Genomic DNA, 57671 nt, shown 5'->3' on the forward strand with positions numbered 1-57671 from the left:
CGACAACTTGATATAAGGAATACGACCACCTTCCCAACGTAATGTATATGGGAATTCGGCTGAATGACTCAGCGGGTTTGTATAGAAGAAATTATTTCCATCGAGGCTGATACCCGATAAGATGGCATTGTATAATTCCAGCTCAACCAGGTCGGCATATTTGGCATCGCCCGAAAGCAACAGCATACGCCAGTTCCACAACATGTTACCAATGTTGGCGCAGGTTTCATTATGCGCTGTCATGTTGGGCAACTGGTAAGCGCGGCCATATGCCTGATGCGTTTTTTGAACAAACGGTGGGTTATAAGAAGTACCATAGGGAGAAACGCCATCGTACAACGCGCCGCAACCACCGGTCACATACATTTTACGATGCGCCACATCATCCCAAATGCTTTTCAAACAATCCATCAAAGAATCCTCACCGGTTTCAGCATATACATCTGCAACACCAGCATACAAATAGTTAGCCCGCACCGCATGGCCCATAGCTACTTTTTGCTGACGGAATGGAATACGGTCCTGGTTATCATCGGTACCGCTTTCAACCAGGCCGCGAATATTAATGAGGTTGTTCGCCAGTTGTAAATACTTAGCATCTTTTGTAGTGCGATATAATTCTATTACACCCATGTAATGCGAAGGGCAAATGGCATTACGAGCCAGTTCGGGCGAAGAACGTTTGTAGAAATTATCGAGGTAATCGGCTGCTTTTATTGCTAAGTCGAGCAATGTTCTTTTTCCTGTAGCACGGTAATGCACACAACCAGCCGTCATGAGGTGACCTAAGTTGTAGGTCTCAAAGTTCAGGCGATCTTCAAACGCTTTTGTTTTACCTGAGTTTTTCTCAGCAATGATCACGGGCGTATGAATATAACCGTCGGCCCGTTGACATGCTGCAATTGTAGCAATGGCGGTATCCATCATTACTTCAAGACGTGGATCTTTTGTATCGGCATATAAACCGGCTACGGCTTCCAGTAATTTATAAAAGTCGCCATCATGAAAGGGCGGGCCTTTATGCGTACCGGTATCTTTACCCGCAGCTATCTCAAAGTTCTTATAGGCATGGGCCACGTTGGCATCGGTATAGGTGCGCCACAGGTGAGGCACCATAGAATCTTTACACACCTGCATGCGCTCGCCCCAAAAACCGCTTGTCCAAACAACGGCATCCAAATTAACGGGTTGTAATTTGGCGTGCTTGCTGTTGCTGGTATTCACCAGGCTGTTGCTCTGGCTATACACACAACCACCCGCTACCAACAGGGCAAAGAAAAGATGAATACGTTTATACATAACTTTTACAAAATTTTTCAGGTTTAATATTGATATATCAAGGTTACCGGCCCCAATAAACCTGCCGGCAACAGCGGTTTATCTTTTGCCCAGAAAGGTGCATTGGTTTGCGTGATGCGTTCTTTCTCGGGCAATAACAGATCGCCTTTCATGCGATTGAACCATGTATTGGTAACCTCAATCTTCAATTCATTTTTACCGGGGCGTAATGCTTTTGTAATATCAACGCGGTAAGGCGCCGTCCATATTACACCACATGGCTTACCATTCACATATACTTCTGCAATATTGGCCACTCTGCCGGCATCCAGGTAAACACTTTTGTCTCCAGCATTGGGCGCATCAAAAGTTGTTGTATATACAGCAGTACCGGAATAGTATTTTATTGCCGGATCATTTTCTTTTGACCAGTCTTTCAATTGATCAAATACTACCGGTTCAGCAGGGCCGCCTTTTTTACTGTCGAATGTTACGGTCCACGCTTTATGAATCGTGTCTACTGTCGTTGACTTTTCTAACCTGCTAGTCTTTAAACTTGTGGCCGTGCCGGACTTTCTCAACACAACAAAAACAGACCCATTGGCAGGCAACCTCAGTGGAAACTTTGTATACCCATCTTCATCGGTATAAAATTCAGGTTGCATTTGCTCACCGGTAACCGGGTCCCACAGCTCAGGCACCCTGCCAGTTTCGCGTATAAAGGCGAGACCACTGCGTTCCTCATTTTGCTGGTTACTGATAAAATAAATATCAAAATCATTTCCTTTTCGATGTGTCCAGGCCAGATAGTTCTTTTCGGGATTTATAGTAACCTCAATAAAGGTAAAGTCCCTGTTTATTCCCAAAGGTGTAAAAGAACTTTCTGTATAGGGTCCCTGTATCACCGTTCCCTTACCTACTTTCCATTTAGTACCCGCGGGTACTTTTTTCCAAATGGAAGCTGCCACAGCTTTTACCTGTTTATCAGCAGCAACACTTTGTTCCAAACTGTACGACTTCTCAGGCGCATCATTTACAATAATGGTTGCACCGGCCTTTACTAATTCCTCAATTTTTTTGGCAACAGCCGGCGTCATATATTTTGTAACGGGCGACATAGGATGCGCCTGTGGCAACACCAGCACCTTATAACTGGCACCACCGGGAAACTCTACTCGTCCATCACGCACTGTTGCTTTCAGCAATACATCGGGGTTAAAGCAGTCATAAGCATATCCACGCAACGGATCGATCCATTTTTCAGGATCGGCCATATTGGCCGTATGTGTTACACCTTCGGGTTTTGTTCTTAACGGGTTACCGGCATTGGTCAATCGCTTTTTCTCGGCCTGCACCACGGAGTCGCCAAAGATACCGGGTAGTGTACTTACCAGTCGATCGGGCAACACAGAGCGGCGGGGCGCATCTTCTCCTATGAATACGGCAACATCCACCACCGGTTTTCCCTGTTGCAACAATGCCTGGCAGCGGTGTGCATATTCAACCCAGGCCTTGCCCGGCTTCCACCAGGTTTGGTTCCGTTGAAAATACAAACCAATTCCATTCAGCGTCATACCCGGCGCACGCTCAACCCAGGGATTATGCATGAACACATGGTAGGCAACACGATTGATGCCCAATGCATAATTGCGGTCCTGCAATGCTTTCAAATTACCCGGGTATTCATCCCACGACATACGCAACTCGGTAAACGCTTCTGCACCAATGATTTGTTTTCCATAGATATGTCCGCCGGAAATAGCATCGAACATATCATTGGGTTTATCATGTGTAGGGCTGTTCACCCAATACTCGCCCATTGGAATATCAACCACCTGGTAATGCAGTAATCCATCGCTTACCATGGTAGGCGCAACAGTTTCCCCACTTACCACACACCCTTTTTCCTGCGCCAGCTTTTTAAGTGTGATATAGAAATTATCCTTTACCAGCTCTATAATTGTCTGGCGTACATCATATAAAAAACGTTCAGATACGTCGGCGCTTTGCACCGGCACACCGGTCATGGCAATCAGGTAAGGTAAACAATCGTAGCCGCGACGTTTCTTAAATTCTTCTCTAAATACGGGCGACCAGTTCTGGCTGCCGCACTCCCAGCTATCGAGGTGAAGTAGTTTTAACACTTCTTTTGTTACATTGGGGCCTGCGCGGCGAACCGCTTCGCCAAACCAGCTATTGAACTGCAGGGTTACTGCTTCGGGATTGAACTTATCGCACTCCAGTCCTTTACCACCGCCACCAGTTGCATTTCTTTGCCCGGTAGAAGTATGCCCAACCCGGATGATGGTCCAGTTGCCCTGGGGCACATCCCAGGTAATACGGCCATCGGGTGTCATTTTATCAGTGATATTAATGATCTTGTTCAATGGAACACACAACGAATCGGGCGCTTCAGCAGCTGTAGTGCGTTTGCTTACACGCCAAACAGCACCACTCTTTCCTTCGAATTGATGTATCACCGGTTCATTCGACAAAATGATGCCATTGATCTTCAACACCGGTTTCCACTTGGCAAAATCGAGGTCTTCTGAACCAGGCTCCAACCCTTCTTTATCATATACAAACCTGAAATAACGGGCTGTAGTGGGTTTGATAGAATAGGTAAGATCAAAATCAAAATCCTGCCAGCCGGTACGGGGCGATTGCATCCGTTCAACCCGTTTGAATTGTTTACCATCATTGCTTACTTCGATGCGTAATTGACGGCAGGGATAGTTTGTACCACTGGGGTGAATAACAATGGAGCGAACCGTAAATGGTTTGTCATAAGCATATTGTATCCAACATGCGCTGTCGCTTCTAAAGCTTTGGCGGTTATGAATATCTGTGAGGTATTGCGGCGATACACCGGTTACACTGCTGGTTACCACGGGCTTCAGCGCAGTATCGGCAATACGGGCTTTAACGGGTGTTGGAAAAGCATATACGACTATATCCTTATAATAATTTTCCTTTGTTTCGGGTTGCGGCAAAACACCATTGAATTGTTTTTTACCAGCCACGTAGATCTTTGAGCTCACTACGCGCTGCATCGACATTTCGGGTTTTATCCATGGGCCGCCGGCCAGGGCAAAACCATCGCTGACGTGCATACCCAGTTGTAAATTCAGGCGTTTGGCTTCATTGATGGCAAACATTACCAGCTCCCACCAATGAGGCGATAATTGTTGCGCAGGCGGGTTCACCAATGGCACACTGTCGGCCCCTTTGATGAACATCATATAGGCGCCGCCTATTCCGTTTTGTTTCATAGCTTCCAGGTCGGCAGTAATGCCTTCTTTGGTTGCAGCCGCCTGGTTCCAGTACCAAATGACCCAGGGTTTCGCCGCTTCGGGCGGATGACGGAACAATTCATCCAATGAAGTATCTGTAAATGGGGCATTTTTCGTGAACGCATTCGTTCCCGGAAATTGTTTTGCCTGCGGAAACAGGAATAATACCGCCAGGCAACTAACTAATATGATTGTGTGTCTCTTCATTTTTATATTGTGAATCGGCAAACGTTTGAATCGGCAATCGGCAATCGTGAATCGGCAATAGTTTCCGAATTTCATAGCCTCGCTAGCTCATCAAGCCGCTAACTATTCTTCTGCTGCACAAAAGGCCTCTATCAACTTTATCACCTCTATCAACTTTTTAACTCCTGGTCAACTCGTCAACCTGTTAACTTGTCAACTTGCCTTTATCACCTCTATTAACTCTAATTCTTCATTTTTCATTTCTAATTTATCTTCAACCGGGTGCTTACGCCAGTAATTGGCAAGAATGGAGCCGGCGATATTCATCCAGGGGCTGAAAACTGCTGCGGGTAAACCCAGTGTTCCAAGTTTGCCCAAAGCGGCGGCAATACCGGAAGCCATACCGGCATTTTGCAAACCCACTTCAAAGGCAACGGTGCGGGCCGAATTTTTATCGAGCTTAAATAAACGACCCAGCCAATAACCAAAGAAAAATCCAGCAGCATTGTGAATAACAGAACAAAGGAAAAGCAGCAAACCGGTTGTCAACAGGTTATCGCGACCAGCGGCTGTAGTAACTGTGGTAAAATAAATAATGCCGAACATGGATAATAATGGCATATACTCATCGAGCTTCTTAAAACTTTTGGCCAACAGATGATATATAACACCTGCAATGATGGCGCCTAACAGGAATCCGAATATTTCGAGGGCTTGTAATGCCTGCTCTGAAGTAATATTCGTAGAAAAATAATTCCACAAGCCCAGGGGCAATGCAGCTAAATAAAAGGCAGCTATAATAAATAGCAAAGTAACAATACGCACACCTTTGGGTGTTGCGGTTTTTAAATAGTCGTGCAGTAATGCGGCGCCGATAGGCACAATAACTATTTTTATTATCTCCATCATCATATGCACCACTTTAACCTCTACCAGCGTACCTGCCAGTAATTTCATCAACAGGGGTGTAAAGAAAGGAGCAGCCATGGTAGCCATAGCCGTAACTACCACCGATAATATAAGGTTGGCTTTTGCAAGATATACCATTACGTTAGAGGCCAACCCACTGGAAGTAGAACCAATAAGAATGATGCCGGCCGCAATTTCCGGTTCAAAATGAAAGATCTTTGTAAGCAGTAAACCCATCAGGGGCATTACAGAAAAATGGCACATTAAACCAATAAGTACGCCGCGACCGGTTTTCTTTACAGCAGTAAAATCTTCCAGTTTCATTTGTATACCCATGCCAAACATTACCATTTGAATAATGATCAGCATCAACCATTTATTCCGCAGGTCGATATCGCCCCAACGGGTAAATGATGCCGGATACATCATACCTGCCACTACTGCAGTAATGATCCATGCAGTATACCGATATCCCTTTAATGAAGGTATGGCGCCTAAACCACAGGCAAGGCATATTGCAGTTGTTAAAGCTGTAAGTTTGTATACCTCGGGTATCTGTAAAAGAATACCTATCAGTAAAACTATCAGCGATATTGCACCAGCCACTAAAAACAATTGGGATATCTTCTTCATATGGATCTTTGCGTTACAGGTTGCACGTTACAGGTTGCAGGGCTTTAAAGCAGATGACAAAGTAATTGCATTTTGTATTCCCTGTAACCTGCGACCCGCAAAGCGGGTCGATCCTGTAACCTGTAACAGATTATTAGAAACGGTATTCTGTTCTTTTAGTCCTTTGAAAGTATCGAAGCAATATGCTGTATGACTATTCCCGGACTGGCAAGAATAGGAACCTTTTTATCTTCAGGTGCCAGGCCATCGGCTACACGGGCCATAGATGCCTGTGCCAGAACAATTACATCTGTTTTAGCAGATAACTCACGTAAAGCTTTTGCTACCATGGCATCGTGTGTGGCTGCATCGCCGCTCATCAATGCGTCAAAAGCGCCTTCGCATAAAACAGTTTGCAATTCTATTTCTTTACCGGCAACGGCAGCTCTGCGTTTTACCAGGTCGCTGGTAGGTTGCAGTGTGGTTGACAAAGTAGCCACTACACCAATTCTTTTTCCGGTGCGAACCGCCTGATCGGCCATTGGTTGATCAACGCGTAATACAGGCACATTGGTTAATTCAGCAGCCGCTTCTACAGCAGCGCCAATAGAAGAACAGGTAACCAGAATGAAATCGGCGCCAGCTACTTCGGCCGAACCAACATAGTTCACTACCCTGCGGGCATTGGTAGGCGTTAACTCGCCACAGCTGATCACATTTTTGATAAGGCTGTCGTCAACAATGTTGAATACTTTTACCTGTGGTAAATACTGACTGCATAATTGCTGGAACACGGGTACCAACGTTGCAGACGTATGAATAAGCCCTAATGTTTTTTGTTGCATGTTATTATTTATTTCTTCTGTTATCAGTTTTAATTCAAGGATCCATTCGCCAACACTTCAAAATAATTCTCACCACCAACCTGTCCGCCCTTGAAGTTCACATCCAAACCATTTACGGGCGAACCGGGTGCTGTAGCTTTACATAAAGGCGCACCCGGAACCAATGGCGCAATCATTTCAACAGCCTCAATACCCATGGCACGGGCTGCATAACTGCTGGTGTCGCCACCGGCAATTACAATACGTTTAAGGCTAGCTCTTGCTGCGGCTTCACGGGCAATATTGCCAAGCGCAGCGCCGAGCTTATCGGCCGGTAAATTAACTGCCTGCTGCGGCCCTGCCCCACCCGTATGTATGATCACATGTTTTCCTTTGCCCAACAGATCGATGGCTTTATTTATTGCAGCGTGTAATGATTGAAGATCATTGTTACATACCGCAGGTGCATCGATCAATATTTCTTCAAAACCTTTTGTTTTTGCATATACGATCTGTCCGGCAGCAATTGGGGAACAACTTCCTGCTATCACCAGTAATGGTTCCGCTTTACCGGGATGTTTCCAGTCGGTTACCGGTTGCAATACATTTGTTTTGTTCCAGTATTGCCCCAATGCCATTTCAATACCCGATGAACCTACAGAGAACAACTGACCTGTATTGGCCTGTTCATCTATCAGTTCGCCAATGGCCAGCAGTTGTTCCTGGTACAATGCATCGAACAATGCCACATCAAACCCCTGTTCAACCACCTGCGCCCATTCATTGCCGAGTGTTTCTTTTGAACCAGATACCGCCAGAATATCTATCAACCCGGTTTTCTTTACCGTTTGTTTCGACAGATGCAAACGCAGATCACTTTCATCAGCCGGGGTAACCGGGTGTTTGCTCATAGAAGGGTGCCTGTCGAGCCGGTGTATTTTTCCATTGCTGCCAATACCCATGCGGGCAAATAAATTGCCAAACAAACAATAACGCCCAAGCACAGGTGCGGCCACCAGTAATGGCACACACTTGTTTTTAAAAACCGTAACTCCGCTATCGAGTGCTTTACCGATACTTCCAATTACCGGTGAAGAATCGAACGTTGAACACACTTTATAATGTACATGCCGGACGCCGGTTGCTTTTAATTTCTCAAAAGCTGGCAGCAATGTTTGCTCCATTTCTGCCGGCGGCATAGCGCGGGTTTTACCGGCCACACCAAAAGCATTCAGGCCCGGATAGTTTTTTAATTGTTCCACTGTTGGCGGCTCAATAAACAAAGCGGTCTTCGCCCCGGCCCGGGTCATAAAGTCCAATGCATCGGTGGAGCCGGTGAAATCGTCGCCGTAGAAGGCTAGTAAAATGTTGTTAGAATCCATTATAGTTAATGGTGAGTTCTCGTTTTTAACTATGAGTTACAGGTTACAAGGTACAGGTTGCAGGGCCTCATTTTTAGCACTCAAGACGAAACTCAAGTCCCTGAAACCTGGAACCTGAAACCTGCAACTGCTTACTTTTTACCGAACTGTTTCACTGATTCCGAAAATTCTACATATTTAGCCGCCGCCTCTTCCACCGAAAGCCCATCAACCGCCGCCTTCCATGCCTGTTGTAAAGCAACCACACCGGCAGCTGCACCCATTGGATGGGCCATAATGCCACCACCGGCCATATACAACAGATCTACGGTGTTGGTTCTGCGATAGGTTTCGGGTGCTTGTCCACCCCATTGGCCCGATGACACCACTGGCAACAGTGGCTGATGATCGTAAAATGGTTGCAGACATGCTTTTATTGATGCGACAACTGAATCATCACTTTCCCAGAATTTGTTTTGTATACCGTTTACATGCAGCTGATCGACCCCGGCCACACGCCATAATTTTTGATAGGCCCTGAAATCGATGCCCAGCAAAGGATGGCGGGTTAACATGCCCCAGCCATTACGGTGTGCATGTATTGCCAGTTGGCGTTGATCGCAGATCTTTTTCACGCCAGCCATACCTACATGGTTTATACTTACCATGGCGCAGGTACCACCGCTTTTTACAATGTATTCATAGCGTTGCAGCATTTCATCTATTTCGCCACTGATGTTAAATGCATACATCACTTTTTTACCTGTTTTATCAGCATGGGCATTGATCACTTTCATAATAGCATCAACGCGATCATTGAACACAGAGTTGGCCGATGAAGACAACAGCTCATCATCTTTAATAAAATCAATACCGGCACCCACTAAGGTTTTTACCATCTCTGCAGTTTGCTGAGGCGTAAGGCCGATACTTGGTTTTATGATGGTACCTATCAGGGGCCTGTTCTCTACATTCGTAAGCTTACGACAACCACTGATGCCAAAGGCAGGACCTTTATAATGCTTTGCGTAAGATGCAGGGAGGTCAATATCCATCAGCTTTAAACCGGTGAATTGACGCAGTTCATATAAATTACCCTGCAGCGTTGAGGTTAGTACAGGCAGGTTATAACCAAAATTCTCAATGCTCCACGACACCTGTATTTCGGCCCGGTTATATTTTCCATCGCTGCTTGCCGCACCCGGAACAGTTGGTGTGGAAACTATTTCCAACGGGGTCACTTTCTCTACCCTTGCTGCAAACCGCTGTTTCAGCTCTTCCGTTTCACCCGGTACAGCAATAAACGTCCCGGAAGATTGTTCACCAGCCAACACCGCCGCTGCTTTCTCAGGATCGAGTGGCGTTTCTATATAATATGTTCCTACTATTCGTTCCATTATTCTTATAAACTTTTATATTTTACTTCGTACTCTTTGCCTGCTTCAACAGTTAATTCGTATGAATTATTTCCTTTACTTACAACAGCTCCATTTTTTACTGAAGGTTTTGACTGGCTCTTAAATTTCAAGGTACCAGTACCTTCACCGCTTTTGATCTTTATTTGCGTGGTGCTGCAATACATATCAATATCACCATGCGGTGTAGGCACTTTGCCCTGCATCCATTGCAAACCGCCCAATACCGGTTCTGCAACCCAGCTTGTATAACCAGGAGCTGTAGGTTGTACACCTAAATAATATTTACCCAACAGGTAAATTGGGCTGGCACCCCAGGCATGACAAAGACTTTTTCCAAACGGGCGACCATACATAGCATAGTGCTCTGCGCCTTTTTTAGAAGGATTGTATTCTTCCCAGAAAGAAGTAGCGCCTGCCTGTAACATTCCACCCCAGTAATTCTTCATTTCATTCAACACATATTTTTGCTCGCCCATGGCACATAACGCTTCCAGTTCATAAAATCGCATGTAGGGCGTAGTGATCTTTTGAATTTTATCGTTCAGCAATACGTGTTGTTTTACCGCCTGCTTTTGTTCATTGTTGAAATAGTTAAAGAAGATGGCGAACATATTTGAGTAACGGGTTACATTATCGGTTTGTTTGCCATCAACGCGGCTGTGCACCAATGCATGTTTTTCATCGTTCCAGTATATTGAGAACAATTTGGCTTTCATATCGGCAGCCAGCTGTTTGTACATTTCTGCATTCTTGTTATCGTTTACCATATTGGCACAAAGCGCCATGGTTTCTAAACTGCGGCAGAAAAGCAATTGCTCAAAGCTTACTTCACCTTTTTTGCTTAATCCTTCGGCCCAGTCGATAAAGATCCAATCGCCGGCCAGCCCCTGCAACAAACCGTCTTTATTTCTACGACCCAGGCAATAATCCATCAGGCTTTGCATACGTGGGTAGAACTGCGTGATGAATGTTTTATCGCCGGTATACTGATAGAGATCGTAAATACCCAGGAACCAGTAAAAGGTATAATCCATAATGGTATTGATGTGGCTGGTAACAGGATCTTTACCACGCAAAGCCATCAGCGTGCGCGATACCGAAGGCACATCAAAATACAGGTAATAGTTCATCAGGTAGCTTTGGTACGCATCGCCACTCCAGATCCAGCGGTCGCGTTTAATACCATCGATGAAAAACTCGCGGGTGCTCAGTTGCATGGTATATGCAGCAACATCCCATATTTTATTAAGACCCGTATCTGAACAACGGAAAGAACCGCGGTTGGCAAGCGGCAGGTATTCGTATAACATTGAAACAGAATCGATGCTTACGCCGCCTTCGGTTTGAATATTCACAAAGCGGAATGCTTTTGTAAGCTCCATTACCGAATCTTTTTTACCACTTAGGTTTACCACTACCCTATCGAGGGTTTCGCAGGTACCGGTAGCCAGGGCCTCTTCTTTTGATTCCCCATAATACAACGATACTTTACCATTACCCTGTAATCCATGCAGGCGGATATAACCAAATGTTTCCTTACCAAAATCAACCAGCAGCGAGCCATTGCCCTTTGTACTTGCTACAGGCGACTGCGGTTTCACCGCTAACTTAAATTGCGATGGTCTTTGTGCTGGTTCGTTAAAATTCCAACTACCTGCATTCAACCAGGTAGTGGCAGAAATATCAGAGGTTTTACCGGTTTCATCGATCCACTCTTTGTCTTCAAAAGTTACCAGCCACGATGAGTCGGTGGCAATGGTCTTTCCTTTTATGTAAATCGATGGTACATTGCCGGTACTAAACACTTTTACATTTATGCGGTGTTTACCGGCAGGTATGGTTACCTGTTGCGGAGTTCCTTCATATCCTTTTCCATCGAGCTTCAAAATGTAATTACCTTCTACAAATACATCGATCTGCTCGGGTTCAGTTAACACTACATCCTTGTGAAAATCCATCAGCACATAGTGACCATCCAGTTTCCAGAAGGGCGGAAAGAAGGAACCGCGTTCTGTACGGCGGTTCTGCATTTTATTAGCCAGCCAGATCTCAAAATCACCGGGATACCAGATCCAGGTGGCCTGGGCAGCTGCTTTGGGAGCGGGCTCCCCTTTATATGCAGGTTGCGCCTGGGTAGTGCAGGCTATCAATAATAACGATAACCAAATTGTGCGTAGCAATATGGCATTTCTGCAATTCATCAAGGATAGTTTTATAAATACAAAAATTAGTGTCCGTTAAATACTATATATAAAGTCACCATCACTGCAACCAGCAATCCCCACATAACCCAAACCTGTTTATCGGGTTTACCCGCGCTTTTAAAGTACGTTGCCTGTTGCAATTGTAGCGCGCCTTTTTTATCCAGTATTGATATTATATAGGTCATAGCGCTTAACACTACAAACAGGTAAAACGACAACAACAGGAAATGCGGCCATACAGGTGATGGTATTACCCACAAATATAAGATCCCTACCACCAGGCAAAACGCCGTTCCAACAGTCAATACATAATTGATGGCTTTTGCAGTAGTTCTTTTCCAAAGCACGCCAAACAAAAAGGCCACTGTCATTGGCGGCGCCAAGAAGCCAAGGACAGATTGAAACACATTGAACAGGTTCAACCTGTCCTTTAATGCATCGATGGCCAGCGCCACTGTAACAGATAACAATGCCCCTACTACCGTAATGATACGGCCAATGCGAACAATGTCTTTATTGGTAGCTTCGGGTTTATATTTCTTTATATAAATATCCATGGTGAATACCGTGCTCACGGAGTTGAGCGAAGCGCCGATGGTGCTTATTAAACAAGCTACCAGTACTACAATGATCAACCCTTTCATACCCGGCGGGAACAAATTGGTTACCATTACCAGGTACGCCTCATCGGGGTTCTTCAAATGCGGATATAAAATATAACAGATAACCCCGGGTATCATAAACAAAGGCACATCCAGTATTTTCAACCAACCAATAAAGTTGGCGCCCAGTTGTCCTTCCTTCAGGCTTTTTGCACCAAGTACCGATTGCACCATCGATTGTTCGGTACAAAAGAACCATACTCCCATAATGGGGTAACCGAGCAGAATAGCCGGCCAGGGGAAATCTTTATCGTTTGCCGACAGGAATAAATTCCAGTAATGTTTGGGCGTTTTTTCATAAACGGCCATTATACCCCCGGCTTTAGATACACCAATACCTACCAGCACCAGCGATACGGCGATCAATAGCAACATTTGGAATACGCTTGTATAGGCAATGGTCTTTAACCCGCCTGCTATTACAAACAGGGTAGCCACCACTACCATGATGATAACGGACAGCCACATTTCAAAACCCAGCAATTGCCTTATGAGTACACCACCGGCAAATAAGCCAAGCGATAACCAGCTGATAAGAATCGTGATCAATGTATACCAGGCCAGAATGTTTCGGGTGTTCTCACCAAACCGTTTTCCCAGGAACTCAGGTAATGTAGATACGTTAGCGCCCAGGTAACGGGGTGCAAATACCACGGCCAGCATAAGTATGAACACAAATGCATACCAGGCAAAATTACCGGCCACTATACCGGTTGAATAACCGATACTGGCTGAGGCTACCAGCATGGAAGGCCCCACATTGGTACCCCACATGGTAAAGCCGATACTCGCCCAACCCAGGGAACGATCGGCCAGGAATAGGTTCTCGTCTTTGTTCTTTTTTTGTACAAAACTTACCCAATACCCAATAGCGATGAGGATAAACAGGTAAATGCCTACAATAACAAAGTCAATTGGTTTTAAAAGGTCATAGATGGCGTTCATCGTTGTTTATTAGGTGAAATGTTCTTATATGAATAGTTTTCGATTCAAGAGTCGATTATCATCTGTTACCGGTTACCGGTTGCCAGTTGCCAGGGCGCGGCCTCCGTTGTATTTCCCGGGAACCGGAAACTGGCAACGGGTACCTGTGGGTTATAAACCATAATTTTTCAACAACTCACTCACCTTCACGGGTGCGCCTGTTTGCAACGACTTATCCATAGCCTGTAACAACGCAATAGTACCAATACCTTCTTTCAGATCGGGATAAGCAGTTGTATTATTGGTAATGCTGTCGGCAAAATATTCCAGGTAATTCTGGTATTCACCGGCATGGTGACTTTGACCTTCAAAACGGAAATAATACTTAATTGTCTTATCGCCCCATTGAACAATTTTTTCTTCACCGGTCTTATCAGTGATAGCATAACGTAATTCATGATAATCGGCCTGAGAGGCACCTTCGGTTCCCCGTAAGATCACGCTCATGCCGCTGTCTCTTTGCGCAGGTTGAATAGGCCCGGTATACGCACCACTTACCCGCGCTATACGGCCATCTGTTGATCTGAATATAAAATGCATGGTATCTTCATTCTTCAATCCCGCTGTTTTTCCATTGCTGCTGATCATTCCATATCCCATTACTTCTTCAACATTGGGCATATACCAACGGATAAAATCTACCGGGTGGCTTAAACCACCATACAGCCATTTGAACGAACTTTCCAATGCCCAGGGCTTTTCTAAAAACCAGCGATGATCGGCATGGTAATGACTTTCCACAGTTATAAGATCCCCTATTAATCCTGCTTCAAAATCTTTCCGCTGTCTTTTAGCAGGTTCAAAAAACCGGGAGCTTTGACCTACAAACAATTTCTTTCCTGTTTTTTCTACCAGATCAAGTAATTCCTTTGCATCTGCCAGGTTATCAATTAAAGGCTTGGTACAGATCACATGTTTGTTAGCCTGCAATGCCTGTTTAATATGAGTTGCATGTAATTTATCGGGCGTATAGATAGCAATGATATCGATCTCCTGATCGTTTAGCATATCATCATACTTTGTAGTATAATTAAAGAACTGAAACTCTTTGCTGCGATGTTTACACAGCTCTTCATTCATATCGCAAATAGTCTTCAGTTTTACTTTGGTGCTATTGAGGGCTGCAGACATGGTAGAACGACCTTCTCCCAACCCTAAAATTCCTATTGTTAACATATGAGTGTTTATGATTCTAAGTTTATAGTTTGTTAGTTATTCAGTTCGTTAGTTATTCAGTTAATAACCCAAAACTGAACAACTGAATAACTTGTTACTTTTTTATCCCTTTGTATTCATCTTCCAATCCCGCTCTGTTCCTGATACTATCCGCTACCATCGGTCCATTGTTCTCCCAGGTATTACCGGGCCCATTTGAGTTCTTCATGAATTTATCTACCTCACAAAAGTTGTCTTTTAAAGTAATATAAGAAGAACCTTCATCGAGGTACATATAGAAGAAATGGTTGGGATCGTGTGCGTATGGCGCTTTCAAAATGGTATGTACATAGTTCTCGCTTATAACAGAACCGGGCTGGGCCGATAGCGTATATATGCCGGCTACATCGTACATGTGTTTGGCATAGTGGTGCACCAGGTTGGCATGAATGCGATTATTGCGCATGGCATTGATGGTTTTCGTCCAGCCCCAGCCTACACAAATACCACTGTATGGAAGATCGCTTAATTCGTTGTGATCGATATTTATGCCTTGTACATAACCGGCGCTGATGCCTACGCAGCCCCAGTCTTCATTGGCGCAATTGGTAATGTAACTATTGCTGATGGTAAGTTTGCGACATAATTCGCGTTCATCTGCCGGGTTGTAAGGCAAATGCGTTTCAAATGATGGGTCAGAAAAATAACCAGCCTGTATAGCCGTTCCGGCAATGTCGTAGAAGGTACAACCTATAACGGTATCGTATTGCGTTCCTTTTATATAATCGAGCCCGGTAGCAGCCATATTGGAAAAGCTGCAGCGTTCAAAACCGGTATTTTTTACAAACTGTAATTCAATACCACCGGGTTGGCGACCGATCCAGCCCTGGTTTTCCAAACCCTTTTTATCGGGTGTACCCGGGACCTTTAATTTATAGGCATCCAACAAAAACATACCGGCCTGTAAAGGAACATGGCCTGCCTGTGAAGGGCGCAACCAGGTTGTATGTTTAAAATCGAGGCCTTTGAAATATACGTGTGAAACAGGATTGTCAATAGAACCTTCTACACGGGCAATGGTTTGTAAATAGGGGGCCACCACCTGTGCCGTTTGCATATTTTCATTATTACGCGGCCAGTATACGATGCGTTGTTTTTGTACATCGAGAAACCATTCGCCGGGCTCATCTAAAAACTGAATGGCATTGGTAAGAAAGAAAGCGGAGTTACCGGTTTTCTGTGAGATCCAGGGAGCCGGCCAGGGATGTTCCGATTGAATGCGGCTTTCTGGTTGGTAAAAGCTTAGCAAAGCGCTATCACCTTTTACTGTAACCGACTTTATACGCAGAATGGCAATAGCCCACCACTGGTGAATGACCATTTCCAAACCAGCCGCTTTTTCCCAGCCAGCTGTTTTTGGTTTTGGGATCCAGCATTGTTCTGTTTGATGATTCCAGGAAAGAATACGGTTCATGCTATCGGCGTTCCGGTCGCGGGCGCGCATGGCTTTTTTATCGTTTACCCATAATTGTCTGAAGTCGAGCAAACGGCCTGCTTCAACCGGTGCATCGGCAACCCATACTTTTCCCTGGGCGGCTGCGGGCAAACCAGTGATCTTTTCGGTTGCTTTTTGCCAGCCTTTAACCTGCAAGCCACCACTTATTACGGGTTTAGCGCCAGGCGCGGCTTCAATGATCGTTGGGCTTGAAGGCGTTCCGGAATCTTCAGGGCGTACAAATAAAGGTTCACTCAATGCATATACGCCGTTTGTTATAATTATATGAATACCGTTTGCTATTGCCGGATCGTTCAACCGGCGCAATTCCCTTGCTTTACGTAAGGCCATTGCCACCGTGGCCACGGGTTTATCTTTTGTACCCGGGTTGGCATCTGACCCATTGGGCGACACCCAAATATCTGCAGCCTTTGCCGCCAAACCCAGGCAAACAAAAAGGGCTAAAGCAATCGTGTAATTAAAAAACTGTTTCATGTTGTTCTAAAAACCTTTATTGAAATATCGACTTCATATAGGCGGTGTTAGCGCCAAAATTCTTCTTCACATTACGGGGATCATTTTGATCTCTTGACCTTTCGATCACCAGCCAACCTGTCCAACCCATTTTCTGTAAAGTAAGCTTCACCTGGTTCATATTGATCTGCGGATCGTTTTGCAGCCATACACTGTCTTTGTTGGTGCAATGGATCTGGCAAATACGATTTTTACCCAGGATAGCCATCTCTTTATACAGGTCTCTTCCATTCCGCAGGGGATTGGCGAAATTGAAATAGATCTGAATGGCGGGTGAGCCAATATCTTTTAACAGCTTTACTTCTTCCGTAGCACTTAACGCGGTTTCGATACCAATAACAACACCTGCATCCTCCGCTATTTTACCTACAGCTTTCAATCGCTCTACCACTGCAGGACGCAACTCTGGATATTTAACCAGATCGCCTTTTATACCCAATGGCAGAAAACCCACTTTTACGTTCATCTGCTTCATGGTCTTTATGCAATCTTCCACTGCTTTTACTGCAGTTGGTCTTTCAGGAAATGATTGCGCATAAAAACCCGTCATACCCAGTGAAGGTATCTCCAGGTTCAGTTCTTTGGCTTTATTTAAGAACAACTGACGAATAGAATCATTTGCCAGCTGGTTATCGAACGTTTCACGGTTACCCAAACCACCCATATCTATCTCTACCCCATCGGCCCCGATCTCTTTCGTTAATTGAAAAGCGCTTAACTTTTGTCTTTTCAAGATCATGAGGTCAATAACTGCAATCTTGTAGCCTTGTTGTGCGTTCTTAGGTTGGGCTACGCTTGTGCTTTGTTGTTGCTTGCTTGCAGAACAAGCAGCCAGAATAACTCCTAACAACGCAATCGAAAATATACTTTGCTTTTTCATATTAATTTATGTGTCGTAAAACGTGAAAGGATTGCCGAATTTTAAGACTCGCTTCTTCGGCAATCGGCAATCGGCAATGGTTCCCGAAGTTTCTGGCCTCGCTACTGTTTTCCTGTCAGCTATTGATTAGCGTGCTGCACATAGAACAACCTTGTCAACTTGTCAACTTGTTAACTTGTTAACTTATTAACTCGTCAACCTACTTCTTACCACCATCAAACATTGCCCTCAACTCCTCATAACTATGAATAGCATTCGCCGGCAACCTCTCCCCCTTCTCGCCAAATACATATAATGCAGACTCGGGCTCAATGGTCACTTTGCTCTCGTCTATTTTCCCGTCTTTATCCTTTATCGTGTTTAGATGGAAATGTTTTGCGATGAAATCATATAAGGCAGTGCGTTTGCTGATGCCGTAATCATGTCCTTCATTGGGCAAATGCACATTCTCTACCAGCTCAGGTTTTCCATAATAACCATACATCTTTTTCAAATATGGAAATTCATTCTCAGGCACATGGGCCGTCCAGTCTTTACCATCAGAAATAACCAATTGCGGACGAGGCGCTGCCATAGCTGCGATCTCGGCATTATTGGTGCCACCGCCGCATAAATGCACAGGCATGCCACTTTCGCAAGGGCATCCACCGCTGTGATACGATGATACCATTACAACGGGCACACTTAATTTTATACGATCATCCAACGCTGTTACCAGCATGGTATGACTGCCGCCGCCTGAACCACCGCTTATTGCAACACGATTGGTATCGGCTTCCTTTAACTTTAATAAATAATCAAGGATGCGAAAAGCGCCTAAAGTTTGCACCGTCATAGCCAGGCTGCGACGGTGATCTTCTGATTTGAATTGCAACAGCGATTCGCCCCAGGCGAAAATATCGTAGCTAATGGCAATACAACCCATACGGGCCAGTGTAGCGCAACGGTACTGGCAATCGGCCCGGTAACGATGTTTGTCCCAATGACCATCGGGACATAAAACCACCGGCACCTTTCCTTTTACCTTAGCCGGACGGTATAACGACCCGCAGGTATACACGCCGGGTAATACTTCAAATGCAATATTCTCTACTGTATAGCCATCCATTTTACGAACCGGTGTAATGATGGGCTTTGAAGCCGGCGCCGTAGGTATAGGCGACAACTGTAAAGCCGAATACATACAGGCACGCATTTCATTTTTGCGTTTTTCCCAGCTGGTTACGTCATTATATAATGAAGACAAATACTCCAGTTGTGCTTTGCCTTCTTCTACTGTTTTTAAATGATACTGAAAGGCACTGATCTTATAGGCCTTATCGCCGGTTTTGCTAAATGAAAGGTCTTGCGAAGCCAATACATTTTGCAGCGTCGTTTCCACATCGGGACGAAAACGCCAGCGGGCATAAGTAACCCAACGATCGCTCACCATATTATCGTTATACCTGATCTTAATTCCGTACTGGTTTTGAATTTCGGTCAAAACCTGTTTTAACGGTTCGCGATAGGCATCATCTGAAGTCTGGCTCATACTGTCGAGCCAAACTGCCACAGTACAGATAATAAAAAAGACTTTTCGTATCATTGATTAATTAATTATTCTAAGTTTATGAAGTAAGAAGTACGAAGTATAAAGCTCGTGATCTTTTGTATTTCCTACTTCCTACTTCTTACATCCTGCTTCAGCCTCATACTGCGCGCAATGTTACTTTCTCAGCATTTCGCTCAATCTTTCTCGCTTCCTTCCAACCTGTATACAACAGGTTTTTATCAAGCACAGGTTTAGGGAAAAACAGGCTGGCCACATAACCCACTCCAATCACCACCAGGTGACTGTACACACCCAACATCAGTTTATCGTGGCCGAAATTATATTTACCCAAATCAAGCAACAGGTGTTTTTCTGCCCCGGTGCCTATTCTGGTAGACGTCAAAAACGCATAGGCCGTAAAAACAATACAGGTAATAATTCCAATATTCACTCCCTGCCTGTTTGCACGGGCGCTGAAAATTCCCAGCATAAAGATCCCTACAATACCACCGGAGAATATCGCGTATAGCGTGAACACGATGCCCAACACACCTTCGCTTCCTGCTTTAATATATAAACTACCAATACCAATAGCCAATAAACCAGAGATCACTACCGTCCATTTGCCAGCTTTCAAATATTCTTTATCCGGGCGGTTGCGACGTATTTTCTTATAATAATCTTCCACACCCACCGCGGCCAAACTATTGAGATCGGCGCTCAAACTGCAAATAGCAGCGGAGATCATGGCCGATAAGATCAAACCGGTTACCCCTACCGGTAATTTTGTTGCAATGAAATAAGGGAATACCTGCGGCGCCTGTATACCTGCAGGTAAGCTGTGGTGCTGGTAATAAGCAAATAAAGCCGTACCAATAAACATGAACAGCATCCATACAGGAACCGTTAACAGAATGCCCATCAGCGAAGCGCGAATGGCGCCTTTGTCGGTTTTTGCTGTTAAATACCGTTGCACTACAGTTTGATCGGTACCATATTTTTGAATGGCGTAAAAGGCGCCATTGATAGCCATTACAAGAAAGGTAAGTTTGGTAAGGTCTGCATCATACGGGCCAAAACCGGTGCGGCCATGCGAACTGGCTATTTGCCAAACCGCGGAAGGGCCGCCATCCGTTGAAAACAGGATAACAGACAAACAAACTATACCGGTAGCAAACAACATGAAACCCTGAAACACATCGAGCCAGATCACCGCTTCAATACCACCCATCAGGTTTACCAATATGATAATACAACCGATAACCGTGATCATGAGCATGGTATTTCCACCAATCATAGCATCCAGCGCCAGCGCCAGTAAGAACAGCACTGTTCCCATTCCAGAGAACTGTCGTAACACAAATGCCAAAGAGCTGTAATAGCGGGCAAACGTTCCAAAGCGTTTTTCAAAATACTCGTACGTGCTCAATCCAATTACTTTCCTATAGAGTGGTACAATGAACCAGATAGTACCTATTAAAACAACCGGTACCATAAGCCCCTGTACAAGCAGGATCCAGTTATTGGTAAAACCTTCAGCCGGATAAGCCAAAAAGGTTACACTACTTATAAGCGTTGCCAGCAGCGACATTCCTATGGCCCAGGCCGGAACCCGGCCCTGCGCCAGAAAGAATGATTTTAATGAATTCTGCCGGCGCGCAAACGAAAAGCCTACGATAAGGGTCACCATCAAAAAACAAACGATGATGACATAGTCAACTAAGTGCAATGATATTTTAAACATATGGCAATTATAATATGATACAATCTGTTAGAAACTCCAAAGACCTTCCGGCCACTGATAGCTACCGGGCTTAACCGTTATATATAAACCAGCATCGTTTGTTTGCATTCGCACTACACCGGGCGCCATTTCTTCAACCGGGTAAAAATGCGTAAGCCCCGACTGTGTGATCAATGCCCAGGCAGTAGCGCCACCTTCTACGATCAGCTCCTGCACCATGCAGCGTTGTAATACTTCATGAACCAGTCCGGCCATTTTTTCTTTCAACAGGCCCGGACCGAAAGCGATATTTCGGGTTGAATCTTCATGTATGGCCACAATGGCCTTTTCATGTTTTTTAACCAGGGCCACCACTTCGTTGGCCCATTTCACATAACTATAAGTTCCAGTGTGCACCGATTTGATGGTTTCCTCAGGCATATAGGATACCGGCCCACCGGCGGCTTTAATGTTTTTTATGGCGTTGCGGGTATTGGCAAACGTGGTGCCGCATACAAACAAACTAAGCGGCAATCGTTCAATAGGCTCATCATTTGCGGCATTCATTTTTCTACCAGCCAGGAGCTTATCGAGCATAGCGGTAAAGAAACCAGCAGCACCGGCAATGAGGGTTTTATTATCAACCCGTTCGGCCCATGCCTGCAAGTCGGCCGTTTGAGTAGCCTCGCCTACTATTATCCCTGTTGCGGGCAAAGCTTCAGCAGGCTTTTTAACTGACACCGGATAACCATTGCAACGCAGCATCTCTGTAATTACAGAACTGGTAATGGCAAAGTCAGGATCATGTGAAAAGCTGCTTTCATGTACCGGTTTGCCCTGTAAATAATAGCGGCCATCTTTTATTGTTCTGCCCAATGCCGGATTAGCTGAAACCAATACCGCCTTCTCAAAACCGGTAAGCGACAATTGCGCCCGCATTTCGGCCAACACATGGCCCCGCAATACCGAATCTGTTTTTTTAAAGATCATCTCTGGTCGTAATGCCATCAGTTCACGGGTATGTTTTTCCATTTCCTGAACGGCTGCTGCTTCCGACATCGATCGGGTATCGGTAGCCACAACAAAGAGATCGGCTTTTGTATCTTTATTTACCTGAGCGCCCAGCTCCACTTTCAGGTGATAGCGCAAGCCTATGCCCGCCAACTCGGCAGCCCCGGTAAAATCATCTGCTATCACCACTATCATTAGGCTGGCTTTTGTTGTTTAATTCTGTGTTTGCTTAATTGTACAGCGGCTTCAATGGCCAATACCATGGCATCTGGACTGGCAATGCCTTTGCCGGCAATTTCAAATGCAGTACCGTGGTCAACCGAAGTACGGATGATGGGCAGGCCCATTGTGATGTTCACCCCTTTTACACTGTCCATTTGCTTTTTCTCGGCATTCCATTTAAAACCGGTGAGTTTGAAAGGAATATGTCCCTGATCGTGGTACATAGCTACAATACCACCATAAGTACCCGTAGCCGCTTTTGAAAACAACGTATCAGCAGGCACAGGACCATCTACATCATAACCCATTTTACGGGCTTCTTCTACCGCTGGTTTTATTTCACCATCGTCTTCGGTACCAAACAAACCAGAATCACCAGCGTGGGGATTTAAACCAGCCACACCAATTTTAGTATTTGTAGCACCCAACGACAGAATACCGTTGTGCAGCAATTCTATCACCTGAATGATGCGGTCTTTCTTTACCAGGTCACAGGCTTCGCGCAGCGACACGTGGGTTGACACATGTATCACCCGCATGTTCTCTTCTACCAGCAACATGGCATATTTTTTTGTGCCGGTATAGTGTGCATATATTTCCGTATGACCGGCAAAGTGATGCCCGGCCTCGTTGATCGATTTCTTATTGATAGGCCCTGTAACGGTAGCGTCAATATCACCTGCCATTGCCAGTTCAATCACTTTCTTAACAGCCAGAAAAGAAGCATCACCCGCCATAGCAGAAATTTCGCCAAATACCAGCTTGCTCATATCAACGTTCTTCAGATCGAGCACATCAACCGTACCTATTTTAAAGGCAGCGTCTTTTACTGTGGTAATGGCGTTTACTGTTGCCGGTAATTTCAGGCGTTGAACAATATCGTTGAACACACCTGCATCGCCTACCAGTAATGGGCGGCAAATAGCATGTATGCTTTCATTTAATAATGCTTTAACGGCGATCTCCGGACCAATACTGGCCGGATCACCCATTGTAATTCCTATGATTGGCTTTTGCATGTCTTATTGGGGAGGGAGGTTATTTAATATTTTTTGTTCTTCTTCGTTTGACAATTGATGCAGGGGCGGCATCATATACGTATCGCACAGGCCTTCTTTCTTCATCAATACTTTTAGCGCCCACAACGATTCGCCTAATGTTTTACCACCCTGGTAAACATTACCCAGCGCATCGGACTTTTTTTGCAGTTCATATGCTTTTTCGGCATTGCCCTGCATGGCCGCGTTATACAAATCATTATACAACCCAGGCGCAAAATTGCCTGTGCTTGGAATAATACCATCGCCACCTTTCAACAGGGTTTGTGCAGACTGCGCTGCCCAACCGGCAAAGTAGCAGAAGTCTTCGCGTTGGCCACGAAGTTTTAATGCAGCTTGTAAACGTTCTTCATTACGTTCAGAATCTTTTAAACCAACGATCTTTGGATGATGGCTTAATTCCTCCACTACATCTAATGGAATTGACATATGAACGGTAGGCGGAATGTTGTAGATCATCAATGGGCCAGCTAGCTTTTCTGCAAGTTTTATGAAATAAGCTTTCATTTGCCCCGGGGTTAAAGGGTAATAGTTTGGCAATGTAGCTACCACCACATCTACCCCGGCATCAAAGCAACGGTTGGCAAAGGCTACAGATTCATCCAACACATTGGAAGAGATACCTGCATACAATACATCGCCCGCCTTTTTAAGGCTGGCGGCTGTTTGTAAAAAATCCTGTTTTACCGATTGAGACAGCGAAGCGGCCTCACCGGTAGTACCCAAAATAAATGGGGTTACATTATGCCGGCGGAAATTATCAAGCATTCTTTCCACCGCGCCGCGATCTAATGTGAGGCTTGCAGTTAACGGGGTTACCGTTGGCACTACCACCCCTTTGTATTTCTTATGGTGTTGCATCGTTAATAAGCTGCGTTATAAATATCAATTGCATCTGCTTCGGTTATCGGGCGCGGATTGTTCTTTAACAACCGCGTGATCTTCATGGCGTCGATTGCCATTTGTGGTATGGCCTCTTTGGGGATATTTACATCCCGCAGCCTGGCCGGAATTCCACAAGCACTGATCAGTGATCTTATTTTATCAATACCCTTCAGGGCTGTTTTTATATCATCTGCTTCGCGTTCGCAACCCAGTGCAATGGCTACATCGGCATAGCGTTTTGGCGCCGCCACATAGTTGAACTCCATTATATAGGGCAACAACAAAGCATTCGACAAGCCGTGAGCCAAATGGAAGGTGCTGCCCAATGGATACGACAGCGCATGCACACCGGCCGTGTTAACGGGGCCTAAACAAAAACCACCTAACAGGCTACCCATGGCAACCTGCGTACGGGCCTCTTCATCGCTACCATTTTGCACGGCAGTTACAATATGCGCTGCTATGAGGCGCATACCTTCAAATGCATATACATCTATCAATGGATGCGCAAACAGGTTGGTATACGCTTCGAGGCAATGCGTCAATGCATCTAAACCAGTGGCAGCCGTAATAGCGGCCGGCACGCTCATGGTAAGTAACGGATCAACATATACTATATCGGGCACCAGGAAGGGACTGATAAATCCTTTCTTCTGGTTATCTGTTTCATCAACCAAAATTGAGTTGGGCGATACCTCACTGCCTGTTCCGGAAGTAGCCGGTAAACAGATCAGTTTCTTTGGCCGGCTTTTCAGAAAACCAATGCCAACAATATCTTTTAATTCCTGTTCATTATCGAGCAATGCAGCTATCAGTTTGGCCACATCGAGCACACTGCCACCGCCTATACCTACCACTATATCGGGATTGAACCCTTTTACTTCATTCAGCATTTGCTGTACATCGGCAAATGAAGGTTCATTGGTAATGTTTGTATTTACGGTTACCTTAACACCCTTTTCTTCAAGCTTTGCCATCACTGCCTTTAGCTGGTTCAGCAAGGGCGTTATGGTCACTATCAACACCTTACCGGCCGATAGCCCCGTTATTTCATCGGGCAATTGTTCAAGTGTTCCTTTACCGAACACCAGTTTACCCGGGAAGTTTATCTTTAAAATATCTTGCATATGGTTTGAATGTTCTAATTCTTAACAATCTATCGCCAGTTTCCGGTTACCGGTTTCCCGCGGCGCGGCAGCTGGGATTTGTATTTTGTATTCCCTGTAACCGGCAACCTGTAACCTGTAACGGTATTTTGTATTCCCCGGCAACAGGCACCCGGTAACCGGTAACACATTCCTACAACTCACTATCCCCTTCCTGCGTTCCAGATTTAAACTCTTCTATCGGCACCAACTGTAATTTCGACGGATCTACTTTTACATACTTTACCCGCTGACGGCGCCAGGTGTATACAATGTGTATCATACCATCTGCACCCTGTATAACCGACGGATATGAATACTGGCTTACAGGTGAATCTTCCAGCACCAATGCCGCTTTCCATTCTTTACCATCTTTTGAAACAGCTACATTCAATGGGGTACGGGCTCCTTTTGGTGCACCCTTGGGGGTAGCTACGTGGTTGTATACTATCAGCTGACGGCCATCTTGTAAGCTTACCGCATCGGTACCCGAGTTGTTATTAGGCAAACTGCTTGTTGTAAGTGGCGACCAGGTTTTTCCATTATCGGTTGACCATGACTCTACCACAGCAGCGCTTTTGCTGCGACACAGTATTTGCAACCTGCCATCTTTATGAACCAGTATGCTGGGCTGAATGGCAAAGATCTTTTTATCGGGATTAATGGGGCCAACCATTCGCCAGGTTTTGCCCTTATCCGATGATACTTCAAAATGCACCGTCCAGCCACTGCCTTCTTTACTCGATGGACAAACGATATCACCATTGCTCAACATCACCGGTTTGTTCTTTACGGGACCTAAAAAGCCATCGGGCATCGCCTCAGGTTTACCCCAGGTAACCCCGTTATCTGAAGAGCGAATGACCCAGGCCTTCCAACCACCTACGTTTGGCCCAACTTTATAGAACAACAATAATTCGCCATTGGGTATTTGAAACAATACCGGGTTCCAACATGCGTAGCGCAACGTATCGTTTACTCTTCCGTTGGCCACGTTAACGGGTTCCGTCCATTTATTATTAACCCGGCGGCTTACCCAAATACATACATCGGGGTTTCTTTCTTTTGTTCCGCCAAACCAGGCAGTAACCAATCCTTTCGGGGTTTCTGCAATAGTAGCAGCATGGCTTTCGGGGAAAGAAGTTTTATTAAAGATAAACTCATCGGTAACGATTCCGTTTTTGAGCTTATAAGTAGAAACAAAAGAGTAATCACCAGAGCCTGCTTCAAACACCGCCTTCCTGCCTTCCATTTTTATAAACCGAAGACCTTCTACCTGGGTTACCGCCTTACCACCTTCTGTAATATGCTGCACATCATCGGCGGGAATATACAGTAACGCGGTTGTATTGGCAGGCACGGTCACCTTCCAGGTAAACCGGTCAATACTGTTCTTCCACGAACTTTTTACAAGACCATGAACCGAGTTGTAAGAAGCATTTACAAAGGTCAACCCATCTAACGGCGTAGGCTGCATGATGATCTTTTTGAATGCGCTTGCAACAACATCTGACTTAATACCTGCTGCGTTCTCATACATCCATACCAACAGGTCGCCCAGCAACATCACGTGGTTTTGTGAGTTCATGCTGGGGTTGGCAGTATTACCATTCCATAATTCCCAAATGGTGGTTGCGCCGTTCTTTACCATATAACCCCATGAAGGATAAGTAGTATCTGAAATAAGGGTATATGCCAGATCGGGCAGTTTGTAATCGCTTAAACAACGCATGAGCCATTGAGTACCTATAACCCCGGTGCTAATATGGCCATGATTCTCTACCCATAACTTATGTGCTATTTTATCAAACACCACTTGTTTTGCACTATCGGGTGTAAGACCAAAATACACGGGCAGCAAATTGGCCGTTACGGTATTATTGTCGTAGCATTTCTTTTGCTTGTTGTAGAAACGATCATTAAAAGCCTGTTGAATATTCTTACCCAAATCGGCAAATGCTTTTGCATCTTCAGGCCTGTTTATAAGACCGGCAAACTTTTGCATATACCACAACATGCGATAAAAATAAGCGGTGGCAATGAGTGTTCCGTTTGTATTACGCAGGCTGTCTTTTGAGTGTATCAATTCCGGAGATTCAGGGGGTACACACCAATCGCCATATTTATCTTTCGAAATAAGATAATCCTTCATGAACTTACCCTGCATGTATGCCAGCCATTTTTTCATGGAAGCATAATGCTTTTCAATTACCCGCTTATCGCCGTACTGATTATACAGCATATCGGCAATAATGAGATAGGTGCCGGGCCAGGTCATGTTATCGCTATAATAGTTCCAGTAAGCCGGTGTAACATCAGGAATGGAACCTTCTTCTGTTTGCGCCTCTTCTATATCCTGCAACCATTTGGCGTACAGGTTACCATTGGCAAACAAAAAGCTTTCGCCTAAAGAACCAATGGCATGGTCGGCCAGCCAGGGCATACGCTCGTTGCGTTGCGGGCAATCTAAAGGCATGCCCTTGTAGTTGCCGCTGATACCCCACCAGGCATTCTTATGGATCTTATTAATTATTTCGTTCGACGTTTCAAGTGTTCCTGTTGTTGCCAGATCATCATAGATCACTTTACCTTCAAAATCATTTACGGTTGGCGTTCCGGGATACCCGGTTATTTCAACATACCTGAAACCATGAAATACAAATGCAGGCTGCCATGTTTCGGCAGCACTTCCTTTGGCAGTATACCTGTCTGTTACTTTTGCATCGCGCAGGTTGGCTATATACAGTTCGCCATTTGATTGCAGGCTTTCTGCAAACCGCAATTGCACCTGTTGTCCTTTTTTACCAGCCTTCAACCGCATAACCAGGTTACCAACCATATTCTGACCCATGTCCATAATGAACACACCCGGTTTCAAAGCTGTAATACGAACCGGTTTTACGGTTTGCATTATCTTAATGGGCTCATTCATTTGTGCGGTAAGCTTTGCATTGGTAGCGGGCAATACTTCTGGCTGCATCCAGCCTTTATCATCAAAACCTATATTGTTCCAACCCGTTAATTCTTTGTTGGCATCATATTCTTCGCCATCGTATTCATTATTGGTGCGAATGGGGCCATCGGCCATCATTTTCCAACTTTCATCGGTAACAATAGTTTTCTTTGTTCCGTTGGTATATTCTATTTCAAGCTGTAATAACAGTTTGGGATAACCAAATGCTTTTATCTTTTTAGGTTTGTAGTTCTGGCGCATGGTAAAGTACCGGCCGTTACCCAAAACAGCAGCCACCACATTGTTTCCCTTTAACAATTGACCTGTTACATCGTATGTATTGTACAGGATCGATTTTGTATAATCGGTTGCAGCAGGCGCCAGTACCTGGTTGCCTACTTTTTTACCATTCAGGTACAGTTCGTATAAACCTAAACCAGATATATACACAGTAGCTTTCTTTACCGCTAGTTGTTGGGTAAATGTTTTACGAAAGTAACGTGCTGATAAACGGCTCCATTGGGTGATACTATCCCAGGGCATTCCTTTTTCAAGACCGATCCATTTTGCCGTCCAGTCGTTGTTCAATAAACCCATGCTCCAGTGAGCAGGAGTACTCCATGCACTTTCGCCTTTGTTCGTCCACACCTTTACTTTCCAGTAACAGGCGGCACGACTTGTAAGTGGCTTGCCTTTATAATCTATATGGATCGATTCATTACCGGTAACCTTTTCTGAGTTCCAGAGATCGCCTTCCTGTTTAGCCAGCTTTTCGGCAGAAGAAGCAACCAGTACCTGGTATGCTACCTGTTGAATGTTACGTTGAGCACTGGTCAGCTGCCAGCTTAACCTGGGCGACTGCACATCGATTCCCAGCGGATTGTTCAACATTTCACATTTGAGACGTTGTACGCTAACCTGGGCTTTAACGGCAGATGCTGCTGATACAATCAGCAGCATTCCCGTTAGTAATATGGTTCTGTATCTATTTGATATACTCATTTTCTTATAAATTATCCTTTTCAACTGGTCAACTTACCGGCAATCGTGAAACGGCAAACGTGAAACGTGAAAAGGTCGCTCAATTTTGAGGCTCGCGATTTGTCGGCAATTGTGAATCGGCAATAGTTCACGGCCGCGCCAATCTCGCTATTTATCAGCCTGTTGCACAGAAACCCTTTATCAACTTTATCAACTCTATCAACTTTTCAACTCCTCGTCAACTCACCTACTCCTTCCCGGAAAAATCAAAGAATAACGTAATATCTTTTGCATGCATGGGATCTTTCCAGTAATCAAAGTACATATGCTTTTGCCCCATGGGGCCCATTTTATCTGCTTTCTGTGATTTAGTGCCTATTGGCGAAATACCATGCATAAACGACAGGTCGCCTGTTGGGAATGCCGGCGCCGTGTTGAATGGCGTTACCGAAAACTTCGGCGTAAACAACCGAAGAAAAACATCTTCATTAGCACACACAACCGTCAACGGCTGACCGCTGGTGGTTAACTTCATCCAGTACAGATTGCTATAGTAACCTTTGAACTCAGGATAGATCAGCTTACCCTCTCCTGTTGATGTATTGTTGTATTCTTTATTCCATACATTCAGGCTGGTACCTTTCATGCGGTTTTCCCATACGCGGTATGGACCTGAACCCATCCATTGTGCTGATCTCACAATGCTTTCGGGGAATGAAAAGTTGACACCAATAAGTGAGGTTTCATAATCTTTGGGGTAATACCTAATCTGCATTTTTACCCAGCCCGATGGGAACACAGTCCACTCAAGCATTTGCACCAGGCTTTTCTTTTGGAACTCGCCGGCAACAATTAAGTTATTTCCTTCTTTGCGGGTATTCCATTTTACAAAACCGGTCTCGCCTTCGCATAATACGGGGCCATTGCTTAAAGGAATGGCGCCTTTGCCGTTTTGCACTGTTTGTAACAAACCGGTCCTTGTATGCCAGGTAATTTCAACATTGCCGGCCGTGGCAACGATCAATGAATCTTTTTCAGAAACCGATACTGAAGCACTGCCTTCCTGTTTTACCATTGTTTGCGCAATGGCAGCGGGTAATTTTATTGGCCAGCTCCAGGTAAATATTTCATGGTTATTTACATCGGTAGCAGTTATATACAGCACACTGTATTGTTGCCAGTTGGCAGGCAGATCACAAGTAATAATACCTGTGTTGCCCGGTGCTATGCTGGGTACATTAACAACACCAGTAACTTCGTTACCTTTTTGCAGCGATGATAACTTAAAGGTGAATTTGCATTTATTGAGATCGGTGAAGTGATATCTGTTCTCAACACGCAGCTGTCCGTTAAATGCGGGCGTTATGTCTTTCTTTTCAAAATGAACCGGCGCCCAAATTTCTTTTATTGTGTAATAGCTGCCTTCTTTTTCATGGAAGGGGCCAACGATGCCATCGGGAGCGTGATTACCATCGTTATCGATGCTGTCGTTTTTGTCTTTTCTGGCAATACCCTCATCGGCAAATACCCAAAGGAAACCACCAGCCGATCTTGGGTGACGCCACATCAGTTCCCAGTAATCTTCTAACCCGGCGCCTAAACCGCCATCGTACAAGCCATGCAGGAACTCAGTGGGGAAAACGATCTTATGACCATGCAGATGCGTATCGTTACCGTAATCCCAGTTTATATAGTGTTGGGTATCGAACTCACGAAACACCTGCCAGGGGTGTATCAACGGACGTTTTTGAAGATCCAGCTCATCGAACCAATGATCGAGCTCGAAGTTGTGACCGCCTTCATTACCATTGTCCCAAATAACAATAGAAGGGTGGTTGCAATCATGTGCTATCATTTCTTTTGCCAGAATAGAACCTACCTGGGTATCGTATGCTTTATGCCAACCGGTCAATTCATCCAGAACCATTAAACCCAGTGAATCGGTAGCATTCAGGAAATGCGCATCGGGCGGGTAGTGCGACATACGCACCGCGTTCATGTTCATATCCTTTATCATCAGCACATCTGCAATGCTCATGGCTTCACTCATTGCACGGCCGGTTGTTGGCCAGAATGAGTGACGGTTCACCCCTTTGAATTTTATTTTTACACCGTTAAGATAAATACCATCACGCTCGCGCACTTCTACAGTACGGAAACCAAATTTCTCCTGTACGATATGTACCGGTTTCCCTTTTGCCAATAAAGTGAATTCAACTTTATAGCGGTTGGGCGATTCGGGTGTCCACAGTTCAGGTGATGATGCAGTTGTTTGTAATGTAGCAACAGAATCACCTGCTTTTACTTTTGCCGTAAATGCGTTACCTACTTTGGTACCGGTCATGGTAAATAACTGACCAGATACTTCATCGGCCTGTGCTATTGCCGCCAGTTTTACTTTGGCAGTAAACGCACCGGTTGCTTTACCGTCAACGGCCACGTGGGCAATATGTTCATTAGGAACAACCTTTAAAAACACAGGTCTGAAAATACCGCCAAAGATCCAGTAATCGCCACGCCGCTCGGCGCCGTTTACCGATTCATTGGCCGAATGTTTGCTCACAGTTACTTCGAGCAAATTCTTCTTACCAAACTTTAACAGCTTTGTAATATCGTAAGAGAAACTATAAAAAGCCCCCTGATGTGTGGCACCCGCCGATTTACCATTGATCTTTACTTCGGTATCGGTCATGGACCCTTCAAAAACTATATTGATAGTTTTTCCCTGCCAGTTGGCGGGAACGTTGAAATTATATTTGTATAAACCCTGTTCTTTACCGCGAACAGAATCTTTGTCGTGACCGTAATTGTATTTACCAAAGCCCTGTTGTTCCCAGTTAGAAGGAACGGCGATGGTTGTCCATTTACCGGAGTTACGGCCGGCCGTACAAAAGAACTGCCAGTTAACGGTTTTATCACTGCCGGTACCAGACAGGTATTGGATCTCTGTATTTTGAGCATTCGCTGAGCCAAAAGCTAAAAGCTGAAAGCCTAAAGCCAAACCCATTGCTTTTAAAACATTGTTTTTTATAGTCGGTTTCATTGCCATCTTATATGGTTAATCTATTCTCTTTAAATTTTTCCGGTCACCTTTTGCAGGGTTTCAGCTGAAGCAACCTTTTTTCCATTTACCCAAACACTAAGCCCTTTTCCTTTTTTATATTTTGTTCCATCTTTATCCCAAACAATGGTTACCAGTTTGCCATGATACGAAACGTTATCGAGGCAGAACCAGGCCCATTTATTTTCAGGCACCAGCGGGTTCACTTCAATAGTATTATCGGCACGCGGGCGTAAACCAACCAGCCCGGTTATAATAAGATCGTTATATGTTGAGTGATTGTAATAACGGCTGCGTTCCTGATCGCCTTTTAACCAATAGCCGGTCTTTTCATCGAGGTACTCCCCTACGTACGGGCGGCCACGATAGTATTGAGATTCCACATACAGTTCCATTAAACGGAAGTAGATGGAGTCGTTCACTACTGTTTGCTGGTAGTTGTTCATTAAGTTGGCCATGGCGGTCATGGTTTGGGCAGTGGCATAAGGCCAAACGGCGCCATCCCATTCGCACTGGCAGCAACCATGGGTACGGAAGGCCGGGTGTTTTCTTTCGGCCGTTGTTAAACCAAATGGCGCAAGAAAACCGCTTTCATCGGTGATCTTTTTCCAGGCAGCTTCATAACCTGCATCGGGTAAATTGAAATACCAGGGGATAAAACCTACTTCTTCGCGTACATTGGCCGACGTGTCGCCTTTCGTTTTACGCGTTTCAAAAAAGGTATCCTTCGCATTCCAAAGCAACTGAACCATCAGTTTCTTGGTGCTATCGGCTTTTAATGCATATAACTCTGATTTTGCTTTGTTACCGGCCATTGATTCCATTTTAGCCAGTGCCATAGCATTACCATACATATAACTGTTAATGGTTGGGCGGGCATTCTGTTCTTTGCGGCCGCCACTGATGGTCTCTTCCATACCATCTTTTACATCGGTATTCCAGAACAGGCCATTGGGCAAACGTTTTTCGGTTTCCCAGGCAGCATAGTCAGCTTCCAGGTCGGGCAGCATATTCATCAACCAACTACTATCTTTATTTACCAGGTAGCGGTTGTACATGGCATATATGTTCCAACTGCTAAAACCACGTAACCGTTTCATGGGTTTACCTTCATTACCGCGGTACCATACATTCAGGTAATCGGTAAGATATTTATTATCGTGCAACCAGCGGGCTTCGTATATATGATGCCCCAGCGCACTGGCAATGAGGTTGTATTTATCGGCGTAATTACGTTTTACCAGGAACTCGGTAAAGACGTACCCCTGCTCAGTTTGTTTAAGGTGTTTGCGCAGCGTCCACCAGCGGTAATACCACATTTCTTCAAAGTTCTGCTGTGGACATTCAAACAATGGAATATTTGCTTTCAACCAATCCCACGATTGTGCATTGGGAATAGCCTGGGCAATATTCTCATCTTCCATTTTGTTGAAGTAGTCAACATAGTGGCGGAAATTGTCGGCCTTAAGCACAGTGCCGCTGTTTTTACTTTTCTGAGCAACAGCTGCGCCTGCAATGAGGGCGATCAATACGGTCAATATGGCTGGTCTTTTGATCATGACTTATCGTTACAGTTCTTTCTTTGTTTTCAGCGACTTGATATAATATACTGCCTGTTTGGCTTGTGCCCCGGCGTTAGGCAAATCGTACATCTGGTCTGTTGGCGTATCGGAATCGGGAAAACGGCGTACGTCACCTGTTCTGAACATTATGCGTTGTACATTTTCAAGGGGGGCAAAGAATACATTGTTGCCGCCCTGCTGTTTTCCATTTATGGTTACGGTATAAAAACGGGCCTCTGTGTTCAATGAAACCGTGATCTCATATTTCTCACCTGCCTTATAGGTTGTTATACTTTTATTTCTATAGCCTGCCTTTACATATAATGTACCTGCTGAATCAAATACCATTCTGATACCAGGTGTTCCCTTAGCATCCTGAAATTCGATGTGCAGGTTGCCGTGATCGGCCTGTTGCGGCACTACCGTGAAAGTAGCAGTCATTTTTTTAGCAGCAGGCAATACATGCTCAGCCTTGGCATAGTCGAAAGGATCTTTATCTTTTATAGCCAGTGCCTGTGCACCATCGGGCCCTTTTTCAAGCGCTACCGGCGCCCAAAGCGGACTGAAAATATTCCACTCCTTTAAAGCGCTTGCTGCAGGTAATTGTGCAAAATCATCGTTCACATCATTCTCCACTTTATCTTTTACTGGTACAGGTATACTGGTTACCCAAATATCTTCTTTGTTCATACTGTAGGTTACCCAGCACTTACCATCGGGCGATTGGGCACCACCTTCCAACCCACGTACATACTGCGGGCCATAGCTTTTATAATTACCGCCATAACGCATAGAAGTAATTTCGCCATTCACCAGTAACAAGTTCTTATAGTTCAATCCATCATCGCTTACTGAAACCGCCAGGGGCCAGCGGAACTCCGATGGGTTGTATACAGTTACATATTTTCCGTCTGAAGTACGTTGTCCCCAGATCTTGGCATTGTAGTTTACAAAGCGGGGTGCGCGTGTAGGGTTATATAACCAGGTCTTTCCTTTATCGGTACTAATGGAGGTGAGCGCTACTTTCCAAAGGCCTACAGTTCTGCCATCGGGCAATTGGTAAGAGTTGAACGCTTTGTAATTATCGTTGTGTAACGCCACCAACGGATCGTTGCGATCGGCTTCTTCGGCCCATTGTTGTATAAGCAGGGTGTTACCTAATGCTTCTTTACAGGCTTCTACAAAACCTTTGTCTTTACTGCGTTCGAAGAAGGGATAAGATGTATTTTTTTCGTTAAAGGCATGGTTATAACGGATGAAGTGGATAGGTCCAAAGCTTCCATCCTTATATATTTCGCGTACTACGCGGCCAACACCATTACCATCATTGGGATCGTCTTTAGGCCCCAGTACAATACCGTAATAGGCAAACATCAGCAGGCGGTTCTTAGCAGAAATAAAAAAGCCCATACGCTGGTGCATTACGGCGGTTAAATCCTTAGCAATCCTGTTGTCCCCTTCTTTTTTGGTGCCATCGGGGATCTTATACGGCGGGAACGCAATTACCGGTGCACTCCATTTATAACCATCTTTGGATGTTTGTAAAAGCGATTGACCCGGCGCCACGTGTTCGCCAACGGGGTTACTTAAATATTCAACAAAGAAGGTATTGTTCCAATAAGTGAGCATGGGCGCGTGGTTGTACGTCCAGCCAAAACCGGTAGTTGAATCTTTGATCTCCCGGTTTGCACGCAAGATCTGCATATTGTGTACACCTATAGCAGGCGACAATTGTCCATGATGATAATCTACATTTGAAAGGGTAGATCCAATATAACGCACGGTATCTTGTTGGGCATTTGCCTGGAGGCAGCTCAATGCAGCTCCTAAAATCAATATCTTGTTTAACCTCATCATCATTTTAAATTCATTATCGTAATCGGCAATCGGCAATCGTGAATCGGCAATAATTCCCGAGACTCGCAGCCTATCGTGAAACGGCAACTTACAGTTACCGGTTACCTGTTACCTGTTTCCGGGTCCTCATTGCAGCTTCAAAACACTATTTTTACTCTACGCCCGGCACAAATCTTTAAAATCATAAGCTCGAACCTGTATTTCCTGGTAACCGGTAACTGGTAACCGGCACCAATAAACCTACTTCCCACCCAACAACCCCTTCAACTCTTTCTTCGTAGCCATAAATATCGTCCCGTGCTTATGGCCATGGGGTACAGAGACAGCCGTTGAATCAAAATGAATGAAATCGGTTGTCTTTACGGCATCGTATGTTTTTTTCTCGTACGAATCGAAATAGATGAGCCATTCCCTGCCTACTTTAGCAACGGAAGGACCTTCAGTAAATTTACCGGTAAAGGGAGCGGATACATTATTCCAGGGGCCAAGGGGATCGTTTCCAAATGCCACTTTTATATTACGGTTAGGGCGGGTATTGTCTTTCAGCACCAGCACATAATCTTTTGCAGCTCTTTTTACGATCACCGCATCGATGACACTGAAGCCGGGGTCGAGGTACAACTTTGAAGGCGTGAAGGCCTTGAAATCTTTTGTAACCGTATAATACAGGCGGTGGTTATTACGCTCATCCTCCTCCCCTTTTGGGAATTTGAACGGGATGGTAGACGCCCACACAATTACATACTGATTCTTTTCATCATCAAAATATATTTCGGGCGCCCATACATTTACTACATCTGAATCATTTTCCATAACAGGAATAAACTCAGGTGCAGACCAGTTTACCAGGTCTTTTGAATAGGCATGACCAAAACCTTTGTCATTTTTCCAACCACTCGTCCACACCAGGTGGTATTCGCCATCGGCGCCTTTGGCAATAGAGGGGTCGCGCATTACTTTGCTGCCTACTGTGGGCTTTACAAAAGTGCGGCCTACATCGGTCCATTTGTAGCCATCATAGCTATACAAAAAACGTAACCCGTCTGAAGCGGGTTCGTTAAATGAGGTGAACATGTAAACTGGTTTCTGAACCGTACACGATACCAGAAATAGTAATGTTATGTATAATAATTGTCGCATGTTACTTTTAAAGAACAAGTTATTCAGTTATTCAGTTATTCAGTTAACTCAGGAACTTACGAACTGAATAACTCAATAACTGAAGATCCTAATATTAGAAATCAAGTACCAATACCCAATCATTCCCTGGTTTTGGATTTTCCGGTGCATCAAATTCCTGAATTCCTTTATTCTCAAATGTTCCAATATCTGTATACTTACCATCTCGTGGGTTGAACCAGGATGCTTTTATACTTTTACCAGTAAGCTTATCCATTTTTACTGAAATGGTGCGGCCGGTATAAGTATAGAACATTGCATAATTGTTCCCTCTTGTAGCAAACTGGCGGTCATACGTCTTACCTACCTCTCCTGCTATCAGCGACTGATCGGGCACGCGATCGAAATATGATCTCGACAACATAAGATCCTTAATATGCACCATTTGCGAAGCACCGGGTGTATTGATCGCTTCGTACCAGTAATTGAATACGCCATAATTACCATCGGTATCATGCGGGCGATGCATTTGCATTACGGCATTATTACCATAAGTATAACCACAAGCTCCGGCAAATACCGACCAGTAGGCATACCTGCGTACATCATTATCGTTCCAACGAACTTCCAGTGAATCGTGCAAACCCTGTGGTATTTCTTCATAAGAAGGCTCACCATCAAAAGTTGGTTTCACCGGCTTTTTGCGATAATCCATTTCTACATACTTCCAGTTGTCTTCGCCAAAATGCAGATCACCTTTGCTGGTATCCTGGTTATAACGGCGGTGGCCACTCTGAAACATATTGAACTGTAACCAGGGCTCGTTATGGAACCATATAGATGAAGTGGTACGTCCACGCGGGTGAAAGGTCAATAAATGACCAGGATCTTTTTCATGTATGGTTGTACCCAGCGCTTTCCATACCGCCAAACCTTCTGTACCTCTTATATCGCCACCATTCATCCACACAATATTGCTTTGGGTTTTGTAGCGATTGGTAAGAAATGTAGCGTACTGCTTTACTTGTGCCACACTTACTTTCCCTGCTTTTACTTCGCTACCCCAAACCGGTACCATGGCAATATAAATACCTCTTTCTGCCGCAGCTTTTATAACAAAATCAACATGGTCCCAATAGTCGTACTGGGCAGCATCATCGGCGTTATTGCCAGGCGTTGTAATGGGCGCGGCTACATTACCGTTCTTCAAAGCGGCATCGCCATAGGCGTTCACCACTTTAAGGGTGTGCAGCACCATTACCTGTATTACATTAAATCCTTTTTCCTTTCGATCGTCGAGGAATTTTATTACCTCTTCGCGTTTAAGCTTTGAGAACAATAACCAGCCGGTATCACCCAGCCAAAAGAAAGGCTTGCCATCGGACGTTATAAAATAGCGGCCATTGGACGATACCTTTAATGGTTTTAACGGTTGCGGACCGGATTCTGCAACAACGGTCTCCTTATTACGGAAGCCCATACCTGCTGCCAGTGCAGCCATAATTACTATCGAAAAAAGCTTATACATATCTAAATCCTAAATAATAATTTGTATTTCATTATCTCATTAGCTAATTATCACATTAGCCAATTATGCCTTTCTGATCCAAGCAACTACAGTACCGCCCTTCACATTCTTTAATGAAACAACTTTACCGCCTTTTATCTTTTCTTCTTTTCCTAATACCTCGCCGTTACTTGTGTTAAACCATTTTACTTTAAATGTTCCGGCCACGTTTGTAAGGTCAACCTGCAGATCGCCATTGCCATACACAATATAACCATTACCGGCGTTGGCCAGGGTATATTGTTCTTTTGAAGGACCATCAACCGGTTTCATGCTGCTGGCTGCTGTAACAAATACCGCATCACTTATTACCGGAATGCTTGCCAGTGAGCCACCAGCCATAAATGCGGCCCAGCCAAACTGGTCGTAACTATCGCCTGAGTACACTACTGCTTTACCTGCGTATTTATCACGGTATTCTTTAACTGCTCTATATACCTGCTCAAATGAGGTCTTTTTAGGTTTGAACTGACGGGCCTGCTGGCGGGGAGCCAGGTTTTGTCCGCCCTTGGGTTCGTATGCCGAACCATCGGCCTGATAATGCCAGTAACGGATGTCGATCACATCAATGGATGCAGCACGTGTGGCATCGGCTAAAATAGCATCCTGCACATCTTTGGTAGTGCTTAGGCCAATCAATGCTTTTTTACCGGTCTCTTTTTCCCATTCTGCTATAACGTCAACCCAAAACTGAACAAAATGTAATGGACCGGTAAATTCAGAACCAATAAGCTGTATTACGCCATTGTTACCGGTAAAATTATTAAGGCATTGACGAATATAGGCGCGGTGCAATTCGCGACGCACCGGGTGATCTACATTATAGAAATGCTCGGCCATAAATACGCGTTTATCACCTGCGTATGGTACCGGCTCAGGAAAACCTGTATTGTTGATGTTGTTTACCGGGCGCCAGGGGAAATCGGCATAATGCGCACCGGCTTCTATAATGTTATGTTGGAAATAATTCTGATGTACCAGTACCAGTCCTTTCTGATCTGCCAGGTCGGCATATTGTTTCAGGCGGCCCCAGTACCAGGTATTGTATTTTGTAAGATCGTATTTGCTTAATCCATCCCAGGCAGTGTCTTTACCGCTGCGGGCAAAGGGCAGTTCGTAGAACGGCGCCCATACATCGCCATCGATGCGGCGTACGCGCTCATGGTCATCACGGCGACGCTCATACCATAACGCATAATTCTGTTCAAACGCTACCTGGTTCCTTTTCTTCATACTATCGGTAACCTCACACAGATCATCGGTAAGCCCCGTACCTGTTTGGCCGGGCAGGAAACGTGTAAGGGCCGGTTTGCCTTTATCCAGTGCATAGGTTCTGGCACTACCCGACCACCAGGGCGATTCGGCCCGGCTGCCGGTCAATACACTGTTACCACGCACCAACCAGGCATTTTGAATATGCATGGCAGCGCCGGGTTGAACGGCGGCAGGTTGTTTAAAGCCAATTTCATCAATGGTCTTTATACCGTTGGCCACTACAGGTATTGGTTGGCGTTTACCTGCGTTATCGATATACTCCTGTACCGTTGGCTGTGGGTTTACCGACATGGCGGTTAACTCTGCAGCCTGCGCTACTGTAGGACTGCTGGTAGCGTCAGACTCAATCAACAGCAATTGAGTACGACCGGTAAGATCTTCCTTAAGCCTTTCTTTCAATTGCGCATAATACAAACTGCGCGGTTCTATGGTATTGTTCGATTCGCCCCAATAGCCATCGCCGCTGAACTGCGCCCAACTGCCAAACGACCAGTTCTGTGCGGTTGGCGGCTGATAACAATCGATGCGGGCTGCGGAACAATTCCAGAAAACACTATTGGCCACATTCCATCCGGCGCCATTACCATCCTGGCCACGGTTCATAAAACTGATGGCCTGTCCATCCATGGTCACCATATCGAACAACACACCAGAGGCCCAGCTATCGAGCCCACCGCTAAAGCCATAGGCCCGGTGCGATTCGCATTGTACAAATGCATTGGGACCGGGTGCACAAAAACCGGTTACAAAATCATGGTTACCGTATTCGGTATACAGGCGTTGAAATAATGTTTGCTGACCGGCAGTATAAAAAGTATTGCGACGGAAACCACCGATCTCCGAAACGGGGGCCAGCGATTTACAATCTTCTACAGTTATGCGTTTACTGGTTTCCGCTATATATACGGCGGAACCGGCAAAGTGTTGGAATACCATTTGGCGCACCCAGGCGTCGGCTGCATTGTCTATCGTAATTGCCATCCAGCGATGGGCCTCGTCTTTCGGGTTGTTTACATCATATTCACTTATACAACGAATGTTCTCAACACCTACATTGGTTATACGGCCAGGCCAGTTGTATGATGCTATTAAACCGCCACCATACTGTTCATCAAGGGCTGTTGTAATGGGCGCATCCAGTTGAATACTTCCATTGTTAGCAGAAACAATTGTTCTGTCCCAGTAAAGATCACGCTGGCCGGGTTTCCACCCCAGGGCGGTAATGCCGCCGCCAAAATGGTCGGTGTGCAGTAATTTGATCCAGTTGTCGGTTGAAGGGCGATGAACAATAACCTTATCGCCCGCTTTGAAATTACCAGCAGTGCCTACGTTTAATGTAACACTGTTTACAGGAATATATTTGTCGGTGAGCTTGGTTTCTGAAGTTGTGAGTTGCCGGTCGTTCTTACCGGCAATTGAAATAAGGGTAAGGCGGTCTTTACCAGTGCCCTTTAAAGTGGTGCCATTTACACCACTGCCACGCAGCACTACACCAGATGCACGAATAACCAGTTGGCCAGCTACATCGTACTGGCCGGGTTGTAATAAAACAGCCCCACGCAAATTGTCTTTGTCGAGGGGTAATGAGGCCACATAATCCAATGCGGCCTGTATACGCAAGGTAGCGTCACCGGGTTTAACAGGCACCACTACACGTATGGGCGCATCGGGAATGGCTTTATCGCCAGCGTTATAACCACAAAACGAAAAATCGGGAATACGGTTGCCCAGGGAGTCGGCAACATAGTTCAATTTGCCTTTTCCATTAGATAAAGGCGGCGGAGGCGGTGGCGCTTTTTTTTCTTTCTGTGCGTACACGGAAGAAGCAGCCAGCAACATGCTGCTGATAAAAGACAGTTTTATAAAAGCGGGTGTATTAAACATGGTTGCCGAATGATTATTACTTATTGAAGGTGTGCCATCCCGACAAGTCGGGATGGCACACCTTACTTAATATTCATGACTGTACTAAAAATACCTTTTATTTCTTAGCTGTTTTAGTAATGTCGGGCTTTACATTGCTCATAGGCACAACACTGTTCAGGAAATCTTCGATGTTCGTATAACCGTCTTTGTTTCTGTCCTGAGAAGCATCGGCTGCATTTTTGGGGTTCAAGCCATGTTTAATTTCCCAATCATCGGGCATACCGTCGTTATCGCTGTCTTTGTACGGAGTGCCTTTGTATTCAGGATAACCACCTACCTGTACAGGATCGGTAATGATGCCCTGTTTGTATGAATCTATGGGTAATTTACGATGTTCGAACTGGGTAGTTGGTAAAGGTACTCCCTCTTTGTAGGCGATCTTTCCTGTTCTTACCTGCTCTGAAATGCGAATGTCTACCGCATCGCGTTTAGGCAGTGTAGCGCCTGCATTTTTAACCACATATGCATAAGCCTCATTAGCCGATACGATGGTTAATTTAGGCATTGGCAGGGGTTCGTTCCATTTAATGAAATCGGTGTATTCACCGGCATCTTTCATTTCTTCCACCTGAACACCACCGGCCCAGTTGTTCCTGGTAACCTCTTCGTTTCCTTCCATGATATTGCCGCTAACATAAGCACGGCCATACACTTTATACTTCAGTTTACTGCGACCGCTTTCTGGTTTCAGAATGCGATGACCTACAGGTGCAGTTTTAGATGTTACCGGACCAGGCTTAAAGTAGTTGTTGATGAAGTTGTACATAGCGCGGTAGTCGCCACCATCGCTTGAACGGTGCATCCAGTTGAACACTACGTTGTTCACGAAGTTGAAGGTACCGTTCCAACCTACTGAAGGGTTACGGCCAGTATTGTCGGCCCACATGTTGCGCATAAAGGTACAGTTCTCACCGCCCAGTGTGCTACCAAAAGAGTGGTTATAAGTATCCAGCGATTCAGCAAAGATCGAGTTCTGAATAGTGATGTTCACCGTTCCCAGTTTTTGCTCAATAGCGCCGGTGCTGTCGTTATACATATGGCGATACATACTCATGTTCTCATCGAGGCCCCAGCTGGCAGACACGTGGTCGATCATGATGTTACCGATGGGGTTACCACCAATGGCGTCATCGCGACGGCCTACATTGGTTTCACCGCGACGAAAACGCATATAACGGATAACTACGTCGTGGGTATTGATCCAAACAGATTCACCGGCCACACAAACACCATCGCCAGGTGCGGTTTGACCAGCAATTGTGATATAGGGGGCGCGAATGATCAAGGGCGTTTTAAGGCGAATGATACCTGCTACGTTGAATACGATGGTACGGGCGCCGCCGGTTTCGCATGCTTCGCGTAAAGTACCAGGACCTCTGTCTTCCAAACTGGTAACTACGATCACTTTACCACCACGGCCGCCAAAGCTATAGGCGCCGCCACCTTCTGCACCAGGGAAAGCCGGAATATTAGCCTGTGGCAAATCGTACGGACGGGCAGCCCAGGGAATATACGGTTTACCTTTTTTTGCTTCCTCGGTAATAATTGGCAAAGCCTTATCCCAGGCAGCGTCTGAACGAACACGTTCTGCATTCATCAAAGAATCTGACCACCGTTGAACATCCTGAGGTATTTTAGGATATTGCGCCAGGGCCGGCGTGGTCACTCCTACGGCAGAAACTAAAAGAAGGTTGCGAAACATTTTCATAAACAACAATTGCTTTTTTTCAAATCATGGTGTGTAAAAAGACGTCCCTCTAAAAACACAGGGAGGATAAAATACCCTCCCTGCGTTACTGACATTTAAGAGCAGAGAAGATGTAAACCAGACGATTATTTAGTATTTCAGGGTTGCACCCGATGCAATAAATAATCGTTTTCTGCTCAATAAATTATTCTTTTGTTTTAATTACTATTCTTTATATGTCAAATATACGTTTGTCACTGTACATCGGCATTACATCGTTTTACTAATTTCTAACATATCTATCATCTATCGTTTGAACTGCGATGTTAAAGAACTTATATTATTAAAAACCAAAGGGCATTTTGCAATGCCCTTTGATATTATTTTCTTTTACTGTTGATAGTCGAAAGTTCCCATTGCGCCATTGTAATCCTGCCAGCCTATGGTTTGCGTTAGCCATGTGTTGCTGGATAAAAGAGAAGAATGTAATCCGCCAATGTAATAGTTAGGCCTAAATAAAATATTCACAGCTGCGTTATTTTCTCTGTCCCAGGGAGCATCAAGTGCTGCATTTTTAAATTTGGCATTATATAGATCCCTTAGCTTTTTAAACTGCTCTTTCATTGTTTTCGAATCCGAATCAGGATCAATTGAGATTCCCGCTCTATCTGCTGCTGTTAACGGATCTGCACTGGCGCCGTTACCAAATGCTTGCGTCTCCCAGTAATATCCCTGACGGCTGGTGCCGTTGAGCTTAGCTATTCCCAGTTTGGAATTTGTATTGTCGGCTCCTTCGTCATCGTATAACATCCAGCGCTGAAGGTCCCAGAAGCGTTTTCCTTCATAGGCCAGTTCCACACGACGCTCGTACAGGCAGGCTTCCAAAGCGGCATACTTGTTTGCGAGTATTCCTATACCATAATTGTTGGCCTTAACAGAATCAGGAAATACACGTTTGCGTACTTTAACGAGGTAATCAGAACACTTACCGGTTTCGTTTTTAGCAGCATAACATTCGGCGATATTCAATAACAATTCACCATAGCGATAGTCTAAGATGTCGGTGCCAGAACTTGCAAAGGTTGTGCTGTCTGCAGCAGGATTAGACATCTTACGAACAACTGCCGGACTGCTTACCTGATTATTTCCGTAGAAAAAACCGCTTGTTGCATTTGCATCTTTTTTCCATCTATACAACCAAACAACTTTATTGGCATTACCTTTAAATGGCCATTTAGAACCCGAGAACGCAAACGTGCGATAAAAACGTGGGTCTCTGTTCTCAAAAAAATAAGTTTCGCTATAACCATTGGTTGCTGTAGGGCGGGTACCGTCGAACATGGGAAACAGATCGATCATACCTTTGGGTGCTGAGATACCACCGCCACCGTTCATATCTTTAACCCTTACTGCGCTTTCCCAGCCGTTGTTAAGAACGCCAGATGAGGCAACCGTACTGGAAAGAGGAATTACAAAAATACCTTCGCCCTGCATCGTAGAGGTTCCGGTTCCATTGTCAAATTTAAATGGAGCTTCGGCCCAGTCCTTTGCCGAAGTGACGGAAGTACCATAACCGGCAGCCGTTAGTGCAGCTTCAGCCGCAAGACCAGCATCAAGGGCTTTTTGCCATTTTGCATTTCCCGGATTGTCCCAGTCAGTATTAAACAGGGGACTGGCAGCGGTGAGAAGCGCCCGGCTTTTCATAGCCAGGGCCGCGCCAGAGGTAAATCTGCCATAATTAGTACCTGAATTCGCCCATACTGCAGGCAACAATGCTGCAGCAGAGTCGAAGTCCATTGCTATTTGATCAAAAACCTCTGAGGTTTTAGCGCGGGGCAGCTTAATGGTCTCATCATCGTTACTGGCATTTTGTACGGTCAATACCAATGGAACACCACCATATACACGAACAAGATCAAAGTACTGAAGCCCACGCAGGAAATACATTTGTCCTTTTGCTGTCTTTCTGAAATCTTCAGTAAGCGCCTGGGCAACACCGGCATTTACTTTTTCAATCAAAAAATTACAGAACCGTATGCGGGTGTAAGCTTTGTTATCAACACTACTCTTTGGCGCATCGCCGTAATAAGTATTAGCCTGTGAAGCCTGCAGCAATTGCTTATTTGGACTGGTCCAATCGGTTACCGTTCCACCAAGTTCGTCTGTAGCCTGTGACCTGGTAGCATCATACGCACCAACCAGCACAGACCTTGGATCCTTATAGCTTGCAAAATAAAAATTGTAAAGCCTGTCGATATACGCACCGGTCAACGCCTCACTGGTGAACATGCTTTCATCATATTTGTCATAGCTCTTCATGTCTTCAAGAAATTTTTTATTACAACCTGCCGCTGCCACAAAAACAACGAAGAACAAAAGATATGCTATTTTATTTTTCATAATAACAATATAATCAGTTATCAATTTTGTTAGAACCCTACATTTACGCCCAGTGCCCATGTACGCAGTGTTGGATAAGCTACGTTTGGTGCATCATACATATTGCGGTATTTGTAAGGATATGGATTATAGAAATCCCACAAATTGTTACCAGAAATGTATACTCTGGCGTTATAAAGCCTGGCTCTGCCCACTAAGCTTTTTGGCAATGTATAACCAATGGTAAGCGTACGCACATATGAACGGAAAGAAGATACTTTCCAGAAGTCGGCGTCAGAATTAGTTCCACCCCATTCGGCAGCGGCCATGTTAGGATATTTACCCAAAGGATTATCTACTGCATCGTACATATCTTTCAGGTAAATCGGCTGCGACCAAATGCTGGCAGTACTGCTGGTAGAGTTTCTTAACCAATCGATCTGGTTCATACCTCCCCATGAAGTAGCGATCTGCGCACTTAAGGTTATTCCTTTATAAGAAGCACTAAGGTTGGTATTGATACCATATGTTCTGTTATCTTTTTTCAGCTTAACCCAATCCTGCTGAGAGTCTTTATCAACAATCCCGTTTGGTCCGGCATAAGTACCATCAGCTGTGTTAAGAGCACCCCGCACATCTTCATAGGCAATCATACCTTTTTTCATGCCCGCCTTGGTTACGATATCGCCGTATTTAGGGGCAGCGGCGGGCACACCTGATTTGGCTGCATTATCAGTTAGGTATTGCCAGTAGTTATTGATATCATCGTCGGTACGTAAGATACCATCGCCGGTTGAAGTTTCCCTCCAGGTCTTTAGACCCCAAATACTTGTTACACTGGTATTGCCCACAGCTTTCCTTGTTTCCATAACACCGGGATATGCGAATGGCTGGTCGAAGTATTTTATCGTTCTGCTGTTGCCGGTACCAAAGTTCATGTTTATTGTGTAGTCAACTTTGTTGGCTATTTTATCTTTCCAGGTTACTGAAATTTCAGTACCCCACCATTTTACAGCAGAATAGTTTTGTTCAGCAAATCCGCCGCCCACTGAATAAGGTGTGCCGCTTGCATCACGCATATCAGTTAGCATGTCAGTAGATTTATTAAAATACTGATCAACATTTACAGACAGACGATTACGCAGTACGCTGAAATCAATACCGAAGTTACGTTGAGCGGTATTATCCCATTTAATATCTCTGTTAGGAGCTACTTCCGGTGTTATACCGGTTGTAAGCGTACCACCATTGCTTCCGAAACCGTTACCAGTACCAGGTAATATACTATAAGTCTGCATCCATTTCCAAGGCTTAACGTTATCGTTACCTGTTTTACCAACGGAAGCACGCAACTTCAGGAAGTTCACAAAGTTTACGTTCTCTTTAAAGAAGTTTTCGTCAGATATAACCCAACCTGCTGAAACAGTTGGGAAGAAACCCCAATAGTTTTCAGGAGCAAAACGTGAAGAAGCATCTGCACGGCCAACAACCTGTAAAAGGTATCTGTTCTTATAGGCATAGCTTAAACGGCCTAAATAAGAAAGGGTACCATTCTCAAACCTGGTGGTAATGGTGGTAGAGTTGTTTATTGTTCCGGCAGAAACAGAAGTACCATTGTAAAAACCAGGTATAGGCTGATCGTAAAGTTGTTGCCTGTCGTCATAGGTATTTTTTGCGCGCTCACCACCGAATACGGCGGCAATGTTATGATCGCCAAAGCTGCGGTCATAATTCACAAAAAAGTTTATTTGTTCTGTGGTACCGGTAGGGTTATTATATACAACACGCGACTGGCTTCTGTTTACAACAGGCGCATCCCATTTGGTAGTATCATCATATAAGTGATAACCTGCCTTATCTCCCGAGCCGTTACGTGACAAGGTAACAGCATTCATTACCTGCTCGTTTGTAGATGAGCTGGATTGTATTGCGTATGTTGCTTTTGCAGACAGGCCTTTGATCCAGGGCACTTCATATGACAATGAAAAATTAGCATTGTAGTTAAACCCTTTTTGCGTTGTTTTAGAACCATTGTTCAACAATGCAAAGAAGTTGGTACCCGAAATAACGGTATTACTATTTACGGCGCCTAATCTGTTAGGGCCCATGGAAGGAGAAACATACCTGTCGACCCCACCAATATTCCACATCCATGGTATGAACTTAGGCATATGGAGCAAATTGCTATAATCTGCCTGCTCACCGCCTGAATTTCCATAGGTATTATCGCTAATACCCATTTTTGTAAATGTTCTTGAAAGGTTTGAATTGGTTGCGGCAATGGTAGCAGAAAGCTTCAGGCCATTTGCCACGGTTACATCAGAACCGGCCCTGAACGTATATCTTTTAAAATCGTTCACACCCAAATTAGCCCCCTGAGTGTAATAAGACCCACCCATAAAATAGGTTGCTTTTTCAGATCCGCCACTAACAGTTAAAGCATGTTGCTGGGCAGTTGCCGGCTTCCATGCTTCCTTCAACCAGTCATAATTTATATCTTTCATTCGCTCCAGTTCTTCATCAGTAAAGAACTGGTTGACAGTCCAGTTACCAATACCGCGGCCGAAACGATTGGTGAAAATACCATAATCATAAGCATTCATCACCTTGCCATGGCTAACCGCATCGGTGAGCTCAAACTTACCAGAGTAGTTGATCTTTGGCGCGCCTGCTTTTCCTCTTTTTGTTTTCACCACAATGGCGCCCTGTGATGCACGCGAACCATAAATGGCAGCCGCAGCATCACGCAGTACGGTAATGCTTTCTACCTCGGAAGGATCAAGCTGATTAAAACGGTCCATCGAAGATAATCCAGATCCGGGGTCTACCTGTATCACATCATCTATCACAATCAGGGGATTGGTGTTACCACCATCTTTACCCCAGTTAAACTGCTGACGAATGTTTAAGCTTGCCATTACGCCGGGACGATTGGCACCGCCAGTTACAGCTAACCCAGGTACCTGGCCTCTCAGGGCTTCAGTAAGGGTAGGTACAGGCTGTTCGGTAAGTTTTGACATATTAACGTTAACCACGGACCCGGTAACATTTTTTTGTCTTTGTGTACCATAACCAATCACAATCACATCATCCAACTTATTATCAGCATTTGATAACGCTACATTAATAGAAGGATGCGCCGCTACTTTTACTTCCTTAATGGCGAATGAGATGTGTGTAAACACGATCGTTTGCTCGGGCGTAGCCATTAATTTGTAATTACCATTTGCATCGGTAACTACATTGGCAGCGGTTCCCTTAACCGATACGGTAACACCCGCTACTGGCTTACCTTCAGCGTCGGTAACCTGCCCCGTAACCTCTCTCACCTGGGCAAAGGAGCCCACTGTTATCAGCAACAGCAGGATAAATGAAAGGGAAAACTTTTTAGATAGTCGCAAATTCATACAGCATTAGTTTTTACGGACTGATAAAACTTTGTTTGCAATCTCATTCCTCATTAATGGTTTTAAGTCGTGAGAGTAAAACATACAATATTAAGTGTAAAGAGACCCAACAATATGTTAGCCAAACACTATGCATATTGTCTATTTAGAAATACTTATTGTTTACTACTTACTTTGCTTAGCCGCTGCCTTTCTTTCCTTGATGCGTTGCTGCCAGGCGGCCTCTTCTTTTTTCATGTCGACACCTGCGGCCGACAAATAGTTGTTGATGCGACCTTTATACTTTCCAAATACGCCATGTTTTTTATCAGATGACTCGGCATCCATAGCTTTTTCACGCGCTTCGGTTAACCAAATAACTATTTGCTTTTTTTGCTCTTCAGTTAAATTGGGAAGCATATCCTGGTAAGCTGTATATGTAACATTTAACACATTGAACGTCATCCCGTTTTTCACTTCTTCTATTTGGAGTGGGGTACAAAGGGCGGATAATTTTGTCAAATAGGCAGTGTGCAGTTTTGCCAGTTCCTGATCGGCATCTGCTTCCAGTTTTTGAATGGCTGCTTTATCGTCGGCAGTCAACTCAGCACCTTTCGATTTTATTTCTTTGATCTTTGCATTGCGTGCATCATGTATGTGGCCCAGTGACATATACTGGTCGGCTATTACAGCAGTCACCTTTTTAGTAAAGACAGTGTCACTACTGTGAAACGCTGCAACAATTTTAGCGGCGCGGTTAGTTATAACCTTTACATACTCTTCCTGCGATTGAGCAGTTTGCGCAAGCCCCGGAGTTACAGAAAATAACATCGTTACAATTGCAAGCCCTATAACCATTAGATATAAACTACCAGTACGTTTCATTTGGCAATATTGAGTTATGCTCCCGGCGTATATGCCCGAAGTCAAATTTGTTTTACGTTAGTTGTTACTTTTAGGTTAGCGTGTGTTCAACAGACTCTTTTGTGTAAAAGAGAATTTCCGTTTAACGGATTTGGTTTAAAAACGGTGTAATCAAAGTGCGGGGTACTTAGCCTGTCTTGTTGATTAGTGTAGATTGTGCAAGGAGTGCTTTGGAGTGTCCGGATAATACGCTGGTGATAACTTCAGCCGAAAAAGCAGGCGATATCATACATGGCGAATAAGGAAGACCGGGCAAGCAAAAGCGCTTCATATGCTCAATCGTTTAAAGTTCCTTCAGAATACAATGGACCATCAGGATCTCTTAACCAATATTTTCAAAAATCATTGTTATCTGTTTATTATTCATTTTACCGTAATAAAGGTACAGGTGACCCCAAGTGTAAACAATGTAAGGTTTCACTAAATTGATGGAATATTTTACTATTTTATGTTGGTCACCTATACCTGCTATTCTTGTAGTTTTAACGTGTTTGAATAACAACAGTTGCCGGGGGCAAACCTGGGGATGTTATATTAACCTTAATATTTCCGGCTTTGTTCTTCGATTGAATAATGGCAAGGCACAATCCGTTGTAAGCCTTGTGTGATAAAGCTTTGAACGATTCCATACTGGCCGGGTAGCCATTATCCATACCAGCCAAAACGCCCTCGCCCACCACTTCAACACTTATCTTGTTGTTGGCTTCGGGCACCAAATTGCCGTTTTTATCTAAAATTCGCACGGTGACAAAAGAGAGGTCTTTTCCGTCGGCATGGAGGATTCTTTTATCTGGCACTATTTCCAGACGGGCGGGTTCACCGGCCGTTTTTATCAGTTTTGTGAGCACTACTTTACCATCTTTCCGCGATACAGCTTTCAGGGTCCCAGGCTCATACTTTACCCGCCATTGCACATGAATATCAAGCGGTTGTTTTTTACGAACACCTAATGAACGGTCATTCAGGAACAACTCTACCTCATCGGCATTATTATAATAAGCCCATACATCTACTTCTTTACCAGCTGTCCAGTTCCAATGGGGAAATACATGTAACACTGTTTTATTGGTCCATTCGCTCTGGTACATATAATAAGCGTCCTTAGGGAAACCTGCCAAATCGATGATACCATAATAAGAACTGCGGGCCGGCCAGGGATATGGCACGGGCTCACCCAGAAAATCAAAGCCAGACCATACAAATAAACCACTCATAAACTCATGCTCCTTTATGATCTTCCAGGTTTGTTCGTGGGTTGAACCCCAATACGCGGCTACATGATCATAGGCAGAAACCGTATAATCGGGGTTGCCATTCTCTACAAATTTTTGTCCTTTTAATGGCCAGAACCGGATACTGTCTGAAGGCATATCGTAATGCCCGCGGCTGGCGAGGGCCGACATAGTTTCCGTTGCCAGGAATTTTTTACCGGGATAACGGGTTTGAAAATCGGCATATAATTGCTGATTGTAATTCATTCCCATCAGGTCCAATGCATTGGCCTGATATATAAAGTTCTTTGTAGTGTCAGTTTCGGTAAGCGCCGATGTTACGGGTCTTGTAGTGTCGAGCTGTTTTACAATGTTCACCAGTTCTTTTGTAATGGGTATACCGGTGCTATCGAACTGTTCGCGGATCTCGTTGCCTATACTCCAGATAATTACCGAGGGGTGATTGCGGTCTCTTTTTATCTGGTCTTCCAGGTCCTGCTTATGCCATTTATCCCAGTCGATATTATAATCAAATTTGTTCTTTTTCTTCTTCCACATATCGAAGGCTTCGTCCATTACAATAAAGCCCATTTTATCGCAGAGGTCGAGAAACTCCGGTGCCGGCGGGTTGTGCGAGGTACGAATGGCATTACAGCCCATATCTTTCAGGATCTGTAACTGCCGCTCCATGGCGCGAACGTTAACAGCTGCGCCCAATGCGCCCAGGTCGTGGTGCATACACACACCCAGTATCTTGGTGGGTTTTCCATTCAATGAAAAACCTTTCTGAACATCAAAATTGAAATACCTGATGCCGAATGGTGTTGCATATTCATCAACAATTTTTCCATTCACTACCACCCGGGTAACTGCCTTATATAAGTAGGGCGTTTCAACAGACCATAATTTCGGCAGGTTAATAGCAGCCGAACAGGTATAGGTTGATATTCCTACCGGTATAAGAGGATTACCATTCATTAACGCATTCCCCCTGCTTACCAGTTTGCCTGCCGCATCATATATATACGTATATACATTTCCCTTCCCTTCTTCTCCTGTGTTCTTTACTTGTGTTTTTATTTGCACCATGGCAATATTGGCGCTGACAATTGGAGTTGTTACAAATGTGCCCCATTGCTCAATGGCCACTTTATTGGTGAGCACCAGCCGTACATTGCGATAAATGCCCGAACCGGTATACCAGCGCGAGTTGGGTTGTAAAGAATTGTCAACCTTTACAGCCATTACCTGCTGAGCCGCATTGGTGTCGCAGTATTCCGTTACATCGTAGCCAAATGAAATGTACCCATTGGCGCGTTTGCCTACATAATGGCCATTTACCCATACTTCGCTGTTGCGATATATACCGTCAAACTCAATAGTTACTTTTTTATCTTTTGCATTGGCAGGCAGCGTAAATGTTTTACGGTACCAGCCGATACCTGTGGGCAGGGCTGCCTGGTTGGGCGTACCCGGGTGTTTATCGCTGAACTCGCCTTCTATACTCCAGTCGTGCGGCAGGCTGAGGGTGCGCCAGCTATTATCGTTATAACTTACTTCTTTGGCAATAGCGGTATCGCCTAACCAAAATTTCCAGTCGTTGTTGAAATCGATGATCGTTCGTTGGGCGGATGCGCTTTGATTCAATAACACCAATAACAGTATATATAGACACTTCTTCATTCTTAATTTTTTTGTCGGCAATCGGCAATCGTGAATCGGCAATGATGCCCGAAACTTAAGGCCTCGCTGTCGTGAAACGGAAAATACAGCTGCAAGCGGTAAGCTGTAAGCTATAAGCAAATACAAAGGCCGAAAATACAGCTGAAAGCCGAAAGCAAATACAAAAGTTGCAATCCGGAACTGTATTTACTTTTTCATTTTTCATTTAACATTTTTCATTCTTCATTTCTTCACTTCAACATTCGATATTGAACATTCGATATTCGGCATTCAACATTCAAACCTACTTCACAAATTCTACTTCGCCAGAACCAAGGTCCTTTGAAGTAGCCACAGCTATCCCCCTTTGATCCTTATTATTCACCCCGCAGTAAAAATGATATACAACACCGTTATGTTTTACTACAAACGATTTATGGGCCCATTTTTCATCAAATGGTTTTGAGGGCTCAATAAGGTTAGCGCCCTGCCAGTCGGTCCAGTTTACAAGGTCGTATGAACAGGCAAAGCGGTTGAATGCAGCTTTACGATCCTGCCAAAAAGCTCCAAAATAAAACATCACATACAGGTCGCCCATTTGTTGAATAACTGCATCGCCGGTAATACCTACGGGGTGATGCATTACCGGTTCAGTTTGGTAACGTTTCCAATGCACCATGTCGTTTGATACGGCCATGCCAATACGCTCGAACCAACGCGTTTTTTTATTATCGATAGCGGTATCGCCATTGGCATTGTAATACATTACAAAAGGATAACCGGTGAGTTTCTTTTTATCCCAGATAACGGAACTTTTGAATTGCTTTTTATTTTCCCACCACCGTACATCAGCATCTTTTGAGGTAAGAACCGGTTGTGCCACCCGTTGAAATTCGGGTTGTTTTATCGGGTCCTTTGTACTATACGCCATACCGATGGATAACAAACCGGCTTCATAACCGCGTGCATTGCCACCGAAATACGACATCCAGTATTTTTTATTGTACGGCTGCCATTGATAACTGCCACCCCATTGCATATCCTGCAAAGCGGGGTACCCCGCACGTTGGTGCGCATCCCAAACAGTGGTATCCTGCGATAAAGACATCAATCGTCCCTTTGTGGTCCAATGCAGCAGGTCTTTACTTTCCGACAACCAGGTTTCATAACCACGGCCATCAAAGATCACATAGGTCATATACCAGGTACTGCCTTTGCGGAACACCGTGGGACAGTCGAGTTTTTTATCGTTATCAGCCGGTACTACCACCAGGCCGTACTTATAAGGAGTTTTTACCTGTTCGTAAACACGTTGCATTACTGAATCGGAAACCGCTTTTGGCGTTGTTTGCGCCCAGGCTGTCATTATACCTGCCTGAAGAAGAAGAATTGCCGTAATCTTTTTCAAAATCATTGTTTTAGTCGGTAAACCAATTGGCAAATCAATATGCAATTGGCAATGTGCAATTGGCAATGTGCAATTGGCAATTAATTCGCAGCTATAGCCTGCCTTTAATCGGGCACTCCGCAATGCGCGAACCCTTGCTTATCGCCTATTTCTATTGCCTATTGGCAATTGAAGATGTGGCGGGGGCTCAAAAAGTGGCATCGCCCGTCAATTTTTGCAAAGATATAAGCGTAAATAATACATTTTATACAACCAGTCAGGTTTTGTACAACCATTACCGTTCAGAAAACGTCTAATAATAATCTAATCTTAAATCTGTCCTGTTTTATTACTTTTATCGTTCTAAACCCGCTTAAATATAAGCTGTCATGAAAAATTGCTTTCCCAACCCTACAATTAAGTTAATATTTCTTGCACTTTCAATAATATCCTTTTCTAAAAATACAAAAGCCCAGCAAATTGCCTTTCCCCGGGAAAGACAAGTTGCCTTTCCCGGGGCCGAAGGTTATGGTAAATACGCCACTGGCGGCCGGGGTGGAAAGGTTGCCATTGTAACCAATTTACAAGATGACGGAGCAGGCAGTTTTCGCCAGGCGCTGGCCGCCTACCCCAACGAACCGCTTACCGTTGTTTTTCAGGTATCGGGCATTATTGACCTTGTTACCCCGTTGGTTTTAAAAAGATCGAACGTAACCGTTGCCGGACAAACTGCGCCCGGTGATGGCATTTGCCTGAAAGGCAATTCCTTTATCATCAATGGCGCCAATAAAGGTGGCAACCATGGAAATATCATTATCCGGTATATTCGTTCAAGACCCGGCAGCAATTACTCAAAAGGCGTTTATGGATTGGATATAGAGAATGCTCATGATGTTATTATAGACCACTGCTCTTTTAGCTGGGCCAATGAAGAGTGCGTGGCTGCATATGACGTTAAAAACATTACCATTCAATGGTGCATTATAAGTGAAGGTTTGTACGAGGCGGGCCATCACAAAGGCCATCGTTCATATGGCGGCGTTTGGGGTGGACAATACGCATCGTTTCACCACAACCTGTTTGCCCATTTAAATAACCGCACTGTACGTTTCAATGGCGCCCGGGCCCACGATACCATGGCCATTGTTGATTACCGCTGCAACGTTAATTACAACTGGGGCAGTTCCAATGCCTGTTATGGCGGTGATATAAAGATCCCTGGTGGCACATCCCACGTAAACATCGTAAACAACTATTATCAACCTGGCCCGGCTACAGCCGATACGTTGAAATTCGTTCATGCATTATATGCAAAGAACCCCAATAACTCGGTTGGACAATGGTTTGTTGCGGGCAATTATATGGCCGGTAATAAAGAGCTCACAAAAGACAACTGGCTGGGTGTTGATCTTAGCGAACTGCCTGAAGAAAGCCGTAGCCAGGCAAAATCAGATACGGTATTTGCCGTAATGAGAATATCGAACAACGAGATCGCCAAGGAAGCTTATAAAACCGTACTGGCCGGCGCCGGCGCAACCCTGCCTAAAAGAGATGCCACCGATGCGCGTGTTGTGTACGAAGTGCAGCATAAAATAGCATCTGGTAAAGGTGTGTTTGGCAAGGCGGGGATTATTGACAGTCCGGCCGCTGTTGAAGGCTGGGCTGTTTACAACCAGGGTACGGTGTTAGCCGATACCGATGAAGATGGCATGCCTGATGCTTATGAGAAGCTGAATAAGTTACGTGCAACTATGTCTGCAGATGGTAATGCGGTTACATCAAGCGGATATACTAACCTGGAAGTTTATCTTAATAGTTTGGTGAAGTAGTTCTTAGTTTTTAGTTCTTAGTTTTTAGTTCTTAGTTCACAGGCTTTTATTCGAGACCACTAACAGACTTCTGGCATTCCTAATTTCAACTATAAAAAATGCTCAACGCAAATTATTTTTCGCGTTGAGCATTTTTAATTATCACATTATCGAATTATCTCATTATCACATTAACCTACTGCACATCCAATCCACCAACCGCTACTCCCTCTGCATCCGTAGCAGTAATTCTTATAATATACTTACCAGCGTTAATCATGGAGCCGGTAGTGGTGGTGACGTAATTCCATTTTCCGTCGCGTGTATTGGTAAATTCTATGGCTTCGGCTTTCATTACCGTACCATCGGCCTGTATCAATTGCCATTGCCCTTTACGTGTTTCCGTACCTGTATTTGAATAACGGAATGTAATTGAATAAACATCGGCCACACCGGGTGTAATGGTAAAATCAATTTGGCCACCTGTTGGCTTGGTGAACACTACCGATTCGCGATTGTTTACCAATCGGCGTTCATTGCCTTTGCTATTGATTGTTGCCTGCGGCATTTTTATAGAGGTGGTTGGCTTTTGATCGAACGGGGGTTGTAAGGTTGTTACGGGGGTAACGATCACAGTACTCACTCCTTCGCCCAGGTTAATTTTAGTATTTGCAGTAACCCTTTTGCGATATAACCTAAGGGTTTGCCGAATGTTCTGCATCACCATTTTGGTATCCTCATAATCGTTTAACCACTCAGGCTTTTGCAAAACGCTATCGACTGCAATAAACACGTCTGCATCGTTAGCAACAACAAAAGACGGCACACCGGTCAATTTCCTGCCAGCTGGTATCTTAAACCATTCTGCTCCGTATAAAGTAGGCGGCAAAACAGTAATAGCACAATTGCTATCGCTTATATACTGTTGGTCGCCTGTATTTAACCAGCTCCTTGCTTCTGTTGGCCTTGCATCTAAAGACAACAGGTTACTTATCAAAGTAGGCGATGGTGCAGCAGGCGTCACTTTCACATCTTTCGTTGCAATGGCAATGGCCGCAATAACCGCCTGCCCCACTTTTGTATTTGGGAAAGAAATGGTTAATTGGCCGCCGGTAACATGTACATCAACTACTTTCTTCAATGCACGGTTACCAACTTCAGACCAGATATCGAGGTCCCTGATCACCGTTTTATTATTGATGGCTACATCAAACACCCGCCAGCCTTTGGCATTCAAACCACCAATGCCCCACCAGGGTTCTTTGAAAAATAACTCCACCCGGTAATCGCCATCGGGCACAGGAAATTCATATTTCAATTGCTGCAGGCCATAACGAAAATCCTGGAACAAAGGCCAGTCACTGGTTCCAACGATATTCATATTGCGCTGGCGCTGGCTGGCAAAAAATGCCGGCATGCCGGGGAATTGTTTCGTCCAGCTAACAGAGCCCCAGGTATCTTGTGATCTTTTCTCCCGATCGGCCAACCAGGTATTACCATTACTATCTTTATAATCGGCACCACCGCAATTCACTCTATATAAATAATTGAATCCT

At 44.7% G+C, this 57671-nt stretch carries 32 protein-coding genes (2 of these 32 only partly in view); 1 reads left to right on the top strand and 31 read right to left on the bottom strand.

What is annotated here, in order from left to right; genetic code table 11:
- The 30 genes from GGD38_RS19770 to GGD38_RS19915 all read right to left on the bottom strand — a co-directional run.
- Positions 1-1299, bottom strand: partial view of a glycoside hydrolase family 127 protein gene (locus tag GGD38_RS19770; RefSeq protein ID WP_375302119.1) — the 5' portion only. The gene continues 717 nt to the left of window position 1, outside the view; only the first 1299 of its 2016 coding nucleotides appear in the window; the start codon lies at positions 1297-1299; the stop codon falls past the left edge of the window.
- Positions 1300-1322: 23 nt separating this feature from the next.
- Positions 1323-4778 carry a glycosyl hydrolase gene (locus GGD38_RS19775; RefSeq protein WP_375302120.1) on the bottom strand — a complete coding sequence of 1152 codons (3456 nt, stop codon included), beginning with the start codon at positions 4776-4778 and terminating at the stop codon, positions 1323-1325.
- A gap of 192 nt (positions 4779-4970) precedes the next feature.
- Positions 4971-6299: a bile acid:sodium symporter family protein gene (locus GGD38_RS19780; RefSeq protein WP_375302121.1), complete on the bottom strand. Its 1329-nt coding sequence runs from the start codon at positions 6297-6299 to the stop codon at positions 4971-4973.
- A gap of 155 nt (positions 6300-6454) precedes the next feature.
- Positions 6455-7123, bottom strand: coding sequence for an aspartate/glutamate racemase family protein (locus tag GGD38_RS19785; protein ID WP_375302122.1), 669 nt, complete (start codon positions 7121-7123; stop codon positions 6455-6457).
- A gap of 29 nt (positions 7124-7152) precedes the next feature.
- Complete coding sequence (locus GGD38_RS19790; RefSeq protein ID WP_375302123.1) at positions 7153-8484, bottom strand: four-carbon acid sugar kinase family protein; 1332 nt, start codon at positions 8482-8484, stop codon at positions 7153-7155.
- Positions 8485-8615: 131 nt separating this feature from the next.
- Positions 8616-9860 (bottom strand): ribulose-bisphosphate carboxylase large subunit family protein, encoded by a 1245-nt coding sequence (locus GGD38_RS19795; RefSeq protein ID WP_375302124.1) that lies wholly within the window; start codon positions 9858-9860, stop codon positions 8616-8618.
- Between the two features lie 5 nt (positions 9861-9865).
- The gene (locus GGD38_RS19800) at positions 9866-12082 is read right to left on the bottom strand and encodes a trehalase family glycosidase (protein ID WP_375302125.1); all 2217 of its coding nucleotides are present in this window, start codon (positions 12080-12082) and stop codon (positions 9866-9868) included.
- Between the two features lie 26 nt (positions 12083-12108).
- The gene (locus GGD38_RS19805; RefSeq protein ID WP_375302126.1) at positions 12109-13692 is read right to left on the bottom strand and encodes a sodium:solute symporter; all 1584 of its coding nucleotides are present in this window, start codon (positions 13690-13692) and stop codon (positions 12109-12111) included.
- Between the two features lie 150 nt (positions 13693-13842).
- The gene (locus GGD38_RS19810) at positions 13843-14907 is read right to left on the bottom strand and encodes a Gfo/Idh/MocA family protein (RefSeq protein ID WP_375302127.1); all 1065 of its coding nucleotides are present in this window, start codon (positions 14905-14907) and stop codon (positions 13843-13845) included.
- 94 nt (positions 14908-15001) lie between these two features.
- Positions 15002-16876, bottom strand: coding sequence for a right-handed parallel beta-helix repeat-containing protein (locus GGD38_RS19815; RefSeq protein ID WP_375302128.1), 1875 nt, complete (start codon positions 16874-16876; stop codon positions 15002-15004).
- A gap of 16 nt (positions 16877-16892) precedes the next feature.
- A complete protein-coding gene (locus GGD38_RS19820) occupies positions 16893-17795 on the bottom strand; it encodes a sugar phosphate isomerase/epimerase family protein (protein ID WP_375302129.1) in 903 nt (300 codons plus the stop codon).
- Positions 17796-17994: 199 nt separating this feature from the next.
- A complete protein-coding gene (locus GGD38_RS19825; protein WP_375302130.1) occupies positions 17995-19380 on the bottom strand; it encodes an acetylxylan esterase in 1386 nt (461 codons plus the stop codon).
- Positions 19381-19483: 103 nt separating this feature from the next.
- A complete protein-coding gene (locus tag GGD38_RS19830) occupies positions 19484-21070 on the bottom strand; it encodes a sodium:solute symporter (protein WP_375302131.1) in 1587 nt (528 codons plus the stop codon).
- Between the two features lie 27 nt (positions 21071-21097).
- The gene (locus GGD38_RS19835) at positions 21098-22255 is read right to left on the bottom strand and encodes a four-carbon acid sugar kinase family protein (RefSeq protein ID WP_375302132.1); all 1158 of its coding nucleotides are present in this window, start codon (positions 22253-22255) and stop codon (positions 21098-21100) included.
- Positions 22255-23301, bottom strand: a complete 1047-nt coding sequence (gene pdxA / locus GGD38_RS19840; protein ID WP_375302133.1) for a 4-hydroxythreonine-4-phosphate dehydrogenase PdxA — start codon at positions 23299-23301, stop codon at positions 22255-22257. The genes GGD38_RS19835 and pdxA overlap by 1 nt, the downstream gene beginning before the upstream one ends.
- A gap of 3 nt (positions 23302-23304) precedes the next feature.
- Positions 23305-24201 carry a dihydrodipicolinate synthase family protein gene (locus GGD38_RS19845; protein WP_375302134.1) on the bottom strand — a complete coding sequence of 299 codons (897 nt, stop codon included), beginning with the start codon at positions 24199-24201 and terminating at the stop codon, positions 23305-23307.
- A gap of 2 nt (positions 24202-24203) precedes the next feature.
- Positions 24204-25352: an iron-containing alcohol dehydrogenase gene (locus GGD38_RS19850; RefSeq protein ID WP_375302135.1), complete on the bottom strand. Its 1149-nt coding sequence runs from the start codon at positions 25350-25352 to the stop codon at positions 24204-24206.
- A gap of 172 nt (positions 25353-25524) precedes the next feature.
- On the bottom strand, positions 25525-29283 hold the full coding sequence (locus tag GGD38_RS19855) for a family 78 glycoside hydrolase catalytic domain (RefSeq protein ID WP_375303866.1): 3759 nt from the start codon (positions 29281-29283) through the stop codon (positions 25525-25527).
- A gap of 268 nt (positions 29284-29551) precedes the next feature.
- Positions 29552-32347 (bottom strand): glycoside hydrolase family 2 TIM barrel-domain containing protein, encoded by a 2796-nt coding sequence (locus GGD38_RS19860; protein WP_375302137.1) that lies wholly within the window; start codon positions 32345-32347, stop codon positions 29552-29554.
- Between the two features lie 29 nt (positions 32348-32376).
- Entirely contained in the window at positions 32377-33924 is a 1548-nt protein-coding gene (locus GGD38_RS19865) for a glycosyl hydrolase family 65 protein (protein ID WP_375302138.1), read from the bottom strand.
- A gap of 9 nt (positions 33925-33933) precedes the next feature.
- Complete coding sequence (locus GGD38_RS19870; protein ID WP_375302139.1) at positions 33934-35709, bottom strand: exo-alpha-sialidase; 1776 nt, start codon at positions 35707-35709, stop codon at positions 33934-33936.
- A 315-nt stretch (positions 35710-36024) separates the two neighbouring features.
- Entirely contained in the window at positions 36025-36858 is an 834-nt protein-coding gene (locus tag GGD38_RS19875) for a glycoside hydrolase family 43 protein (protein WP_375302140.1), read from the bottom strand.
- A gap of 160 nt (positions 36859-37018) precedes the next feature.
- Entirely contained in the window at positions 37019-38431 is a 1413-nt protein-coding gene (locus GGD38_RS19880) for a glycoside hydrolase family 140 protein (protein ID WP_375302141.1), read from the bottom strand.
- Positions 38432-38494: 63 nt separating this feature from the next.
- On the bottom strand, positions 38495-41629 hold the full coding sequence (locus tag GGD38_RS19885) for a DUF6298 domain-containing protein (RefSeq protein ID WP_375302142.1): 3135 nt from the start codon (positions 41627-41629) through the stop codon (positions 38495-38497).
- Positions 41630-41726: 97 nt separating this feature from the next.
- Positions 41727-43379 (bottom strand): polysaccharide lyase, encoded by a 1653-nt coding sequence (locus GGD38_RS19890; protein ID WP_375302143.1) that lies wholly within the window; start codon positions 43377-43379, stop codon positions 41727-41729.
- Positions 43380-43748: 369 nt separating this feature from the next.
- A complete protein-coding gene (locus GGD38_RS19895; RefSeq protein ID WP_375302144.1) occupies positions 43749-45758 on the bottom strand; it encodes a RagB/SusD family nutrient uptake outer membrane protein in 2010 nt (669 codons plus the stop codon).
- A 29-nt stretch (positions 45759-45787) separates the two neighbouring features.
- The gene (locus GGD38_RS19900; RefSeq protein ID WP_375302145.1) at positions 45788-49144 is read right to left on the bottom strand and encodes a SusC/RagA family TonB-linked outer membrane protein; all 3357 of its coding nucleotides are present in this window, start codon (positions 49142-49144) and stop codon (positions 45788-45790) included.
- 165 nt (positions 49145-49309) lie between these two features.
- Positions 49310-50008 carry a DUF3826 domain-containing protein gene (locus tag GGD38_RS19905; protein ID WP_375302146.1) on the bottom strand — a complete coding sequence of 233 codons (699 nt, stop codon included), beginning with the start codon at positions 50006-50008 and terminating at the stop codon, positions 49310-49312.
- 521 nt (positions 50009-50529) lie between these two features.
- The gene (gene galB / locus GGD38_RS19910) at positions 50530-52941 is read right to left on the bottom strand and encodes a beta-galactosidase GalB (protein WP_375302147.1); all 2412 of its coding nucleotides are present in this window, start codon (positions 52939-52941) and stop codon (positions 50530-50532) included.
- A gap of 283 nt (positions 52942-53224) precedes the next feature.
- The gene (locus tag GGD38_RS19915) at positions 53225-54328 is read right to left on the bottom strand and encodes a glycosylase (protein WP_375303867.1); all 1104 of its coding nucleotides are present in this window, start codon (positions 54326-54328) and stop codon (positions 53225-53227) included.
- Positions 54329-54696: 368 nt separating this feature from the next.
- Here GGD38_RS19915 and GGD38_RS19920 point away from each other — a divergent pair, with 368 nt between their 5' ends.
- Positions 54697-56136 (top strand): polysaccharide lyase family 1 protein, encoded by a 1440-nt coding sequence (locus tag GGD38_RS19920; protein ID WP_375302150.1) that lies wholly within the window; start codon positions 54697-54699, stop codon positions 56134-56136.
- Between the two features lie 175 nt (positions 56137-56311).
- Here GGD38_RS19920 and GGD38_RS19925 read toward each other — a convergent pair whose 3' ends face one another.
- Positions 56312-57671: the 3' end of a malectin domain-containing carbohydrate-binding protein gene (locus tag GGD38_RS19925; RefSeq protein ID WP_375302151.1), read on the bottom strand. The gene runs 2177 nt beyond the window's last position; 1360 of the gene's 3537 nt are visible here — the last part of the coding sequence; its start codon lies beyond the right edge, outside the window — the gene reads right to left on this strand; the stop codon is at positions 56312-56314.

It is taken from the genome of Niastella sp. OAS944 (assembly GCA_024809215.1).
Taxonomy (GTDB): domain Bacteria; phylum Bacteroidota; class Bacteroidia; order Chitinophagales; family Chitinophagaceae; genus Niastella.

Excerpts from the sequence above, each read along its gene's own strand:
- GGD38_RS19775 (WP_375302120.1), bottom strand. The coding sequence starts at position 4,778 with ATGAAGAGACACACAATCATATTAGTTAGTTGCCTGGCGGTATTATTC.
- GGD38_RS19780 (WP_375302121.1), bottom strand. The coding sequence starts at position 6,299 with ATGAAGAAGATATCCCAATTGTTTTTAGTGGCTGGTGCAATATCGCTG.
- GGD38_RS19785 (WP_375302122.1), bottom strand. The coding sequence starts at position 7,123 with ATGCAACAAAAAACATTAGGGCTTATTCATACGTCTGCAACGTTGGTA.
- GGD38_RS19790 (WP_375302123.1), bottom strand. The coding sequence starts at position 8,484 with ATGGATTCTAACAACATTTTACTAGCCTTCTACGGCGACGATTTCACC.
- GGD38_RS19795 (WP_375302124.1), bottom strand. The coding sequence starts at position 9,860 with ATGGAACGAATAGTAGGAACATATTATATAGAAACGCCACTCGATCCT.
- GGD38_RS19800 (WP_375302125.1), bottom strand. The coding sequence starts at position 12,082 with ATGAATTGCAGAAATGCCATATTGCTACGCACAATTTGGTTATCGTTA.
- GGD38_RS19805 (WP_375302126.1), bottom strand. The coding sequence starts at position 13,692 with ATGAACGCCATCTATGACCTTTTAAAACCAATTGACTTTGTTATTGTA.
- GGD38_RS19810 (WP_375302127.1), bottom strand. The coding sequence starts at position 14,907 with ATGTTAACAATAGGAATTTTAGGGTTGGGAGAAGGTCGTTCTACCATG.
- GGD38_RS19815 (WP_375302128.1), bottom strand. The coding sequence starts at position 16,876 with ATGAAACAGTTTTTTAATTACACGATTGCTTTAGCCCTTTTTGTTTGC.
- GGD38_RS19820 (WP_375302129.1), bottom strand. The coding sequence starts at position 17,795 with ATGAAAAAGCAAAGTATATTTTCGATTGCGTTGTTAGGAGTTATTCTG.
- GGD38_RS19825 (WP_375302130.1), bottom strand. The coding sequence starts at position 19,380 with ATGATACGAAAAGTCTTTTTTATTATCTGTACTGTGGCAGTTTGGCTC.
- GGD38_RS19830 (WP_375302131.1), bottom strand. The coding sequence starts at position 21,070 with ATGTTTAAAATATCATTGCACTTAGTTGACTATGTCATCATCGTTTGT.
- GGD38_RS19835 (WP_375302132.1), bottom strand. The coding sequence starts at position 22,255 with ATGATAGTGGTGATAGCAGATGATTTTACCGGGGCTGCCGAGTTGGCG.
- pdxA (WP_375302133.1), bottom strand. The coding sequence starts at position 23,301 with ATGCAAAAGCCAATCATAGGAATTACAATGGGTGATCCGGCCAGTATT.
- GGD38_RS19845 (WP_375302134.1), bottom strand. The coding sequence starts at position 24,201 with ATGCAACACCATAAGAAATACAAAGGGGTGGTAGTGCCAACGGTAACC.
- GGD38_RS19850 (WP_375302135.1), bottom strand. The coding sequence starts at position 25,352 with ATGCAAGATATTTTAAAGATAAACTTCCCGGGTAAACTGGTGTTCGGT.
- GGD38_RS19855 (WP_375303866.1), bottom strand. The coding sequence starts at position 29,283 with ATGCTGCTGATTGTATCAGCAGCATCTGCCGTTAAAGCCCAGGTTAGC.
- GGD38_RS19860 (WP_375302137.1), bottom strand. The coding sequence starts at position 32,347 with ATGAAACCGACTATAAAAAACAATGTTTTAAAAGCAATGGGTTTGGCT.
- GGD38_RS19865 (WP_375302138.1), bottom strand. The coding sequence starts at position 33,924 with ATGATCAAAAGACCAGCCATATTGACCGTATTGATCGCCCTCATTGCA.
- GGD38_RS19875 (WP_375302140.1), bottom strand. The coding sequence starts at position 36,858 with ATGTTCACCTCATTTAACGAACCCGCTTCAGACGGGTTACGTTTTTTG.
- GGD38_RS19880 (WP_375302141.1), bottom strand. The coding sequence starts at position 38,431 with ATGTATAAGCTTTTTTCGATAGTAATTATGGCTGCACTGGCAGCAGGT.
- GGD38_RS19885 (WP_375302142.1), bottom strand. The coding sequence starts at position 41,629 with ATGTTTAATACACCCGCTTTTATAAAACTGTCTTTTATCAGCAGCATG.
- GGD38_RS19890 (WP_375302143.1), bottom strand. The coding sequence starts at position 43,379 with ATGAAAATGTTTCGCAACCTTCTTTTAGTTTCTGCCGTAGGAGTGACC.
- GGD38_RS19895 (WP_375302144.1), bottom strand. The coding sequence starts at position 45,758 with ATGAAAAATAAAATAGCATATCTTTTGTTCTTCGTTGTTTTTGTGGCA.
- GGD38_RS19900 (WP_375302145.1), bottom strand. The coding sequence starts at position 49,144 with ATGAATTTGCGACTATCTAAAAAGTTTTCCCTTTCATTTATCCTGCTG.
- GGD38_RS19905 (WP_375302146.1), bottom strand. The coding sequence starts at position 50,008 with ATGAAACGTACTGGTAGTTTATATCTAATGGTTATAGGGCTTGCAATT.
- galB (WP_375302147.1), bottom strand. The coding sequence starts at position 52,941 with ATGAAGAAGTGTCTATATATACTGTTATTGGTGTTATTGAATCAAAGC.
- GGD38_RS19920 (WP_375302150.1), top strand. The coding sequence starts at position 54,697 with ATGAAAAATTGCTTTCCCAACCCTACAATTAAGTTAATATTTCTTGCA.